Source organism: Halopseudomonas sp., from assembly GCF_036960865.1.
Taxonomy (GTDB): domain Bacteria; phylum Pseudomonadota; class Gammaproteobacteria; order Pseudomonadales; family Pseudomonadaceae; genus Halopseudomonas.
In genome coordinates, this window is sequence record NZ_JBALWE010000005.1 from 171,752 (window position 1) to 229,422 (window position 57,671).

Here is a 57,671-nt window from a genome sequence, read left to right on the forward strand (position 1 = left end):
ATACACCTTCGAGCTGTGACGCTTGACCACTTCTGGTTCTTTGCAGACCAGCCACTGTCCGCTCACAGGGAAGCCGCCGTAGCCCTGGCTTTCGTCGATCTGGGACTTCTGCAGCAATGGCAACGAGCCACCGCCAGCGCCAAGGAAGACGAACTTGGCGTTGAAGGTTTTGTCTTCGCCGCTGCTGTCGTCTTCAACATTGACACGCCAATGCCCTTTCTTGCTCTTTCGCAGGCTTTTCACCGAGTGCTTCAGGCACAGATCGAAACCGTCCTGCTGCTTGAGATGCTCGACCAACTTGCGCGTGAGAGAGCCGAAGTCGACGTCGGAGCCATGCTCGACGCGGGTCGCGGCGATGGGCTGATTCGCATCCCGGCTGGACATCACCAGTGGCATCCATTCGCGCAGTGTGTCGGCGGAGTCGCTGTATTTCATTTCCGCAAACAAGTGATGATTGCTCAGCAATTCATGGCGTTTGCGCAGGAATTCGACATCCTTTTGGCCCCAAACAAAGCTTTGGTGTGGAGTTGTATTGATGAAGTCGGATGCTTTGGGCAGGATGCCTTGCTCGACCAGATAGGTCCAGAACTGCAGGGTTACTTCAAATGATGCGTTGATGGCCAGGGCGCGGTCGATGGCGATGTTGCCCGCTGCGTCCTGTGGAGTGTAGTTCAGCTCACAATAGCCGGCGTGACCGGTACCGGCGTTGTTCCAGCCGTCGGTACTTTCGTGAGCAACGTGGTCCAGACGCTCGACCAGGGTAATGGTCATCGCCGGATCCAGCTGTTTGAGCAACATCCCTAGCGTAGCGCTCATGACACCACCACCGACCAGCAATACATCTACATTTCTTGCTGTCATTAACATGTCGCCTCTTTGGTAAAAATCAAGGAGCCTCTTGAGCTCTCCAGTGATCATACTGGCCAATGTCGGGGCGGCTAGCAAACGGGCTTGTTCTCGACCAAGGCTTTTGGCTGGCATCGAGAGCACGTCAAGCGGTGTGCTGCTTGCTCCGAAAGCCCTGGCGTGGCGGCAGCAGGCTGAACAGTCTAGAGGCTGACTGGTCAACGATGGCGCTCCGGGGTATAAGCTGCCAGGGCTCAATGGACTGACGGTGATCGGCCATTGGAGTAGTTCAGAGAGGCGTTATCATACCGGTTAAATCGGGCCGGTGACAGAATCAAAGCGGTGGCAATGACGCCAAATCGGCAGTCTGTCTTGAACACAGACGCTGGTTGGAACACCAGAGCAGAGGTGCTTGAGCCGCGCCGGTGCTTGTTCGAGCCGTCTCCCCGTGCCCGGATACCCTGGTTCCGCAGGCCTAATTGACCCAGCGCAATCGACCCCGTCTGGTTAAGCTGTACGCTCGACAATCCGGGTAACGGGTCTGGTGAGTCGCTTATGTATTTGTTCGAGGGGTATTGATGCAAGATTTCGTGGTGGTGGGTGGGGGTGTCATGGGGTGCCTGAGTGCACTGAACTTGCTTGCCGCGGGCTGCAGGGTCACCCTGCTGGAGCGTGGTGTATGTGGGCGTGAGGCATCATGGGCGGGCGGTGGCATCGTTTCACCCCTGTACCCGTGGCGCTACGAGGAGCCGGTACGTGCGCTGGCGAACTGGTCGCAGGGCTTTTATCCGACCCTGGCTGCGCAGCTGCTGGCGGAGACCGGCATTGATGCTCAGGTAGAGCCCTGCGGCTTGTTGTGGCTGGATCACGCGGAACGTCAACAGGCGCTGGCCTGGGCCAAGACGCACCAGCAGCCGCTGACCGAGGTAAGCAATGATTTTATCTATCAGCGTGTGCCGCAGCTGGCCAGCGGGTACCAAGGTGCCCTGTGGCAAGCGGATCTGGCTAACCTGCGCAACCCCCGGCTGCTGAAGGCGCTGCGCGCGCGTTTGCTGCAGTTTGCTGAGTTTGACTTGCATGAGCATAGCCCCGCCGCTGGACTGCTGCTTGAGGGCGCACGGGTGGTCGGGGTGCGAACAGCCACTGCTGAACACCGGGCTGACGCGGTAGTGGTGGCGACCGGCGCCTGGACCGGTGATTGGTTGATGCACGCAGGGATCAGTGTGCCGGTGGAGCCGGTTAAAGGCCAGATGCTGCTGTACAAGCGCGAGCCCGGTTGGCTGCAGTCGGTGGTGTTGCACGAAGGACGCTATGCGATACCGCGCCAGGATGGTCATATCCTGATCGGCAGTACGCTGGAGCACGCGCAATACGATAAACGCACCACTGCCGAGGCGCTGCAGTCGTTGCGGCAGTCGGCCGAAGCCCTGTTGCCGGATCTGGCGGCGATGGCACCGGTGGCGCAGTGGGCCGGGCTGCGGCCAGGCTCCCCTGAGGGTGTGCCTTACATAGGACCGGTGCCCGGTTTAGATGGTTTGTGGCTCAACGCGGGGCATTACCGCAACGGGCTGGTATTGGCGCCGGCGTCCTGCCGTTTGTTGGCTGATCTGTTGCTGCAACGCGAACCTGCGCTGGACCCGCAGCCCTACCTGCCGGCTGGCCGAATTCAATCCGTGGCGAGTGGCGACAAGCAGACTGACTTAATCGTCTAGCCCCAGTTTTTTTAGCCGATAGCGCAAAGAGCGGAAGGTCAGACCAAGCCGCTTGGCGGCCGCTGTTTTGTTCCAGCGGGTTTCTTCCAGTGCCTGGGTAATGGCCTGACGCTCAATGTTGTCGAGAAAGTCTTCCAAATGGTCGATCTGGCTGAAATCGGTATTCTCGTCGCTACCGGAGGCAGGGCAGCCTGAGAGGTGCAGGTCTGCCGCTTCGATACGCTGGTTTTCGCATAGGGTGAAGGCGCGCTCGAGCGCATTTTCCAGCTCGCGTACGTTGCCAGGGAAGCGGTAGTTGCACAGCAGCTCCATGCCTTTTTCAGACACCTGCGGCACGGGAAGCCCGTTACGCTTCGCGAGTTTGCCCAGAATGTGGCGGGTCAAAAGCGGCAAGTCTTCACGCCGCTCGCGAAGCGGTGGTACCTGTAGCTCGATGACGTTGATGCGGTAAAACAGATCCTGGCGGAAGCGGCCTTCGGCCACCTCATTAGCCAAATCCTTGTGTGTCGCGCAGAGCAGTCTTACGTCGACGGGCTCTTCCTTCTGGGTGCCCAGGGGCCTTACGGCCTTCTCCTGAATGGCGCGCAGCAGCTTGACCTGCATGGCTATGGGTAGATCGGCGACCTCGTCAAGAAACAGGGTGCCGTGATTGGCTGCCTGAAACAGTCCCGGCTTGTCAGCGACGGCGCCGGTGAAGCTTCCTTTGCGATGACCAAAAAACTCGCTTTCCATCAATTCTGACGGGATGGCGCCGCAGTTCACCGGCACAAAAGGCTGTTCTGCTCTCGGGCCGAGTGCATGAATACGGCGGGCCACCAGCTCCTTACCACTGCCCGACTCGCCGCTGATATACAGCGGCGCCTGGCTGCGTGCCAGCTTGCCTATCTGCAGGCGCAGGCGGTCGATGGGCGGAGAAATCCCCAGTAGCGGGTCCTCGCTCGCCTCTTCTACCCGTTCATCGGCTTTATTGAGTTTCAGGGCGCTGCTGACCAGTTCACGCAGGCGTTGCAGGTCAACCGGTTTGGTCAGAAAGTCGAAGGCGCCTGCCTTGAGTGCATTGATGGCGGTGTCGAGGCTGCCGTACGCGGTAATCATCGCGACCGGCGTGCAGGCATGGTGCTGTTGAATATGGCGAACAATGCTCATGCCGTCACCATCAGGCAGGCGCATATCGGTCAAGCAGAGCGCATAGTGATTTTTACGCAGCAACGAGAGTGCCTCGCCCATGCTGGACGCACTCTGGGTGTCAACATCCATTCGCCCGAGCGTCATGTCCAGTAGCTCAAGGATGTCGGGCTCGTCATCGATGATCAATACGGTGGGCTTGCTCATGTCAGCCGGCGGTGCTCCCTGCAGTCAGATAGAGTTTTCGCGTTCATCATACCAAGCGTTTTGGATGCGCGAAGGTGATGCGCATGCAGCTGCCGGTCGGACTGGCCGCCTCGTACTCCAGCCGTGCCTGATTGCTTTCGCTCAGTTCGCGCGAGATGTACAGCCCTAGTCCGGTGCCGCTGGCCTCGGTGGTATAAAACGGCTCGAAGATATGCCCCACATGCTCATCCGCCACGCCGGGGCCATAGTCAATGACTTCCAGTGTAGGCAACTGGCTGATGCCATCCTCATAGAGCTTCAGGTAGATGGTTCGCTCACTCCCGGGGCTGCCACTGTAACGCAATGCGTTCTGGCAGAGGTTATTGAGTACTTGGGTCATCTGGTTGGGGTCGATACGGGTCAGTATGCCCTCTTTCTCTATCTCGCACTCAATGATGTCGGTGGGTGGGTTGGCAGCGCGAAAGTCGCTGAGAAAGCCGGATGTCCAGAGCGCCAGGTCAACCAACTGCGGCTCGCTCGGCCGACGTCGCGAGAGTTCCAGTACGGTTTCAATCACGCGGTTCATGCGCTGGGAATGCTGCTGAATGATTTCGGTCAGGCGCACGTCCTGCTTGCATAGCTGATCGGACTCGTTGAGCAGTTGGGCGGCATGACTGATTGCGCCCAGTGGATTGCGTATTTCGTGGGCAATACTGGCGGTGAGGCGCCCGAGCGAGGCCAGCTTGAGTTGCTGCGCCTGCTGAGCTACTTCGGTATTGTCGTCGAGGAAAATCAGTATGGTCTTGTCGCCGCTGCCACCCAGGGGTTTGAAGTTGGCCAAAATCTCTGCGCTGCCGCTATGGCTGTGGAACGAGGTGGAGCGGCTTGATGGATTGCGCCGCCACTGCTGCAGGCGCTGATCCAGCTCGGGTACCAGTTTGTCCAGTGCCGGGCCGGCCTGAATCGGCCGGGCCAGCATCTGTGCGCTGGCCTCGTTGCCGGTGATGATGCGGTTATCGGGCCCCACCACGATGATGCCGGTGCGCATGCGTTGAATAATCAGTTGATTGAGCTGCTCGAGGCTGGCGAGGCTGGCGGCCTGTTGCTGCGCGAGGGTTTCCGACAGGTACAGCCGACGGCTGAAGCGCTGGACGAAGAGTGCGACGGCAAAGTAGATGCAGCCCAGTACGCCAACCTGCAGATAGCTCTGTCCGATATAGGGGTGCGTCAGGCTGAGAAAGAACGTCAGATAAATCAGCCCGATACTGGCCAGGGCCGGCAGCAGCAGTCCGATGCGACCGTGCAGCAAAATGTTGCCAATGGCCACTGGAATAATCAGCAGGTTGCCAAAGCCACTGCCGACGCCGCCAGCGGCGAAGAAGATCACGCCGAGCAAGCCGATATCGGCGAGGGTGACCAGAAATACATGCAAATCGCGGCGGCCACGGTGCAGCAGCAGGGCAATCAGCACGTTGATGAACAGATAGATCCAGCTGGCTTTCTCGTAGATCACAGGATTGCTGAGCTCAAGCAGGCCATCGCGCAGCACCGAATTGGTCAGCAGGGTCAGGCCAAAGCCGAGAATGACACGGTAAAGGTTGTACAGGCGCAGAATGCGCGGGCGTTGCGAGTCTATCTGCTGCTCAGTCAGGTCTGACATCGCGATGCTCCGCGCAGCAATACCAGCTGTCGTGGGCGCGCAACGCCCGATCCTGCGGCAGATGCACCTGGCAGTGCGCGCAGCGGACCATGACGGGCGCCTGGTCTGGCTTTGTTGCGGAGGTTGTGTTGCGTTGCCGGGTGAGCTGGGCTCGCCGCCAGAGGGTGATGGCTAGCCAGGCCAGCACGCCGAGAATGATGAGTTTTATCAGGCCCATGACCACTGCTATGCGAAATGAAAGTGCCTCAGTGTAGCCCATTGACTGGCGCAGCCAAAGTGTCGCCGTGGGCTATGCCACCGCCGCGTCGACGCGGCGATTGCGAGCCTGCGGTGCATGCCGGACAATAGGCGGCAATATGAGTCAGGAGAGTGAAGATGGCAGCTACTTTGCGCATCGTAATGGCCCAGCTGAATATGCGGGTCGGTGATATCCCCGGCAACTTGGAGCGCATTATCGAAGCCGCCAGCCATGCGCGTGACGAGCTGGGTGCACGAGTGATTGTTTTCCCCGAACTGTCGCTGTGTGGCTACCCGCCGGAAGACTTGCTGCTGCGCTCCAGCATGCAGGCTCGGGTTGAGCGTGCGCTGCAGCGCCTGTGTGACGAGGTGCGCGGCATTTATCTGGTTGTCGGGTATCCGTGGCAGGACGCAGGCCTGTGCTACAACAAGGCCGCGGTCATCGCTGACGGTCAGATACTCGCGTCATATGCCAAACAGCAGTTGCCCAACTACCGTGTATTTGATGAAAAGCGCTATTTCACTGAGGGCGAGGGCGCCTGTGTGATTGAAATCGACGGACTGCCGGTGGCCCTCAGTATCTGTGAAGACATCTGGCATCCGCAGCCGATGGCTTCGGCCCGTGCGGCGGGCGGCCGCTTGATGCTTAATCTGAACGCCTCGCCTTTCCATATGGAGAAGCAGCTGGCGCGTGAGGCCATGCTGGGTGAGCGAGCGCAGGAGGGCGGCATGCCGATCATCTATGTCAACCAGGTCGGTGGTCAGGATGAATTGGTGTTCGACGGTGGCTCTGTTGCAGTCGGTAGCGCTGGGCACGTCGCCTGCAGGGCCGGCGCCTTTGATGAGGGCTTGCACGCGGTCGATGTGCTGTTTGATGAGGCTACGGTCAAATTGCGCCAGGGCGGGCTTGCGGCAATGCCCGAACTGGAAGCCAGCGTTTATCAGGCGCTGGTCATGGGTGTGCGGGATTACGTCAACAAGAACGGCTTCAAGGGCGTGGTGTTGGGATTGTCTGGTGGTATTGACTCGGCGCTGACGCTGGCGGTCGCTGTGGATGCACTGGGGGCCGAGCGGGTGGAGGCGGTGATGATGCCTTATCACTACACCTCTGGCATGAGTCTGGAGGATGCGGAAGCCCAAGCCAGGGCGCAGCACGTTACCTACCGGGTGCTGCCCATTGCGCCCATGGTGGAGGCGTTCATGACTACGCTGGAACCAGTGTTTGCCGGTCTGCCACGCGATACCACCGAAGAGAACCTGCAGGCGCGCTGCCGTGGCACCTTGTTGATGGCTTTGTCGAACAAGACCGGCGCACTGGTACTGACTACCGGCAACAAGAGTGAGATGGCGGTGGGTTACGCGACCCTGTATGGCGATATGGCCGGCGGCTTCGATGTGCTCAAGGATGTACCCAAAACACTGGTTTTCCGCTTGGCAGAATACCGTAACACTCTGGATCCGGTGATTCCGCAGCGGGTGATTGATCGTCCGCCTTCCGCCGAGCTGGCGCCTGATCAGAAAGACGAGGATTCGTTGCCTGCCTATCCGGAGCTGGACGAAATTCTGCGTCTGTACATCGAGCACGACCTGTCGGCCAGTGCCATTATTGCCGCGGGTTTTGAGGAAGACGTGGTCAAGCGCGTAGTGCGGCTTGTGGACCTTAACGAGTACAAACGGCGCCAGGCCGCCGTGGGCGCACGAGTAACCCAGCGTGGCTTTGGTCGTGATCGGCGTTATCCGATCACCTCCGGTTGGGCGATGGACGACTGAGTAAGGCGTGAAAAGTGGTGAAGCACAAAAAAGCCCGCTCGATGCGGGCTTTTTTGTGCTTGGACCGATCAGTCGATCAGGCCGAAGGTAATGCGGTTCCAGAATGACCGGCGACCTTCTTCACCATGCACACGAACCTCGCGGGGCAGTGCGGCGACGGCGTCCTGGTACTCGCGGTCCATCTGGCGCTCCATTTGCGTCTTGGCGGTGCGCGGCGGCGGCGCGGTAACGGCGTCCAGAGCGCTGACCGACATGGACTCCATCCAGTTCATTTCCGGCTGGCTTGGCTCTACGTGATGCTTGAACTTGCCATCAACCAGGGCAGGGTGCTCCGGGTAGTTGAGCTTCAGCGTTTCCAGCGCACTGTCGGCCAGGTCGTACATGGCCAAACGGTCGTAGCCGGCTACCATCAGTGCCAGGCCATTACCGACCGCTGGAGTTTGCTGGTAGTTCTCGACAATGTAACGGCCACGGTTGGCGGCGGCCAGGTAGGCACCGCGTTTGAGGTAGTAGTGGCCCACGTGGGCGTCGTAGTCGGCCAGCAGGTTGCGCAGGTAAACCATGCGCTTGCGTGCATCGGGCGCATACTGGCTATTGGGGTAGCGGTTGATCAGTTGGGCAAAATCGTTGAACGAATCCCGCGCAGCGCCGGGGTCACGGCGGGTCATGTCGAGCGGCAGAAAGCGCTCGAAAATGCCCTGGTCGCGCGTGAAGGACGCCAAGCCGCGTACGTAATAGGCGTAATCAACATTCGGATGTTGCGGGTGCAAGCGGATGAAGCGGTCGGCAGAGGCGGTGGCGGCCTCGGCTTCAAGATTTTGGTAGTAGGCGTAGATCAGTTCCAGCTGTGCCTGGTCGGCATAGCGACCGAAGGGATAGCGTGATTCCAGCGCACGCAGAGTCTCGATGGCCGGTGCGTAGTTTTCCGCATCCAGATCGGTTTGCGCCTTGCGGTACAGCTCAGATTCGCTGAGCGACTCGTCAATGACCGGCTTGTTGGAAGAACAGGCGGCGACAAAGGCGAGCAGGCCGACCAGCAGGAGATGTTTCAGCGACATATCATGACATCCGAATGGGCGGCACCACGCTGTTTCCACAGCAGCCGTCCTGTTATAGTTGGGGCTTGTGCAGCAGTCCCGGCAAACCGGGAAAAGCCGTATTTAACCACAGCGCAGAGGCGAAACCAAAAGGGATTGCATCTGCTTCTACGTCCCCCGCGCCATCCAGTGAGCTCCGCATGTCCGATCGTATTCTTTTGTCTGCACAGGTAAGTCCCGAGTCGGGTGGTCAACGGCTAGACCAGGTGGCGGCACAATTGTTCCCCGACCACTCGCGTTCTCGGCTGCAGGGCTGGATCAAGGACGGCAGCTTACTGGTGGATGGCGAGCAGAAACGTACCCGCGACACCGTCTACGGCGGCGAACAGCTGACGCTGGATGCCGAACGTGAAGTCCAGGGTGATTGGCAGCCTGAAGCCATCGCGCTGGATATCCTCTATGAAGATGACGCCCTGTTGGTGATCAACAAGCCGGCAGGCCTGGTAGTGCACCCTGCGGCGGGGCATCAGGACGGCACGCTGCTGAACGCGTTGTTGCACCATGCGCCCGAGCTGGCCAAGGTGCCGCGTGCGGGCATCGTACACCGGCTCGACAAGGACACCACCGGCTTGATGGTCGTGGCCAAGACCATCGAGGCGCAGACCGACCTGGTGGCGCAGCTACAGGCGCGCAGTGTCAGCCGGGAGTATGAGTGTGTGGTGGTCGGCGTGATGACCGCCGGCGGCAAGGTTGATCAGCCGATTGCCCGACACGGTAGCCAGCGGCAGAAAATGGCGGTGGTAGCTGGCGGCAAGCAGGCGATCAGCCATTACCGGGTGATCCAGCGTTTCCGTGCACACACCCACGTAAAGGTAAAGCTGGAGACCGGCCGCACTCACCAGATTCGCGTGCACATGAGTCACATCTACTTCCCGTTGGTTGGTGATCCTACCTACGGTGGGCGTCTGCGTATTCCGCCGGGCGCGAGCCCTGAGCTGATTCGCGAACTGCGCGAGTTTCCCCGTCAGGCGCTACATGCACGTCGGCTTGAACTGATGCATCCAATTGATGGCCGCTCCATGCAATGGCAAGTGCCGCTACCTGCGGACATGCAGCAATTGCTGGCGTTGTTGAAAGAGGATGGTGAGATCGCCGAATGAGCTCATTGTGGATCAGCGCCGAGTGGCCAGCGCCTGCCAATGTACGCACCTGCATCACCACCCGCCGCGGTGGCTGCAGTCAGGGACCCTGGAAAGGCTTTAACTTAGGCACCCATGTCGGCGATGAGCCAGCCCATGTCGCAGCCAACCGCGCCGAACTGCAGCGCGTGCTGGGTTGCGCGCCGGCTTGGCTGAACCAGACCCACAGCACCCTGGTTTGCAAGGCCGACCCGCATTTGGTGGCCGAGGCTGATGCCAGCTGGACCAACGAGCGGCAGATCGCCTGCACCGTAATGACCGCCGACTGCCTGCCGGTACTCTTGTGCAATAAGGATGGTACCCGCGTGGCGGCGGCTCATGCCGGCTGGCGCGGCTTGCTCGACGGCATTCTGGAACAGACGGTGAGCAGCATGGGTAGCCCGGGCTACGCCCTGATGGCCTGGCTTGGGCCGGCCATTGGGCCGCAAGAGTTTGAAGTTGGCCCTGAGGTCCGCGAAGCCTTCGTGACGGCCGATGACAACGCTGCCGACGCCTTTGTACCCGCCAGCCGAGCGGGCCACTATCGGGCAGACATCTATCAGCTGGCGCGTCAGCGGCTGGCCAAGGCGGGCGTAACCGCGGTCTATGGCGGTGGTTTGTGCACGGTGAGCGAGCCCGCGCGTTACTTCTCCTACCGTCGCGATGGCCAGACCGGACGTTTTGCGTCATTGATCTGGTTGTCATAAGTGACAAAAAATTGACCCTTATCAGGGTCTGCTGCCTTGAAAGCGCGATAATCGTCCTTATTAACCTGTCATGAACAATGACTTTGCCCGTCTCGTTGCGTCGAATCGGGCCTTTTAATACAGGACGAATGACATGCGTATTGACCGTATGACCAGCAAACTACAGGTCGCCTTGTCCGACGCGCAATCGCTTGCCGTGGGCCGCGACCATTCCCAGATTGATACGTTGCACCTGCTGGTGGCTCTGCTTGAGCAGCAGCAGGGCTCCATCAAACCGCTATTGATGCAAGTAGGCTTCGATATCAACACGCTGCGCAGCGAGTTGGGGACTGCCCTCGACAAGCTTGCCACCGTTAGCAATCCGACCGGCGACGTGAGTATGTCCACGGATCTGGCGCGCCTGCTCAACCAAGCCGACCGGCTGGCCCAGCAGCGCGGCGATCAGTTCATCTCCAGCGAGCTGGTTCTACTGGCCGCCATGGATGACAAGACCGCCGCGGGCAAGATCCTACTGGCGCAGGGCGTCTCCAAGAAAGCTCTGGAAAATGCCATCAATAACCTGCGCGGTGGCGAAGCAGTCAACGATCCCAATGCCGAGGAGTCGCGCCAGGCGCTGGACAAGTACACCGTGGACCTGACCAAGAAGGCCGAGGACGGCAAACTGGACCCGGTGATTGGGCGAGACGACGAAATTCGCCGCACCATTCAGGTATTGCAGCGTCGCACCAAGAACAACCCGGTCCTGATCGGCGAGCCCGGCGTGGGCAAGACCGCCATTGTTGAAGGGCTGGCGCAGCGCATTATCAATGGCGAGGTGCCTGATGGTCTGAAAGACAAGCGGTTGCTGTCACTGGATATGGGCTCGCTGATTGCGGGCGCCAAATTCCGTGGCGAGTTCGAGGAGCGTCTCAAGGCGGTGCTGAATGAGCTGTCCAAGCAGGAAGGGCGGGTGATTCTGTTTATCGACGAGCTGCACACCATGGTGGGTGCCGGCAAGGCCGAAGGCTCCATGGATGCTGGCAATATGCTCAAGCCGGCCCTGGCGCGTGGCGAACTGCACTGCGTGGGCGCTACCACCCTCGACGAGTACCGTCAGTACATCGAGAAGGATGCCGCGCTGGAGCGCCGTTTCCAAAAGGTGCTGGTAGATGAACCGAGCGAAGAGGACACCATCGCGATCCTGCGCGGCTTGAAAGAGCGCTACGAGGTGCACCACAAGATCACCATTACCGACGGCGCCATCATCGCCGCAGCCAAGCTGTCGCACCGTTACATTACCGACCGTCAGTTGCCGGACAAGGCGATTGACCTGATTGACGAGGCCGCGAGCCGTATCCGCATGGAGATCGACTCCAAGCCTGAAGCGCTGGATCGTCTGGAGCGCCGCCTGATTCAGCTCAAGGTGGAGCGTGAAGCGCTCAAGAAAGAAGACGACGACGCGGCGCTCAAACGTCTGGAAAAGCTGAAAGAAGACATCGTCAAGCTGGAGCGTGAATACGCTGACTTGGAAGAAATCTGGAAGGCGGAAAAAGCCGATGTGCAGGGTTCCGCGCAGATTCAGGAGCGTATCGAGCAGGCCAAGGCCGAACTGGAGCAGGCACGCCGCAAGGGCGATCTGAACCGTATGGCCGAGCTGCAGTACGGCGTTATCCCAGACCTGGAGCGTAGCCAGCAGATGGCTGAACAGCACACCAAGCCGGACAACCAGTTGCTGCGCAACAAGGTGACCGACGAGGAGATTGCCGAAGTAGTCTCCAAGTGGACCGGCATTCCGGTGTCGAAAATGCTCGAAGGCGAGCGCGACAAGCTGCTGCGCATGGAGGATGCACTGCATAAACGCGTAATCGGCCAGCACGAGGCGGTGGTGGCGGTTTCCAATGCGGTGCGGCGCTCACGCGCTGGCCTGTCAGATCCGAACCGGCCGAGTGGTTCCTTCATGTTCCTTGGACCTACCGGTGTGGGCAAGACCGAGCTGTGCAAGGCCTTGGCTGAATTTCTCTTCGATACCGAAGAGGCCATGGTGCGCATTGATATGTCCGAGTTCATGGAGAAGCATTCCGTGGCTCGCCTGATCGGCGCCCCCCCGGGTTATGTAGGTTATGAGGAGGGCGGTTACCTGACGGAGGCCGTGCGCCGCAAGCCGTACTCGGTGATCCTGATGGATGAGGTCGAGAAGGCGCATCCGGATGTGTTCAACGTGCTGCTGCAGGTATTGGAAGATGGCCGTCTGACCGACAGCCAGGGCCGCACGGTCGACTTCCGGAATACGGTGATCGTGATGACCTCCAACCTGGGATCGGCGCAGATTCAGGAGCTGGTGGGTGATCCGGAAGCACAACACGCGGCGGTAATGGATGCACTCGGACAGCACTTCCGTCCGGAGTTCATCAACCGGGTGGATGAAGTGGTGGTGTTTGAGCCGCTGGGCAAGGAGCAGATTGCCGGTATCGCCGAGATTCAGATGGGCCGTCTGCGCCAGCGTCTGGCCGAGCGTGAGCTGGATCTGCAGTTGACCGACGAGGCATTGGAGAAACTGGTGGCCGTGGGATACGACCCGGTTTACGGCGCACGGCCGCTGAAGCGGGCGATTCAGCGCTGGATCGAAAACCCGTTGGCGCAGCGTATCCTGGCTGGCGATTTTGCCCATGGCGAAACCATCCAGGCCAAGGTGGAAGGGGACGAGTTTGTGTTCAGCCACTGAGGCCTGGCCTCGAACAAGCGGATGCGTTCGGGGCTAGCGACGGAAATAGTACGACCAAAAAAAGGGGCTCGCGCAATGCGAGCCCCTTTTTTCTACGCCGTGATCAGCTAGCGGCGCGTTCGGCATCGCGCAACATTTTGACCTGATCATGGTTGCGCAGCACGCCATCATACTGGCGTTGCACAATTTGACGGATATCTTCCGGCAGCGGCTTTTCCAACGCTTCGTGATACTTCTTCTTGGCCACGTCTTCACCGCGCTCGCATTCGTTGAGTACGGCCTTGTCGTCCTTGCCGGTAATCATCGATTTGAGGTCCACCCAACGACGGTGCATGTCGCCGCCTACGCTGGTGGAATCCTCGGGCTTGCCGCCAAGGCGAGCAACCACTGCCTGTAACTCCTGCGCTGCTTTGCCGCACTCCAGCGAGCGCTGACTGAACAGGGTTTTCAGGTCGGCGCGTTTGGTGTCTTCAGCGCAAACGCGAAAGCCTTCTTCGCCATCTTTGCTGGTTTCAATCAAATCGTTCAGCGTGGAAATAACTTCTTTCGAGTCAATAGTGTTCATGAAGTAGCTCCTGCGGTTAACGCTAATGGGTGTATATAAATTGACCGGGCGTCGCGAAGCTTGGTTCAACTGATGGCAGCCGCTGAGGTGCGCGGATTTTAATCATTTTGCGCGTCTCGACTGTGTTGAAAAGGTTGGTTTGTCAGGCGTCTTTTCGGGCGATGGGGAAAGTAACTTCTGCACTTAGAACCGCTTGGCGCAAGCGCTCGAGAGGTTGCGCATGAGGTAACTTTGATGGAAGTCCGGCAGCGGACTAAGGGATGCCATTGATAGCGATGTAACGCTGTTGGAACCTGCCTGATTACATTTGAGAAATGTGAGCTGGGTCACTTTATTCGAGGCTCTGATCGTGGCCTTTTTACGTTGCCCGTGCGGGCATTTTGACGCTGAAACCGCAGGCGCACAGCGGCTTGCTATCGCTATACGTACAAAACCCGGCACTTGGCCGGGTTTTGTATAGGCTTGAGGCGGGCAACTGGCTTCCTATCCGTTTGTGACGGGTAGGCAGTCAGCGCCCGCTCCTGGCAGGAGCCTTACAGTAGCATCGAGCGAATATCCCCCAGCAGCTCGCCGAGCCGCTTGGTGAACTGAGCTGCCGCTGCACCGTTGATCGCACGATGGTCGTAGGACAGTGACAATGGCAGCATCAACTGCGGCTGAAATGCCTTGCCGTCCCACACTGGCTGCATGGTGGCTTTGGAGACCCCAAGAATCGCCACTTCCGGGCTGTTTACGATCGGCGTGAAATAAGTACCGCCGATATGTCCCAGGCTGGAAATGGTGAAGCAGGCGCCCTGCATGGCGTCAGCGCCGAGCTTTTTATTGCGCGCCTTGTCGGCCAGTTCGGCGGCTTCACCCGCCAGTTGCAGCAGGCTCTTCTTGTCGACATCACGAATGACCGGTACCAGAAGGCCATCAGGGGTGTCGACGGCAAAGCCGATGTGCACGTATTTCTTCTGGATCAGCTGCTTGCCGTTGGGGGCCAATGCCACGTTGAAACCGGGCTGTTCATTCAGCACATGTGCGCAAGCCTTGAGCAGGAAGGGCAGGATGGTCAGCTTGACGCCGGCTTTCTCGGCCACCGCTTTCTGGTCCTTGCGGAAGGCTTCCAGCGCGCTGATGTCGGCCAGATCGAACTGGGTAACATGCGGTACGTTCAACCAGCTGCGGTGGATGTTGGCGGCGCCGACTTGCTGCAGGCGCGTCATGTCCAGGGTCTCCGTCTCGCCAAAGCGCGAGAAGTCGACCGCCGGCACGGCCGGGATGCCTGAGCCGTCTGCAGCGGCACCAGGCGAAGCCTTTTGCTGCTTCATGACGGCCTGTACGTGTTTCTGCACATCTTCCTTGAGAATGCGCTCGCGCGGGCCTGAGGGCTTGACGTCGACCAGGTCGATACCAAACTCCCGCGCCAACATGCGCACGGCGGGGCCTGCATGCACTTTGGCGCCTTCGCGGCTGGGCCCGCCTACCGGCGGCGGCGATGCTGCCTCCGGCTCTTTGCTCTGAGTGGACTTGGCGGGTGCCTCGTCTTTGGCGGGAGTCTCGTCGCTCGGTGCTTCAGCTTCGGCTTTACTGGGCTCTGAGGTGTCTCCGCTGCTGTCGCCCTGAACCTGCATATGCATGATCAGGTCGCCGGTTTTCACGTCCTGTTCGAGTTTGACCTCAATCGATTCGATCACGCCGGCAACGGGAGCAGGCAGCTCCATGCTGGCCTTGTCTGATTCCAGCACCAGCAGAGACTGGTCGGCTTCCACCTTGTCGCCCTTGCTGACCAGAATCTCGATCACCTTGGCGCCGGCATCCGAACCCAGGTCGGGTACCTTGACTGCTTCGCTCTTGCTTGCGGCCTTTTTCGGTGCGGCTTTGCTCGGCTCGGATTTCTTCTCCTGCGCCGGTTCCTTGTCTTTCGTTTCTGACTGTTTCGGCTTGGAATCCTCGGCAGGTGCTTCCTTGGACTTGGCGTCGTTGTCGCTATCGCCTTCGGCAGCTTCCAGTTCGATCAGCGAATCGCCTTCTTTCAGCGTGTCGCCCAGCTTGGCCTTGATGGCCTTGACCACGCCGCCCTTGGGGCAGGGGACTTCCATGCTGGCCTTGTCGGATTCGAGCACCAGCAACGACTGCTCGGCCTCGACGGTATCGCCTTCCTTGACCAGAATTTCGATTACTTCACCCTCACCGCCGCCGATGTCGGGTACTTTGATGACTTCACTCATACCGTCGCTCCTCAGCAATCCAGTGGGTTGGTTTTGTCAGGGTCGATGCCAAAGGTCTTGAGTGCGTCAGTCAGCACCTTGGGCTTCAGCTTGCCTTCTTCCACCAGTGCGCTCAGCGCGGTGTAGGCAACCCAGTGACGATCCACCTCAAAGAATGCTCGCAGTTTGCGACGGCTGTCACTGCGGCCGAACCCGTCGGTGCCGAGAACCTTGTAGGTGCCCGGCACCCATTCACGGATCTGATCGGCGAACAGCTTCATGTAGTCGGTCGAGGCGATCACCGGGCCGCTGCGTTTTTCCAGGCACTTCTCGACAAAGGTCAGCTGCTTCTTGCGCGTGGGGTGCAGGCGGTTTTCACGTTCAACCGCCAGGCCGTCACGGCGCAGCTCGTTGAAACTGGTAACGCTCCAGATGTCGGCGGTAACGTCAAAGTCGTCCTTGAGAATCTTCGCCGCTTCGCGCACTTCGCGCAGAATGGTGCCGCTACCCATCAGCTGTACATGCAGCTCACCTGGCTTGCCGGTGGAGTCGAGCAGGTACATGCCGCGCATGATGCCGTCCTGTACATCCTTGCCCTTGGGCATCGCCGGTTGCTCGTAGGCTTCGTTCATGACGGTCAGGTAGTAATAAACGTTTTCCTGCTCCTCCATCATGCGCCGGGCACCTTCGCGGATGATGACGGCCAACTCGTAGCCGTAGGTCGGGTCGTAGCTGCGGCAATTGGGGATGGTGCTGGCCAGAATATGGCTGTGGCCATCCTCGTGCTGCAGACCTTCACCGTTCAGCGTGGTACGACCGGCAGTACCGCCGATCAGGAAACCCTTGGCACGGCTATCGCCTGCGGCCCAAGCCAGATCGCCAATACGCTGGAAGCCAAACATCGAGTAGAAGATGTAGAAGGGCAACATGGGCTGGTTGTGCGTGCTATAGGCTGTGCCCGCTGCGATCCAGCTGGACATGGCGCCGGCTTCGTTGATGCCTTCTTCGAGAATCTGGCCCTTCTTGTCCTCGCGGTAGAACATCACCTGATTCTTGTCGACGGGCTCATACAGTTGACCCACCGAGGAGTAGATGCCGAGCTGGCGGAACATGCCTTCCATACCGAAGGTGCGGGCCTCATCGGGCACGATGGGCACGATGCGGGGGCCAAGCTCCTTGTCTTTTACCAGTTGCGAGATGATGCGCACGAACGCCATGGTGGTGGAGATTTCGCGATCACCGCTGCCATCCAGAATGGCCTTCAAGGTATCCAGTGGCGGCACTGGCACGCGGGCGCTCTCGATGCGGCGCTGTGGCATATAACCGCCCAGTGCTTCGCGGCGGGCATGCAGGTATTTGTATTCGGCGCTACCTTCTTCGGGTTTGTAGAAGGGCAGCTTCTCCAGCTCGTCGTCATTGACCGGAATGTCGAAACGGTCGCGGAATTTCTTCAGGCTGTCGATATCGACTTTCTTGGTGTTGTGTGCGGTGTTCTGACCCTGGCCGGCGCCGGTGCCGTAACCCTTGATGGTCTTGGCCAGAATTACACTGGGCTGACCTTCGTGGTGTACGGCGTCGTGGTAGGCCGCGTAGACCTTGTAAGGGTCGTGACCGCCGCGGTTGAGCTTCCAGATCTCTTCGTCGGAGAGGTCCTTGACCATTTCCTGCAGTTCCGGGCGGGTACCGAAGAAGTGCTCGCGCACATAGGCGCCATCGTTGGCTTTGTAGTTCTGGTAATCGCCGTCGACCGCATCTTCCATGCGCTGCTGCAGCAGACCGTTGTCATCCTTGGCAAACAGTGGGTCCCACATGCGGCCCCAGATTACCTTGATGACGTTCCAGTCGGCGCCGCGGAAGCTGCCTTCCAGCTCTTGAATGATCTTGCCGTTGCCGCGTACGGGGCCGTCGAGGCGCTGCAGGTTGCAGTTGATCACGAAGATCAGGTTGTCGAGCTTCTCGCGGCCGGCCAGGGCGATGGCGCCCAGAGATTCCGGCTCGTCGGTTTCACCGTCACCCACAAAACACCAGACCTTCTGTTTACCCGGCTCGATAAAGCCGCGGTGCTCCAGGTATTTCATGAAGCGCGCCTGGTAGATCGCCTGAATCGGGCCCAGTCCCATGGAGACGGTCGGGAACTGCCAGAAGTCAGGCATCAGCCAGGGGTGTGGGTAGGAGGACAGCCCGTTGCCGTCGACCTCCTGGCGGAAATTGTCCATCTGTTCTTCGCTGATACGGCCTTCCATAAAGGCGCGGGCGTAGATGCCGGGCGAGGCATGGCCTTGGAAGAACACCAGATCGCCACCGTGTTCTTCGGTGGGAGCCTTGAAAAAGTAGTTGAAGCCGATGTCATACAGGGTGGCGCTGGAGGCGAAGGTGGAAATGTGGCCGCCCAGGTCCGGGTCTTGCTGGTTGGTACGCATGACCATGGCCAGCGCATTCCAGCGCACCATTGAGCGAATACGCCGCTCCATGAACAGGTCGCCGGGCATGCGTGCTTCGTGGGTAACCGGAATGGTATTGCGGTAGGGCGTGGTAATGGCGTAGGGCAGGGGAGTGCCGGTGCGGCTGGCCAACTCGCCAAGGCGCGTCATCAGATAGTGCGCGCGATCTTCACCTTCATTGTCGAGTACAGATTCCAGGGCATCGAGCCATTCCTGGGTTTCAAGCGGATCGATATCATCTTGCTTCATTGTGGTCTCCAGACCTTGTGGGTCTTGCAAGTGCCGGAAGGCGCCGGGCTGTTCGCGAGTCGGTGACGTGCGACAGGTCGTGCGCAGCGTTCGCTAACACCTGTGGGTGTTGTGACACGGGTTGACTGAAATTGTTCTTGTAGTTTTACTACAAAAAAGCGGGTTTATCTACCCTCCTATGGTCTCATATGTAGCTTTGCTACATTGTGACCGAATGGTCTGCGCAGCTGTGCTTTCCTGTCGTGCACCATCATGGCAAGCTGCCGTTTCGGTTTTTTGTACAGGATAGACCATGCCTACTTCTCTGCCGTTGCTCCCGGATTCCCTGCGCCCAACGTTGGATCATCATCTGGCGCAGTGGCGCGCCGCGCTGGACGCCGCCGGACTGACAGCGCGGTGCGGCGAGCTGGGCGCCGATTTCGTTGCGCAGCTGCCGCAGGTATTGGCCGGCAGTGATTACGTCGCCGAGCAACTGCGACGCGATCCGCAGTTGGCCTGGCACCTGGTGGACGAGCAGCGCCTGTTGCGCCCGTTGCGCGAAGGGGAGATGCGCGAATTGCTGCAGCGAGAGCTGCACGGGCTGCAAAATGAAGACGAGCTGGCGCAGCGCCTGCGCCGCTTCCGGCAGGCACAGCAGGTCCGCATTATCTGGCGTGACCTGACCCGTCAGGCGACGCTCGCCGAAACCACCCGCGACCTGTCCGATATGGCCGATGCCTGCATTGATGAGGCGTATCAGTGGCTTTACCTGCAAACCTGCGCGGTGCTGGGCGAGCCACGCGGCGCTACCGGCGCACCACAGCACATGGTGGTGCTGGGCATGGGCAAACTGGGCGCCTTCGAGCTTAACCTGTCATCCGATATCGACCTGATCTTCGCGTACCCCGAACCGGGCGAGACCGTCGGTGGAAGACGCAGCCTGTCCAATCAGGAGTTTTTCATTCGTGTTGGCCAGAAGCTGATCAAGGCGCTGGACGCCCATACCGTGGACGGCTTTGTATTTCGCGTAGACATGCGTCTGCGACCTTACGGAGACAGCGGCGCGCTGGTATTCAGCTTTGATGCTCTGGAGCAGTACTACCAGAGCCAGGGGCGTGACTGGGAGCGCTACGCCATGATCAAGGCGCGGGTAGTGGCAGGCGATCAGGTGGCCGGTGCCGAGCTGCAGGCCATGCTCAAGCCCTTCGTCTATCGACGTTATCTGGACTTCGCCGCCATTGATGCGCTGCGCAGTCTGAAGCAAATGATTCAGCGTGAGGTGCAACGCAAGGGCCTGCAGGACAACGTCAAGCTCGGCTCCGGCGGTATTCGCGAGGTGGAGTTCATCGGGCAGGCCTTTCAGCTGATTCACGGCGGTCGTGACCGCGCCTTGCAGCAGCGGCCTATCCTGGGCGTGCTGCAAACCCTGGCGGCCAACGATTATTTCCCCGCAGCTGCGGTAGAAGAACTCACGACGGCCTACTGTTTTCTGCGTGACACCGAGCACGCCTTGCAGGCCGTGGATGATCGGCAGACCCAGATGCTGCCGACCGACGCGCAGGGCCAAGCGCGCATTGCTTTTATGCTCGGGTTTGCCGATTGGAAGGCGTTTCGGCAGCGTCTGGATCAGGAGCGCGCGATCGTGGCTCGGCATTTTGCCGGGGTGATTGCCGATCCCGACGAGGACGAAGCGGAACCTGCCGCGCCGCACGCCGATTGGCTGCCGCTATGGGAAGGGACGCTGGATGAAGCGCAAGCACTGGATCAGTTGCGCGCCGCGGGCTTTGCCGATGCCGACATGGCCTGGCGCCGGCTCAACGCCTTGCATGATTCCGGGCGAGTAAAGGCAATGCAGCGGGTAGGTCGGGAGCGTCTGGATGGTTTCATGCCGCGACTGCTGGCGATGGCTTGCGAGCAGGACAATGCCGATCTGGCGTTGGAGCGCGTACTGCCGCTGATCGAGGCTGTAGCGCGCCGCTCTGCCTATCTGGTACTGCTGACCGAGAACCCCGGCGCGTTGCGTGAACTACTGGTGCTCTGCGCCGCCAGTCCCTGGATCGCGGAACAGATTACCCGTTATCCGGTAGTGCTGGACGAGTTGCTCAACGCCGGCCGTTTGTATCGCCCGCCGGAGCCGGATGAGCTGGCCGATGAGCTGCGCCAGCAACTGCTGCGCATTCCTGAAGATGATCTGGAGCAGCAGATGGAGACCCTGCGCTACTTCAAACGCGCGCACATCTTGCGGGTCGCGGCCTCCGAGATTGCCGGTACCCTGCCGCTGATGAAGGTCAGTGACTATCTGACCTGGATTGCCGAAGCGATACTGCAGCAGGTTCTCAAGCTGGCCTGGCGCGAGATGGTCTCGCGGCATGGCCAACCGGCGCGCGCCGATGGCTCGCGCTGTGAGCTGGATTTTATTGTGGTGGGCTACGGCAAGGTGGGCGGCATCGAGCTGGGCCACGGCTCCGACCTGGATCTGGTGTTTGTTCACGACGGCGATCCGCAGTCCGAAACCGACGGAGCCAGGCCGATTGAGGGCAGCAAGTTCTTTACCCGACTGGGCCAGCGCATCATTCACATGCTCAACACCCAGACCGTTTCGGGCGCGCTTTACGAGGTCGACATGCGCCTGCGCCCTTCCGGCGACTCAGGCCTGCTGGTCAGCTCGCTCGCTTCTTTTGCGCGCTACCAGCGCGAAGAGGCCTGGACCTGGGAACATCAGGCGCTGGTCCGTGCGCGCCCGCTGCTCGGCTGTCCGCGGTTGACCGAGGGCTTTGCCGCGCTGCGTGCCGAGGTGTTGGGCATCCAGCGCGACGAAAAAGCCCTGGCGCGAGAGGTGATCGTCATGCGACAAAAAATGCGTGACAATCTGGGCACCTCGGCGACCGCAGCGGGGACCACAGAGCAAGCCTTTACCGCCGAGCGCCTGTTTGACCTCAAGCAGGATGCCGGAGGTATCGTTGATATCGAATTTATGGTGCAATATGCGGTTCTGGCCTGGTCGTGCCGGTACCCCGAATTACTACGCTACACCGATAACATCAGGATTCTTGATGAGCTGCAGAACGCCGGCCTGATCGCTGGCGAGGACGTACATCGCCTGCAGGAGGCTTACAAAGCCTACCGGGCAGCGGCTCATCGTCTGGCGTTGCAAAAGCAGCCAGGCAAAGTAAGCGGCGACCAGTTTCATGATTTCCGTCACGGAGTCATCAAGCTATGGCAGCAGATGCTGCCGACCCCAGAGCCTGACCCCGCTGCGTGAGGGGCAGGCGTACTGGAGCGCTCAGGCAGAACCAAGAACGCAAGACTGACAGAATAGAGAATATGGAGCTGGCTGCTATGTCGATGGCCGATCGTGATGGTGTTATCTGGTTTGATGGTGAAATGATTCCCTGGCGTGACGCTAACGTGCACGTGCTGACGCATTCGCTGCACTACGGCATGGGTGTATTCGAAGGTGTACGTGCCTATAACACGCCGGACGGCACGGCGATTTTCCGCCTGCAGGCGCACACTGATCGTCTGTTCGATTCGGCTCATATCATGGGTATGAAAATTCCCTTCACCAAGGAGCAGTTGAACGAAGCTCAGCGCGCCGTGGTACGGGAAAATGGTCTGGAGACCGCCTACATTCGCCCGCTGGTGTTCTACGGCTCCGAAGGTATGGGTATCCGTGCCGACAACCTCAAGGTTCACGTAGTAATCGCTGCCTGGCACTGGGGCGCTTATATGGGCGAAGAAGCGTTGGAGCGCGGCATCAAGATCCGCACCAGCTCCTTCACTCGCCATCACGTCAACATCACCATGACGCGTGCCAAGGCCAGTGGCGCCTACATGAACTCCATGCTGGCGTTGCAGGAAGCGGTATCGGCGGGTGCCGATGAAGCGCTGCTGCTGGATCCCGAAGGCTATGTGGCTGAAGGCTCTGGCGAAAACGTTTTCATTGTCAAGAACGGCACCATCTATACCCCGGAAGTCACTGCCTGCCTGAACGGTATTACCCGTGCCACAGTCCTGGCGCTGGCGGCTCAGTTCGGTGTGCCGATTGTCGAGAAGCGCATTACTCGCGATGAGGTCTATATCGCGGACGAAGCTTTCTTTACCGGTACCGCTGCCGAAGTAACGCCGATTCGCGAGCTCGATGGTCGCCAGATTGGCGAAGGTCGTCGCGGCCCGATTACCGAGAAGCTGCAAAAGGCCTACTTTGACCTGGTGACTGGTCAGACTGGCGAACACACCGACTGGCGGACGCTGGTCAAGTAAGCGGCGAGTGACAGGTTGCAGACGGCGAGCAGCTCCATTGCTTGCCGCCTTGCAGCTTGAAGCTCGCAGCTTGAAACTACCCCTATGAATATTCTGATCGTAGGTCCGAGCTGGGTAGGCGACATGGTGATGGCGCAGACCCTGTTCGTCTGCCTGAAACAGCAGCACGGTGAGGCGTGTCAGATCGACGTGCTCGCGCCGGACTGGAGTCGGCCAATTCTTGAACGCATGCCGCAAGTGCGGCAGGCGCTAAGCTTTCCTCTCGGCCATGGTTCACTGGAACTGGCAACCCGCCGGCGTATCGGCCGTGAGTTGGCCGGACAGTATGATCAGGCGATCCTGCTACCCAATTCATTGAAGTCGGCCCTGGTGCCCTTTTTTGCTGGCATCCCGGTACGCACCGGCTGGCGCGGCGAGATGCGTTACGGGCTGCTGAATGATGTACGGGTGCTCGATAAGGCGCGTTATCCGCTGATGATCGAGCGCTTTATGGCCCTGGCGTACCCCGCCGGGTACGAGCTCCCCAAACCCTATCCCAAGCCTGCCTTGCAGATAGAAGAGGGTTCGCGGGCTGCGGCGCTGGAGCGTTTTGGTCTGGAGCTGGATCGCCCGGTATTGGCCCTGTGCCCGGGAGCCGAGTTTGGTGAAGCCAAGCGCTGGCCCAGCGAGCATTACGCCAAGGTGGCGGAAGAGAAAATCCGGCAGGGCTGGCAGGTCTGGCTTTTCGGTTCGAAGAACGATCACGCCGTTGGTGAGCAGATTCGCGCGCGCCTCATTCCTGGGCTGCGCGAAGAGGCCGTCAACCTGTCGGGCGAGACTAGCCTGGCTGAAGCCATCGATCTGCTGTCATGCGCTGCGGCTGTAGCCAGTAACGATTCGGGCTTGATGCACGTTGCTGCCGCGCTAAACCGGCCGCTGGTAGCCATCTATGGTTCCACTTCGCCAGGCTTTACCCCGCCGCTGGCCGAACAGGTGGCCACGGTGCGGCTTGGTCTGGAATGCAGCCCGTGTTTTGATCGCACTTGCCGCTTTGGTCACTACAATTGCTTGCGTGATTTGCCTCCGGCGCAGGTGACCAGTGCGCTGGATCAGCTGGTTGGCGAAGCGCTCCCTGATCCGCAGGATAGCTAGCCGATGCGCGTGCTGGTGATCAAAACCACCTCGCTGGGCGATGTAATTCATACTCTGCCGGCCATCACCGACGCAGCCCGCGCGCTGCCGGGTATTCGTTTTGATTGGGTGGTTGAAGAGGGCTTCGCCGAGATACCGGCATGGCACCCCGCAGTTGATCGCGTGATTCCCGTGGCGGTGCGGCGCTGGCGTAAAAACCTGTGGCAAACACTGCGTGGCGGTGAGTGGCGCGCGTTCAAACAGCGGATCAGTGACACCCATTATGATCTGGTAATCGATGCGCAGGGTCTGATTAAAAGTGCCTGGCTCAGCCGTTACGCTCGTGGCCCGGTTGCCGGGCTGGACCGGGATTCGGCGCGGGAGCCGCTGGCCAGTCGGTTCTATCAGCAGCCAATCAATGTGCCCTGGGGCCAGCATGCCGTAGAGCGAACGAGGCAGCTGTTCGCCCAGGCGCTGGGTTACAGTGTTCCGGAAGGCCTGGGTGATTACGGCCTGGCGCTGGTGCAGGAGGCGCAGTCGGCAGAGCAGCCCTATGTGGTTTTTTTGCACGGCACCACTTGGGTGACCAAGCACTGGCCCGAGCGCTATTGGCAGGAACTGGCAGCGCGTGTCAGCGCCACGGGCATGCAGGTCAAGCTGCCCTGGGGGAATAGCAAGGAACAAGCCCGCGCGCAGCGTATCGCGCAAGGGCTGGACGGTGTTCAGGTGCTACCGAAATTATCCTTGGCTGGTGTGGCCCGGGTGCTGTCTGCAGCGCAAGCTTGCGTCGCAGTGGATACCGGGCTGGGCCACCTGGCCGCAGCGCTGGATGTGCCGACGCTGTCGTTGTTTGGTCCCACCAATCCAGGTTTTACCGGTGCCTACGGGCATGCCCAACGGCATCTGGCCAGCGACTTCGCCTGTGCGCCCTGTTTGCGCAAAACCTGCAACTACCAGCCAACGCCCGGCGATGCGCGGCAGTTCGACCTGAGCGCAGAGCAGCCGCTATGCTTTACACGGTTGGCGCCTGATGTGGTTATGGCTCAACTGCACACCCTGATTTCCGCAACGAGAGCTGAATGATGCAACTGGCCTTTGTGCTGTACAAATATTTCCCGTTTGGCGGGTTGCAGCGTGATTTCATGCGTATTGCACAGGTGTGTCAGGCTCGCGGGCATGCGATTCGTGTTTACACACTGATCTGGGAAGGTGAGGTTCCGCCGGGATTCGAGGTGATAGTTGCCCCGGTCAAGGCGCTGAGCAATCACAAGCGCAATGAACGCTTTACTGCCTGGGTGCAGGCTGACTTGGCCAAGCGCCCGGTGGATCGTCTAGTTGGTTTCAACAAAATGCCGGGGCTGGATGTCTACTACGCTGCGGATCCGTGCTTTGAAGACAAGGCCCAGACCCTGCGCAATCCGCTTTATCGCCATTTCGGCCGCTACCGGCATTTTGCCGAGTATGAACGCGCCGTCTTCTCGCCAGCGGTGGGCACCGAGATTCTGATGATCTCCGACGTACAGTTGCCGTTGTTCACCAAGCATTACCGCACCCCGCTGGATCGCTTCCATATGCTGCCGCCCGGTATCTCTCCAGACCGCCGTGCGCCTGACAATGCCGCTGAGCTGCGCGCAGCCTTTCGCCAGGAATTCAAGGTGGCTGCAGACGAGCTGTTGTTGGTTCAAATTGGCTCGGGCTTTATCACCAAGGGACTGGATCGATCGATTCGTGCCCTGGCCGCGCTGCCGACTGATTTGCGCAAGCGTACGCGCCTGATGGTGGTTGGTCAGGATGATGCGGGCAGCTTTCAGCGCCTGGCACGCTCGCTTGGCGTGGCCGAGCGGGTCGAGTTTCTCAAGGGGCGCAGTGATGTACCGCGCTTTCTGCTGGGGGCTGATCTGCTTATTCACCCGGCCTACAATGAAAACACTGGTACCGTGTTGCTGGAGGCGCTGGTGGCCGGATTGCCGGTGCTGGTGACCAATGTGTGTGGTTATGCGCACTACATTGAAGAAGCCGACTGCGGCCTGGTTGTGCCGTCACCCTTCGAGCAGAACACCCTCAACAAGATGCTCACTGACATGCTGAACAATCCGCAACTGCGCCAAGATTGGAAAAGCAACGCCCTGCGTTTCGCCGACGAGGCTGATCTGTACAGCCTGCCGGAGAAAGCTGCCGACGTCATTTTGGGAGCTGCTGCGTGACCCTGGCGCTGAAAGAACCCTTTGCTACGCTGTGGGCCGGTCGTGACCCCTTTGTGGAGGTAGAGCGCCTTGAAGGCGAGGTTTTCCGGGAGCTGGAGGCTCGTCGTACGCTGCGCACCGAGGTAGCTGGTCGAGGCTACTTTGTGAAAATACATCGCGGCGTAGGCTGGGGCGAGATCATCAAGAACTGGACCACGTTGAAGGCGCCGGTGTTGGGCGCCGGGCAGGAGTGGCAGGCGATCGCGGCCCTGCAGCAGGCCGGCGTGCCGACCATGGCGGCAGTGGCCTTTGGCGAGCGTGGCAGGAACCCCGCGGCGCAGCACTCTTTCATCATTACCGAAGAGCTGGCGCCGACCATCAGTCTGGAAGATTACAGCATGGACTGGCTCAGCCAGCCGCCGGAGCCAGCGCTGAAGCGCGCCCTGATCGAACGGGTAGCGCAGATGACCGGGCAAATGCACCGTGCAGGCGTCAACCACCGGGACTGCTACATCTGTCATTTTCTGCTGCATACCGACCAGGAAGTCAGTGCGCAATCGGTCAGCCTCTCGCTGATAGACCTGCATCGAGCGCAGATCCGCAACAAGGTACCGCTGCGCTGGCGCAACAAGGATCTGGCCGGACTGTACTTTTCCGCTTTGAACATTGGCCTCACTCGCGGCGACAAACTGCGCTTTCTGCGGACTTATTTCGCGCTACCGCTGCGCGACGTTCTGCGCCAGGAAGCTCCGTTGTTGCGCGCGCTAGAGCGCAAGGCTGCCAAACTCCAGGCGCGCTTTGCGCGCAAGTACGCGCCTGGCGCCGAGTCATGAAACGCTGGACTCTCAACCCCGAGTACGCGACCGGGGACAGCGGGCGGCTATTCGCCGATATGGACTCGGTGTTCGCATTGCAGGGAGAGCTGATCACCAGCGATCCCATCAGCAGTGTGCACAAGGTGTGGGTTCGTGATCGCTTCTATTACGTCAAACGCTATACCGGCGCAGGGAAGAACTTGCGCCGGTATATTGGCCGTTCGCGCATTCAGGCTGAGTGGGAAAATCTGCTGCGATTCCAGGCCTGGGGCATTCCCACTGCACCGGTGGTTGCCTTTGGCTCGGAGCGGCAGGCGGGTGCCTTTGTCCGGGGCGCGCTGATCACAGAAGAGTTGCGGGCGACCCAAGATTTGGCCAGTCTGGCCAGACAGGGTGATCTCCGTCTCAGTGATGGCGCATGGGTCAGGCACGTGGCCAGACAGATAGCCTGGGCTACCCGCATGATGCATGATCAGGGCTTCACGCATAACGACCTGAAGTGGCGCAACATCCTGGTGGACGAGCGCGCACTGGCCAAGGTGTACTTTATTGACTGTCCAGCTGGCACCTTCTGGCGTGGACCTATGCTGCAATACCGCATAACCAAGGATCTCGCCTGCCTGGACAAATTGGCCAAGCAGAACCTCAGCCGCGCGCAACGGCTGAGGTTCTATAAAACCTATTTAGGTCGCGCGGTTTTAACGTCGCAGGACAAAAAGCGCATCGCGTCCATCGTGTCCTTCTTTGAGGGTAGAGAATGAGTAGTTTGCCCTTCGTGGCAGTGAACGCACATGAGGTGCTTGCGCGCCATGGCGTCAACAGCTTTGCGGCGCTCTGGGCGCTTGAGCTCGACGCCGTAGATGCGCCGAATACCGGCCGTGGTGGTTGGAGCAGTGTGCATCGTCTGGAGCTTGAGGACGCCAATGGTGACGTACAGTGTTTTTACCTCAAGCGGCAGGACAACCATTGCACGCGGACCCTGCGGGCGCCGTTCGGTGAGCCGACATTCTCCCGCGAGTTTCGCGCCGTCCAGCAGTATGCCAAGCTGGGCATACCTGCTCTGGAGGCCGCTTTTTTTGCTCGGCGCACCGTTGACGGCAGGCAACAGGCCGTACTGCTAACCCGCGCGCTGGATGAATATGCCCCCCTTGATGAGTGGTTCGAGCGTTGGCCCACCCTGCCACCCGCCGACATACGCACACTTGCGCAAGCCGCAGGAGCGTTGGTCAGAGCGTTGCACAACGCGGGGGTTATCCATAATTGTCTGTATCCAAAGCACGTCTTCCTCAAGCTGCACGGTGATGGTGCTGGCGCGCGTCTGATTGATCTCGAGAAGACCCGCCGTGCCTGGTTCGGCCAGCGCGACCTGATCCGCGACCTGGAAACCCTGAATCGACGCAGTTTGACGCCGACGCGAACCCAGCGGTTGCGCTTCCTGCTGGCGTACTTCGGGCAGCAACGGTTGAACGCGCAGAGCAAGGCGCTGGTGCGGCAGCTCTTGGCTCGCCAGGCCGGTAAGGAAGCCAAGCGATGACACTGACCGCGCAGCTGCAAGCAGCCGGACGCGCCCCGGCCCTGGCTGTGGACGTCCCGCTGGCAGCGGGTGGTTCCGCGCGGGTCGAACAGTGGCTGCGGATCCTGCCAGGCAAACGCCTGGTGGCCCAGGCGATGCAAGGCGATACGCCGGTGCTGCTCAAGTTGTTTGTCGGTGCGAGCGCGGCACGTCATTGCGAGCGCGAGCGTGCGGGCATGAACGCCTTGGCTGAACAGGGCATCACCGCGCCCAGATTGCTGGCCGAGGGTGAACTCGATGGCGGCGGTCGCTATCTGATGACCGAGTTTCTGTGTGCCGCACAATCGCTGCAGCAGACGTGGGATGCATTGTCCAGCCGCGAACCAGGGGCTGGTGAGGCTATGACGCTGCTGGGCAAGGCGTTGGCAGTCATTGCCGAGCTGCACAGCAAAGGGCTGACGCAAACTGATCTGCACCTTGGTAACTTTCTGCTGCAGGGCGAACAGGTATTTGTTATCGATGGTGATGCTGTTGAGGCGGTCTCGCCGGGCCAGCCGCTGACGGCTGAACAGGCGCAGCAGAATCTGGCGATCTTCTTCGCACAGCTGGTTCCCGAGTGGGATGCGTTTACTGAGCTACTGTTGATCAGCTATCTGCAGCATAACCCGCTGGCATTGAATCCGGACAAGCTGGCGGCCTCAGTTGTGCGCATTCGACAGCGCCGCCAGGACGACTACCTGGGCAAATCCCTGCGTGACTGCACCCTGTTTTCAGTGCAGCGCAGTTGGCTACGTTTCACCACTGTAGTGCGGTCGCAGAGTGAACGCATGCGCAGCGTACTGCGTGATCCTGACAGTTATTTTGGTGCACAGCCGCTACTCAAGGATGGCGGTAGCAGCACGGTGGCCAAGGTCGCGCTGGGGGACGGCTCGGTCGTCATCAAGCGCTACAATATCAAAGGGTTTATGCATTGGCTGAAGCGCTTTTGGCGTCCCAGTAGGGCCTGGCATTCCTGGCAGGCGGCGCATCGTTTGGCGTTTTTGGGTATTGCCACGCCGGCGCCCCTGGCAATGATCGAGCGGCGCTTTGGTCCACTGCGCCGCGAAGCCTGGCTTATCAACGAGTACTGCGCAGGCGATCATCTGCTCAACGTATTGGGTGAGCGAGGTGAGCTAGCCCCTGACGATATAACAGGCCCGGCTTTGCTCAAGGTTTTTCAACAGCTGGTGGCTGCGCGTATCAGCCATGGCGACTGCAAGGCCACCAACCTGCTTTGGCTGGATGGCGAGGTACTACTGATCGATCTTGATGCCATGCAGCAGCATCAGAGTCTGCGCCAATGGCAGCAGGCGTGGGCCAAAGACCGTGCCCGTTTTATCCGTAACTGGCCGCAGGGTAGCCCGCTTGCGAACTGGTTGGAACAGCACCTGCCGGTTGTGGCAACGAACACTGATTAGATAAAAGAGGAACACTGTGGGACTGACGATACTTGGCCTTTCAGGCGCCCTGAGCCACGACCCGTCTGCAGCACTGTATATTGACGGGAAACTCATCGCAGCCGTAGAGGAAGAGCGTTTTGTGCGTGACAAGCATGCAAAGAATCGTATGCCCTATGAGTCCGCCAAGTTCTGCCTGGAGCAGGCGGGTATCACGCCTGCACAAGTGGACATAGTCACCATCCCCTTCGCCCCCATAAGCCTGTTCTCCAGCAAGGCGCGCTGGCATTACGCGAAACGCTACTGGTATGCGCCGGATCGTTCGCTGGACGCACTGCTAACCGGCAATCGCCGCTTCAAGCGCTACCGGAAGAAGATTCTATGGTGTCTGGAGCAGCTTGGCTTTGATGCAAAAAAGGTACGCCTGGAGCCGGTTGAACACCATCTGGCCCACGCCTCCAGTGCCTATCACTGCTCCGGTTTCACCGAGAAGACTGCGATCATGGGGATCGATGGTAAGGGTGAGTATGCAACCACCTTTTTTGGTTACGGTGAAAACGGCAAGATTCACAAGATCAAGGAGTTCTACGACCCGGACTCGCTGGGTGGTCTGTATGGTGCGCTGACCGAGTACCTGGGTTTCGAGATGCTCGATGGCGAGTTCAAGGTCATGGGCATGGCGCCCTACGGCGACGCGGCCAAATACGACTTCTCCCGGCTGGCCAAATTCGAGCAGGGTGAGCTGATCATCAATACCGACTACGCCAATGTCATCGGGTTTCGCCGTTACAAGGAAAAGGGCAAGGGCTATTACTTCTCGCCCAAGCTGATCGAGTGGCTCGGGCCCAAGCGCGAAGGCGATATCGCCGACGACCCTTACGTGCATTACGCCGCCAGTATGCAGGCGCTTTTTGAGAAGCTCGCGCTGGAGATGATGGACTACTACCTGGGCGACATTCTGCGGGAAACCGGGCGCCTTGCGTTTGCCGGTGGCTGCGCGCTTAACGTCAAATTGAACCAGCGGATCATCGCGCGGCCGGAGGTCAAGGAGCTATTCGTGCAGCCTGCTTCGGGTGACGCTGGCACTGCAGTGGGGGCGGCGTCCTATGTGTCGGTGATGAACGGCGTTCCTGTTGAGAAGATGGAACACGTCTATCTCGGCCCTGCCTTCAGTAATGAAGACATCATTGCCGCCTGTGCGCGTCACCCGAACAAGCCGGAATGGGAAAAGATCGACGACGTTCCGCAGGAAATTGCCAAGGTGCTCGTTGAAGGCAACCCGGTTGCCTGGTTCCAGGGCCGCATGGAGTTTGGTCCTCGCGCCTTGGGCGGTCGCTCTATCATTGGCTGCCCCAGCGTCAAGGGCGTGGCAGATCGGATCAACGAGCAGATCAAGTTTCGTGAGCGCTGGCGGCCATTCTGCCCGTCCATGCTTGATACCGTGGCGGACAAGATGCTGAGCGTTGACCACCCATCGCCCTTCATGACCTTTACCTTTGACGTAAACGACGAGTGGAAAGCGCGCGTGCACGAGGTAGTACACGAAGACGGCACAGCGCGCGCGCAGGTACTAAAACGCGAGTACAATCCGCGGTATTACGACTTGATGAAGGAGCTGGAGGTCATGACCGGGAATGGTGTTGTGCTCAATACGTCGCTCAATCGCCGCGGTGAGCCCATGGTCTGCTCACCGAAGGATGCGCTTGATATGTTCTTTGGCTCTGACCTGCAGTTTTTGATTATGGAAGATATTCTGGTAGTTAAGCGGTGAGCGTTGCTGGCAAGCAACGACATGTACTTCAGGTCTGTCATGGCTATGACGGACCTTTTCTCGATTGTGCTCGACAGTACGCTGCGCTGTTTGACGGAACCGACTATCAAGTCACCACGGTCTTTTTGACCGGCAAGGCCGATCCGCAAGTGGCAGAGCAGTGCCATAGCGCTGAAGTGATATTCATGGGCTATAGTTCTGCAGACATTCGTGGTTTGAAACTGAAGGCCATTCGAGAGCTGCGTCAGATCGCTACTAATCACGACTTTAGTTTCTGCATTGCCCATCGCTCCAAACCTACTTACATCGCGTGCTTGGCAACTAACCTTATGGTTATCGGCGTGCATCACGCCTTTGGCGACTTTCAACGTCTTGGTCGGCGCCTCTTTGCGCGTGTTTTTCGTAAACGCCTGTATTTGTTAGCTGTTTCTGATGCGGTAAGAAATGACATTCGTCGTTGCTTACCTGATTGGCCTGTCGAGCGCGTTCAAACGCTACATAACCGGATCAATGTTGCGGCAGTCTGCGGCGATCAAATCGAGCGAAGCGAAGCGCGTACTACCTTGAGTCTGGATCAAAACGCCTGGGTGGTCGGCAACGTCGGAAGGTTGCACCCAGATAAGGATCAGGCCACGCTGCTCAAAGGCTTCGCACGGGCGCTGCCAGACCTGCCTCCTGAGGCCATTCTGGTAATCTTAGGCACTGGTCGGCTGGAAGCAAGGCTAAAGAGTTTGTCACAGACATTGGGTATCGCTGATCGAGTTCTGTTCAAGGGGCAAGTGCCGAACGCTCGTCGCTATTTCAAGGCATTCGACGTGTTCGCGCTAACCTCCGACCATGAGCCTTTTGGCATGGTTCTGCTCGAAGCTATGGCAGCAGGTAATCTGATGATTTGTAGTGATTGCGGTGGCGGCCCGGAGGTGGTTGGTAGTGCTGGGTACCTGTTTCCTTTAGGTGATGAGATTGCGCTTTCAGAGGTTTTGCTGCAGAGCTATAACGCCAGTGAAGATCAGATTAGCCGCTTGGCCCAACAAACTAGAGAGCGTATTGTCGCGCTGTTTTCTGATGCGTCCGCGCAACAGAAGTTCTGGGCGCTGCCCATGATGGCCAACTACAAATAGAGTCTCAAATATGGTTAGTACCAAAAGGAACGGCTCTCCCCGTATTCGCTTTGTAATTCCTTACTTTGGTTCTTGGCCATTCTGGATGGATTTCTTCCTGGCAGGGTGCGCCCGCAATCCTGACATAGACTGGCTGTTCTTTACTGACTGCGGTATGCCGCAGAACCTGCCGGACAACGTGACCCTTGTCGACATTTCGTATCCTGACTATTGCGCGCTGGTTTCTGAACGCCTGGGTATCGATTTCTATCCGGCTAATCCGTACAAGCTTTGCGACATTAAGCCGGCTTTAGGTTATATCCATGCTGAGCATTTGGATGGTTATGATTTCTGGGCGTTTGGTGATATCGACGTCGTTTACGGCAACCTTAGGAAATATTTCACACCTGAGCGATTGGCTACGAAAGATCTTTTTGCCACCCATGCTCGGCGCATTTCCGGCCATCTTTGCCTGCTACGCAATACGTCGACGATGCGAGAGGCTTTTAAGCTGATACCGCAATGGCAAGAGCGATTCGCTGACGAAGCACATCTAGCGCTGGATGAAGGCGCCTTTAGTCGTCTTTTCGTGCGGCATAAAAACTGGCCAGAGCCTTTGCGCCGTCTCGCCAATAGCTTTAATCGGTGGGCACAGTGCAGCGAGTTTGTCGAAAGCCACAGCACATTCAGTATTCTTCCAGATGGTCGCAGGGTGGTTCCGCAGCGCTGGCTACTGCAGAACGGCCGGCTGACCAATAGTGAGCTGGGCGACACGGAGCTACCCTATTTGCATTTTCTGGTCTGGAAAAATCAACACTGGAAAGGTGTAGCCCCTGAGTCCCTGCGTGGTCCAAAAGCGCTAGCGCAAAAGTCTGCATGGCAAGTCTGTGAGTCCGGCTGGAGTGAGTACAGCGAATGACATCCAAGGGCGTAAAAGAATATCCGTTAGTGTCGGTCATTGTCCCTTGTTACAACTATGCTGGGTATGTTGAGGAAACATTACGCAGTGTGCTCGCGCAGGACTACCCGAATTTTGAACTGATAGTGGTAGATGACGGCTCTACCGATAACAGCGTTCAGGTTATCGAGCGCGCTCTGGCCGCCAATCAAGAGAGTCTTGCGCAGCGCGTGGAGTTCATTCGGCAGGACAACGCAGGTGTTAGTGCCGCATTGAATACGGGGCTGGCGCAGTCTCGAGGAGACTTTATAGCGACTTTTGACGCGGATGACATCATGCCGCCACAGCGTCTCTCAGTGCAGCTGGCGTACCTGCGGGAGCATCCAGAAGTCGGATGTTTGGGTGGTGTGGCAGTGCGCATCGATGAGCAGGGTAAGTTACTGCCCAAAAAAGACAAAAAGCGGTCTGTGCGGCGCTATGACTTTTCGCAAGCGCTGGCATCAGCTTTAGTAGTTGGCGGTAATATCGCGGTCTACCGGCGAGACGCCATCGATAAGGCTGGACGCTATGATCCTGCAATCAAAATTCAAGACTTCCAAATGACCTTGAAAGTCGCCAAGGCCGGTTTTTATGTGGATGTTTTGCCGGATACTGTGACGCTGTATCGAAAGCATGAAGGCAGTTTGTCGAAGAACTATAAAGCAGAGTACCGTTACGGCTTGGATGTGATAGCGCCTTACTCCGAGCATCCGCAGTATGAATCTGCTAAAGCGAGACTTATCACCAAGGCGCTGCGTATGGCGGTTATCTACGATAAATCCTACGGCTGGAAGCTACTCAGTCAGGTGCCGCTGCGGCAGTGGGATAAGCAATTATTGAAGAGGTTGCGTCACTTGCTGTTAAAGAGAGCGAAGCCGGCACTTGAGGAAACACTGCAATGAATCAGCAAGGAACATTAGTGGATGCGGCCGTCGATCATCCGACCCGCATTGATGTAGTTATTTTGAGCTTCGCAAAGACGGCAGAGCTGCGGGCCATGACCGAAACCTGTCTCGATACGCTTCTGGCTTCAGAGAAGCCAGGCAGCATCATTTTTGATGTGGTGGTGGTGGAGTCAAATCATCAGTCGCCGGAATACACACAGTTGGGTGTGCGCACGCTGTACCTTCCGCCCCCCTTCAACTACCACCGTTATATGAACGAGGGTATAAAGCGTGGTAGTGGCAACTTTGTGGCTATTTGCAATAACGATTTGTCCTTCCACGCCGGATGGGCTTCACAGCTTATGGAGGCGTTTTCGGCTGATCCTGATTTAGTGAGTGCAAGCCCTGCCTGCTCGCTCCATCATCCTAAAAATGGGTTTGCGCTCCATTCCGGAGTGCACCCGGGCTATCGCGTGTTGAAAGAGATATCTGGCTGGTGTTTGGTTTTCAGGCGCTCAATGCTCGATATCACAGGTATGTTGGATGAGCGATTTTACTTTTGGTACGCAGATGATGACTATGCGCGCACGCTAGAGAAGCACAATCTAAAGCATGCGCTGGTTTCATCCTCAGTGGTTGATCATTTGGATAGTAAGACGTTAGAGCAGCAAAGTATTTTTAATCAGTTAATGATAACTAGAAAGTCAAAATTTGTTTTTCAGGAAAAGTGGTCTGGGAAAGGGAGGCTTTATCTTTTTGGTAAAAAGTTAAAGTTTTACATGCAGATCCCTTTGTATTACTTAGGCTTGAAGAAAATATTCAAGAAATAGAGTGCGTTAGATTTTATCATGGAGGAGGATCGGCTTTGAAATGGTTAGATCGTCGCCTACGCCGTAGAAAAAAAAGAAACATAAAAAAGCTTCCAAAGTTTGAGCAAGGGCGCGCGCTCTTTAAATTACGGTATCCTCAGTATGAGTGCGGCTTAGGAACCTACGGCTTGCCAGAAGTTAGGGATTGGAATGAAGGTTCTACTCTAAAGATAGGTGCTTATTGTTCGATAGCGGAAGAAGTAAAGATACTTTTAGGCGGGCACCATCGGGCTGACTGGGTTACAACATTCCCTTTTCCGGCTTTTATTTCTGAAGCTGCTCATATCAAGAGCTACAATGGAAGTCATGGTGACGTGATTGTAGGAAATGATGTGTGGCTGTGCTCCGGTTGTACGATATTGTCCGGGGTGACAGTCGGAGATGGTGCTGTCGTAGCGGCAAACTCTTTAGTGACTAAAAATGTTGAGCCTTATTCCGTTGTTGGTGGTAATCCTGCGAAGTTTATAAAGTGGCGCTTTTCGGAGGAGGTAAGAAAGGCTTTGTTGAAGTCTCAGTGGTGGACTTGGTCTATTGATGAAATCCGCAGCGTGACGGAACTGTTGTGTAGCGATAATGTAGCCGATTTTTTGGAGTATGCAGAGCAGCGCAAGCAACCAAAAGGCACCTAACGAGGTTATACGTTAGGTGCTTTTTCTTTTTCTAGGAATTGTTCTAAGTTTGCTGCGTTTGCGATGTTATTGATTTGGCACCAGTGTCGCCAGTTTTCGACTTCTGTCCAGTCGCTCACGAATACGAACTCCATACCTGCTCCGGTTGACGCCGTGTGATCGTAAGCGCTGTCTCCCAAAAAAAGCGCGGGAAATATGATGTTACCGTTCCTTTTCTCGCGCTCTAGTATTTCTTCTTTTGTGTCTGGGCTTCCAAATATCCCGCCATCGAATAGCTGTGATATTTCGCGATGAGAAAAAATATCTCTTAGTTCCTGCTGATCGCCACCTGAGGCAACAAGCCATTTCGTTTGTTTATATTTTTCTCTAAGTTCTTTTAGTTTGGGCGCTATTTGGCAGGACCGGAGGCCTTCTTTCACTTTATCGGCGTAACAAGTTAGTAGCGAGTCTATGTTAGGACCTATTATGTTTTGGGGTTTGATGTGCTCCATGAAATAACTGAATTTTCTATATCTTGAGACGCCACCATACTTTTTATGATATTGCACTAGCTCCTCTGCTGCGGTTTTGCCGTATGGAAGAGCTGCCTGGTAAAAAGCTTCGCTCTTGACAGTGTTTGAGTTTAATATTACACCGTCGCAATCAAAAATAAATGTCTTATACTGTTTCATGTTTTATAAAGAGGCTAAGGTTAAGGCGGCTTCGACATTGGCTACGTCTTCTGGACAGTCAACCGCTAAGCTGCCTGGTTTGGTTTCTACCATAAGAATGTTTTTTCCTAGTTCGAAGAACCTTAAAATTTCTATATCTTCGCATTGTTCGAGGCTGCTTTTTTGATTGAAACTCTTGAACGCGGCTAGCTCCTCGCGCGTAAAACCATAGATGCAAACCTGTTTTTTATAGCGGGACGGGGCATTTTGGGTGTCTTTGAAGCCTGGGATTGGTGCTCTAGACATATAAATGAGTTTGTTTTCTTGGTTTGTAATTACTTTCGGAATGTTGATATTGTTAACATCTTCTTCTTTCGAGAGCCAGCAAAAACCGTTGACGACCGAATCCATGTTTTTCAGTTTTGCATCACGTATCTTTATAATGTCCGTAGGGCAGACGAGTGGCTCATCTCCTTGCACGTTTATAAATATTTCCGCGGCGATTTTCTCTGCAGCTTCAGCAAGTCGGTCAGTACCGGTAAGCGCTTCTTCCGTTGTTATAATAGCTTGGTATCCTGCATCAACGACAACGTTAGCAATCGCTTCGCTGTCTGTTGCGATATAAGTGTTGCTGCGACCAACGGCTTTAGCCGACAGCTCGGCGACCCAGAGAATCATAGGTTTTCCCAATAACTCAACAAGCGGTTTGCCTGGGTAGCGGGAAGATGCGAACCGAGCGGGAATTAGTACAACTGTTCTCATAAGAGTCCTTACATTGCATATACTGAGTGGATAGGTATGTCATATCGAGTAGGCGTTATAGATACCAGTTCTCTTGAGTCTGAGCTAGACTGATAAAGCGCTAAAACATCTTTGATCTCTCTACTACGCGGATCATCACTACCATACCCGTCAAAACCAGACATGAGTATTTTTTTTGCACTGCCACTGGTAATCATCGCTAAAGCATAAGCCAGGACTAAGGGGCTCGGTGTGGTGCACGATGTTTCTTTGAACTCAAACTTATCAGACTCAATATTAACCCCAAAATCCAGAGTTTTTTTGGCAGAAAGTGCATTGCGAACATCGCTGGGTAGCATCGACTCAGGAACGATAAGTGGCTGCGGGAGCTGCGCATAGGCCTTGCAGTCTGCTAACAACCTAACCGGGTGACATGCAATCCGAAAATCGATTAACTCAGCCTGAATATCTGATTGAGTGTTTAAAGCGATGACAACGGGTTTGGCTTTTTTAATATAGCTCTCGACCGCTTTTCTGTGGCTTCTTACTCCTGGTCCAGCGCCCAGCAGTAAAACATCCCGTCCATCTAGCGCATGCTTGGGGTTCCAAGAGCCTTCTGCTTTGCCAACATAAAAGTTTCTGGCCGAGGCAAGCGTCTCAGGTCTGAATTTTTTCCCGCCTTTTTCTTTTAGGTACTCTATTACTGATAATACATCTTCTTCATCGTAGCGCGAGTCCCCCAGCATCTCTTGGATATAAGTCGGGTGAATGCCGTATTTTCCGGTTAGGTAATAGTATGGATTGCTACCCCAGCCATACTGCTGCTGCATTGGTTTAAAGGTTTTTCTGATTAGAGTCATCAGAGGTACTAGATTCGCTTTAGCGCGGCGCAAAGAGGAAAGCTCTATTGCCAGTTCTTCGGTTCTCGCGTTGCCTGGCCCTCTCCCCATTCCGGTTACTGTCGAGTCCACCCACGTCGCCCCAGCTGATATCGCCTCCAGCGTATTGGCTAGAGCTAGCCCTAAATTGTCATGGGTGTGAACGCCTATAGGACCTGACCAACCTTTAGCTAGCCATTGCACTGTTTGCTTTGTTTGTTGAGGGTTCATGCTTCCCATGCTGTCGGCTACGTAAAGTACATCTATTGGGTGCAATGAAGCAGTCTCCGCCAGAGAAACTATCTCTGACTCTGATCTATCCGCAATTTGCATGAGATTAAAACCCACGTCGAAACCTCGATCTTTTAACCATTTTACGCTAGCTAACGCGCCAACAAATTCGAATGAGTGACAAGCTATACGCACTAAAGAAACTGGTGATGTGTCTGCGGAATTTGGAAATAACAAGGCGAGCGTATCTGTAAGTTTCGGTCCCGTCAGTAGTTCGCTGGCGTTTATCATGACGCTAATCTTAAGAGAGTTAGGGAGGTCTAGGCTTTTAATATACTCGTCTGTGGTATATGCGTGTGCCCCCATAAAGCCATGAGTCTTGCGGGTGCGTAGCCCCAACTCTATAACATCTACACCTGCCTCTGTTACAGCCTCTATGTAGTGATGAACCAAATCTGGAGAAAAGTCCCAGGCGTTGTAATATCCGCCATCACGCAAGGTGCAGTCTAGAAAAATAGCTTGCGTCTTTTCAGTTGTGGTTTTTTTTGGGGATAGCATTGTCAATTACTCCTGTTGCCAATCGAGTTCGGGGGCCACTATTTCCGTATATTTGGAAATGGTGGCACCTAAAATGTAGTCGGCGGCTGCAAGGCCTGAATGTTTTTCGGATAATATGATGCGTAATTCTTGAAGTGTTTTGAAAGTGGGGATTCCAGGTGGCTTAAGTGTACAGTCCGGCGCATCGTATATTGCACATGGTATGTCGTATAGTAAAACGTCGAAGATGCTGGTGCTGTTGAACCCAACGGCTAGCGATATTTTGTTGCTTTCAAGTGTCGTGTCGATGCTGTCACTTGTGTCTATTATGAAGTTGCCAGGTAGTGTGCCTGGAATTATTTTTTCTTTATCTGATATTGGGTGAAGACGAATTATAAATCTTTGGCTTGTGTCTGCGGTTTTTAATATTTCTAATAGCGAAATTGATGAGCTGGTTTCGTCGCGTGGTAAAAGGCATAGTATGTGACTATGATTTGTGTTCGTGGTGCTTGGGTATGCTAAAGGCTTGATTTTTTTTAAATATCCAGCTATGGGCATCTTAAAGTTTGGAGTCCTATTTTCTCTGTCGTAAAATTCAAGTATTTGATTTTTACAAAAAGTGCTCCATACTAATAGTGTTTCTGCCGTTACATTTTCGTAGTTTATTACGTCTAAAGGCACTTCGTTTTTGTAGCTTTGGTATAGTGCGTGCTGTATTGAAAATGTTGGTATTTTGTACGATCTGCATAAAGTGGTAAGAAAGCACTCGGGAATATTTGAGCTGTTGTATGCAATAAGCGTTTTTATTTGTTCGGGTATTTTATGCTTTATAAGAGTTTCATATTGTCTTATTGTATATGTCACTGCCGCTAGAACGTATAGGAAGTGTTTTTTTTCAACCTGTGTTGAACGGGTTATTTTGAGTGCTTCGAAAAGTATTTTTAGAGATGTTCCGTTTTTGTAGTCGGCTTGAATATCGGGTATGTGAACTAGCCTGAATTTAGCTTTCGGGCTGCTAATTCTTTTAGTTATTTGCTCGGCATTTTTTTTATGGTCAATTCTGGGATTGTTCCACGTTAGGATATGACCCGTAAGTTCATTTTTATAGGTGTGCTTAGGTTTTCTCCACAGAAGCTTAATGGCGCCGCGGTATTTTTTTCTATCTGACTTTTTTGAGAAGATGATGTTTGCCAGAATTGCAGAGGCTGGCCCGCATATATCAACGCCTTTGTAAGTTAGGCCGCTTAGTTTTTTTTTGATGTCGGAATATGTTTTAAATTTTGACTGCATACTTGCACACGGTTATCCGCTGTGTTTTGGGCGCGCGTTGGCTTTGGATGTCTGTTTAATCGGCCCTTTAGGCCAATTTATCACATACGGAATTAATAGGCAGCGCCTGTGGTCAGCTCGGGTAGGCTAATTTTATAGCGCTTGAAGCGTTCGACGTTCAACTGGGTTTTTTGTAGAAAATGGACGTTCAAAATTCCGTTGTGAGCAGCAATTTTATTGGATTCGAAGGCTCGGTGGTTTCGCCAGAAGACTTCCGTTCGTGATTGACCTTTAGCGGTTGACGCCCTCCGGGGGCTACGAGACCATTAGTCAAGGCTGGGTATAAAAGCTCACTCCTTTATCGCAAGGTTATAGGTTAACAATTGGATGAGACTGTGGATTTTGATCAAAGAATTCTTGTGACTGGAGGAGCCGGTTTTATAGGCTCTGCGGTCGTTCGCAAGCTTGTTAGCGATACTGCTGCGCAGGTCGCCAATGTCGACGTTTTGACCTACGCGGGCAACCCTGACTCACTTTCTGCTGTCGCAGATTCTGATCGTTATCGTTTTTATCATGTCGATATCTGCGATAGCCAGGCACTGGATGAGGTTTTTGCAGAGTTTTGCCCCACTGCGGTTATGCACTTGGCAGCCGAGTCCCATGTTGATCGCTCGATTGACGGACCCGCTGAGTTCATCCAGACCAACATCCTTGGCACCTACTCGTTGTTGGAGTCCTCCAGACGTTACTGGAGTGGCCTTGCAGGTGATGAGAAGAAGGGTTTCCGCTTTCATCACATCTCGACTGATGAAGTGTATGGCGACTTGCAAGACGATACGTCGCTGTTTACCGAGACGACGCCCTATGCTCCTAGCTCCCCATATTCAGCTTCCAAAGCGAGCTCTGATCACTTGGTTCGCGCCTGGCAACGTACCTATGGCTTTCCGGTTTTGATTACTAACTGCTCTAACAACTACGGCCCGTTTCACTTCCCGGAAAAGCTGATTCCTCACGTTATCCTTAATGCGCTGCACGGTAAGCCGATTCCTGTTTATGGTGATGGCTCGCAAATCCGTGACTGGCTGTATGTTGAGGATCATGCCATAGCGCTGATTCGTGTGCTAGAAGCTGGCAAGATAGGTGAGACTTATAATATCGGCGGGCACAATGAGAAGCGTAATATCGAGGTGGTCGAGACGATCTGCTCGTTGCTGGAGGAATTGGCACCGCAGAAACCAGACGGCGTGGCGCGCTACCGTGATTTGATTACTTTTGTGACAGACCGCCCCGGGCATGATGCGCGCTACGCGATTGATGCTTCCAAGATTCAGCGCGAGTTGGGTTGGGCGCCAGAGGAAACCTTTGACAGTGGTATTCGTAAAACGGTGAGCTGGTATCTGGACAATGAAACTTGGTGGCAGCGCGTATTGAGTGGTGCTTATCAGCTCGGGCGGCTGGGTGAAAGCGCGGCGCCAAGCAAATTCAAAGGAGACGAGTGATGAAGGGCATCATTCTGGCAGGAGGCTCCGGGACTCGATTGCATCCCATAACCCGCGGCGTATCGAAGCAACTGTTGCCTATTTATGATAAGCCGATGATCTACTATCCCCTGTCAGTGCTGATGCTGGCAGGTATTCGCGAAATATTAATTATTTCTACACCTGAAGACCTGCCCAGCTTTCGCAAATTGCTGGGATCGGGCGCAGAGTTTGGTATTGATCTCAGCTACGCGGAGCAGCCATCACCAGACGGTTTGGCGCAAGCGTTTTTGATTGGCGAGGAATTCATTGGCGATAGCAATGTGTGCCTGATTCTCGGTGACAATATTTTTTATGGTTATGGCTTCAGTGCGATGCTTCGCGAGGCGACCGCTCGCAAGCGCGGAGCTACGGTGTTTGGTTATCACGTTAACGATCCAGAGCGCTTTGGTGTGGTGGATTTTGATCAGCAGGGTAAGGCACTGTCCATTGAAGAGAAGCCTGCTCAGCCGAAATCGAACTACGCGGTTACAGGATTGTATTTTTACGACAACCAGATCGTCGACATTGCGCGGCAGGTCAAGCCTTCGCCGCGCGGCGAACTTGAGATTACCGATGTAAACAATGCCTACCTTGAGCGCGGCGAGCTGAATGTGAGCTTGCTCGGCCGTGGCTTTGCCTGGCTGGATACCGGAACCCATGATTCGCTGATGGAGGCGAGTCACTTTGTGCAAACCATTGAGGCCAGACAAGGGTTGAAGGTCGCCTGCCTGGAAGAAATTGCTTTTCGCCAAGGCTGGCTGGGCGCGGACTCTTTACGCACACAAGCGCAGGCTTTAAGCAAAACGGGGTATGGTCAATACCTGCACAGGCTGCTTCAGCAGGAGACGGGTAGGTGAATATTATTGAGACTCCATTGGCAGGCGTTGTGATCATTGAGCCAAGAGTATTTGGCGATGCTCGAGGCTTCTTTATCGAGAGCTTTCAAGATGAACGTTACCGTGACGCAGGGATTGAATTACCTTTTGTTCAGGATAATCAGTCGCGCTCGGTGAAGGGCGTGTTGCGTGGGCTGCATTTTCAGCGCACCGCGCCGCAGGGAAAGCTCGTGCGCGTGAGTCGAGGTTCAGTATGGGACGTAGCGGTCGATATCGACCCATACTCACCGACTTACGGTCAGCATGTGGGCGTAGAGCTCAATGATGAGAATCATCGCCAGATGTGGGTGCCGCCTGGCTACGCCCATGGATTTTGTGTGTTGAGCGATATCGCGGACTTTCAGTACAAGTGCACGGACTACTATCGTCCAGAGGATGAGGGGGCTGTGTTGTGGAATGATCCTGACCTCAATATTCCCTGGCCACTGGAGAACCCTAAGTTGTCTGATAAGGACTTGGGTAATCCTACGTTGCGCCAACTTCTTGAGGGTGAACGCTGAATGCGCGTACTGGTAACCGGTGCCGATGGGCAGGTTGGCACTGAGCTACGCCTGAATGTGCCTGAGTGGGTTGAGTTGATCGCGCTGAATTCCCGTCAACTGGATATTACTGACCTACAGGCCGTTGAGGTATGTATGGCGCAGTATCGGCCGCAGCTTATTATTAACGCTGCCGCTTATACTGCGGTTGATCGTGCGCAGACCGAGCAGCAGCAGGCTCACGCGGTTAATGCATCGGGTCCTGCCAATTTGGCACGTAGTGCTGAAACTGCAGGCGCTGCGTTATTTCATATCTCCACAGACTATGTTTTTGACGGCGTAAGTGAATCCCCTTACGACGAGTCTGCGTTGACAAGCCCGCAAACCGTATATGGCCGCACGAAGCTCGACGGCGAACAAGCCGTTGCCGAACTGTGTACTCGGCACCTGATTTTGCGTACTAGTTGGGTTTTTTCTGCACATGGCGGCAATTTCGTCAAGACCATGCTGCGGTTGGCGTCGGAGCGAGATGTATTGCGCGTAGTGGCCGATCAATACGGTGGGCCGACGTCCGCCAAGTCAATTGCTGCCTGTCTATGGACCCTGGCAAGTGAATATAGAGGCAAGCCAGACAGCTTTTGCTGGGGCCTATTCCACTTCTCGGGCGCGCCCATCAGTAGTTGGTATGGTTTTGCTGAGCATATTGTTGCGGTAGCGGCGCAAGAGGGTCTGATTGAGAAGCGCCCGTTAGTTGAGCCCATTCCCAGTACGGATTTCCCGACGCCGGCGCCGCGCCCCGCGTTCTCGGCGTTGAACTGCGACAAGATCAGAGACTTTCATGCTGTTGAGCTGTCTGATTGGCGTGAGGATCTGAGTGCGGTTTTTGCGACCTTAGGCAGGCTTTAGAGCGGTTTTTAGATCTTAGCCTGCCCTGCTAGGGGCAGAGAGAAAAGCTGCCTTATATCAAACCCGATGTTCTCCCAATCTTGCTCGTAACGCAGCAAGTGCTGGTAGTTTCTCGCGCGCATCCTTTTTGATAAGGGACGGTTAAAGCAACGCATATCGGAGATGTCAATCAAGCCAAACTCGCCCTGCGGCGTCAGAATGATATTTCCTAGATGTAGCGAACGAAAATACACACCTTTGTCGTGCAGGTTGGTAATGAAGGTGGCCAGGTCGCTAAGCAATTCAAGTGCGCTTGTTCCGTGGCTGTTGGTTAACATGTGGCGAAGGGTCTCGCCAGGCAAAGGTGCGTAGTGCACGATCGAGCGATACGGTCGGCGCATCTGAAACACATCGATGACTTGCGGACAGGGTATATTTCTGGCGTTTAGCGCTTTGGTGTTTTGTGCAAAACGTTGCGCGGGCGTGAAAAACACTGTTTTGGAAAACCAGCTTTTTCTTCTGAATAACTTCAGGAAGCTGCCGTCGGCCAGCCGCAGAACCTTGACGCCGTGCGCATCCTGTTCCAGCACGCTGGCGCCAATGCACATTTCCTGAAAGTGATCCCGGCTGAGTGGCTGCATGCTTTTTCCTGATTAAAAACGCCAGTTTATCGCAGATTGCCGTCAGGTGCTTTGTCGTCTTTTAGCTGTGGTAGACTCGCTGCTTGACCCTTCACCCGTGAAAATTCCATGTCAAACGCTCAGAAAGAATCATTCATGCAATCGAGCATACGCATTTATTTGCGATTGCTCGGGTACGTGAAACCTTATTGGATGCCCTTTGCCATTAGTGTTTTTGGCTTTGTGATTTTTGCTTCCAGTCAGCCTGCGATGGCTTGGGTGCTTAAGTATTTTGTGGACGGTCTTAATAGTGGCGGGGACGCGCTGTTTTTTGGCGTGCCTATGATCTGGGGGTTTCCGCTATTTATTATCGCAGTGGCGACCTATCAGGGTATCGGCTCCTTTTTAGGCAACTATTACATCGCTAAAGTATCGCTTGGTGTGGTGCACGATTTGCGCACGGCGCTGTTTGATAACTTTCTGACATTGCCCAATGGTTACTTTGATAATCACAGCTCAGGGCACTTGGTCTCTCGCGTTACCTTTAATGTGACTATGGTGACTGGCGCGGCAACTGACGCGATCAAAGTGATTTTTCGCGAAGGTATGACTGTCATTTTCCTCTTCGGCTACCTGTTATGGATGAACTGGCAGCTCACGCTGGTGCTCATCGCTATCTTGCCGGTCATTGCGGTGATGGTGAACAGCACTAGTAAGAAATTTCGCAATCAGAGCAAGAAGATTCAGACTGCTATGGGCGACGTGACTCATGTGACGTCCGAGACCATCCAAGGGTACCGAGTAGTGCGCAGCTTTGGTGGCGAAACCTACGAAAGTGAGCGCTTTAACAAGGCTAGCGAAAATAACCGCCAGCGCGGTCTGAAGATGACTCGTACCGGCGCGGTTTATACACCAACGCTCCAGTTGGTCACCTATTCGGCTATGGCTATCGTGATGTTTCTGGTGTTGTTTTTGCGTGGCGACGCCTCGGTGGGTGATCTGGTTTCTTACATCACTGCGGCGGGTTTGCTACCCAAGCCGATTCGGCAGCTATCGGAAGTCAGCGCCAACATTCAAAAGGGGATAGCCGCAGCCGAGAGCATCTTCGAGCAGCTCGACGAAGACCCCGAGCTGGACGAAGGCACGCTGGAGCGCGAGAAGGTCAGTGGGCAGATCGATATCTCGGGTCTGAGTTTTACTTACCCGGATACTGACAAGAAGGTGTTGGATGACATTTCACTGTCCATAGCGCCGGGGCAGATGGTCGCACTGGTTGGGCGCTCTGGTAGCGGGAAGTCGACCCTGGCCAACCTGATTCCACGTTTCTACCATCATAATCAGGGGCAGGTGCTGCTCGACGGTGTGCCGATAGAAGACTACCGGCTGCGTAACCTGCGACATCATATTGCCTTGGTGAGTCAGCAGGTCACCCTGTTCAACGATACCATTGCCAACAATATTGCCTACGGTGACCTTGCCGGGGCGCCTCTGGATGACATCAAGGCGGCGGCGGAGGCGGCCTATGCCAAAGAGTTTATCGACATGCTGCCGCAGGGCTTCGACACCTTGGTCGGTGAAAACGGCGTGCTGCTGTCGGGCGGCCAGCGCCAGCGCCTGGCGATTGCCCGTGCGCTGCTCAAGGACGCGCCGGTGCTGATTCTGGACGAGGCCACCTCGGCGCTGGATACGGAGTCTGAACGGCACATTCAGGCGGCGCTGGATCGGGTCATGGAAGGCCGCACAACGCTGGTGATTGCGCATCGTCTGTCTACCATTGAAAAGGCAGATACTATTCTTGTGATGGACCAGGGCCGTATCGTCGAGCGTGGCTCGCATACCGAGCTGCTGGCGCTGAACGGCTATTACGCGCGGCTGCACAGCATGCAGTTTGAAGAAGAGAAGCAAGGCTAACGAGCAACGCTCCGGCGCTTTATGCCGGACTCGGATACAGGTAACAGATACGATGAAATTGACCATGCCCCGTTTCGATTCCGCGCCTGTTCTGGTGGTCGGGGATGTGATGCTGGACCGCTATTGGCATGGCCCTACGCACCGGATCTCACCGGAGGCGCCGGTGCCGGTGGTCAAGGTCGAGCAGATTGAAGACCGTCCCGGTGGCGCTGGCAACGTGGCATTGAACATTTCCGCGCTGGGCGCGCCAGCCTGGCTTGTCGGCGTAACCGGTCAGGATGAGGCTGCCGAGAGTCTGCAGCAGAGGCTGAATGCCGCAGGCGTGTATTGCGATTTCCAGCAATGCGCGGGCCAGCCGACCATTACCAAGCTGCGGGTGATGAGCCGCCACCAGCAGTTGATACGCTTGGATTTTGAGGAGCGTTTTGAAACCGACGCCGAGGCGTTGTTGGCATCCGTGGCTGGCTTGCTGGACAAGGTGAAGGTGCTGGTGCTGTCGGACTACGGTAAGGGCGCACTGGTCAACCATCAGGCGCTGATCCAGCTGGCGCGTGAACACGGTGTGCCGGTACTGGCCGACCCCAAGGGCAGCGATTTTTCGATCTACCGTGGAGCCAGCCTGATTACGCCCAATCTGTCGGAATTCGAAGCGGTGGTCGGCCGCTGCGCCAGTGAGCAGGAACTGGTGGAGAAGGGTATGGAGTTGGTGACCGAATTGCAGCTGGATGCGCTGTTGGTGACGCGCAGTGAGCAGGGTATGACTCTGCTGCGCGCCGATGAGCCGGCGCTGCACCTGCCGGCCCGGGCACTGGAAGTATTCGACGTCACTGGTGCCGGCGATACCGTGATTTCCACCCTCGCTGCCGCGCTGGCGGCGGGTGAAAGTCTGCCCAGCGCGGTAGCCTTGTCCAATATTGCGGCAGGAATTGTCATCGGCAAGTTAGGTACTGCGGCCATCAGCGCCCCGGAGCTGCGTCGCGCCGTCCAGCGGGAGCAGGGCAGCGAGCGCGGTGTGGTGGGTGTTGAGCAACTATTGCAGGCGTTGGAGGATGCACGCGCGCACGGCGAGCGTATCGTTTTCACCAATGGTTGTTTCGACATTATCCATGCCGGACACGTTGGCTATCTTGAAGAGGCGCGCAGCCAGGGTGATCGCCTGATTGTGGCGATCAACGACGATGCGTCGGTCACCCGTTTAAAGGGGCCTGGCAGGCCGATAAACAGCGTCGAGAGGCGCATGACGGTGCTTGCCGGCCTTGGCGCGGTGGACTGGGTGATCAGCTTCAGCGAAGACACACCCGAGCGTCTGCTTGAGCAGGTCAAGCCGGACGTGTTGGTCAAGGGTGGTGATTACAACGTGGGGCAGGTGGTCGGCGCGCCGATTGTTCAGGCCTACGGTGGTGAGGTAAAGGTGCTCAATTTTGTTGAGAGCTGCTCGACCACAGCGATCGTGGAAAAAATCCGCGAGCGTGATCAAGGCTGACTCTGCATCGGGCGCCTAGCGCTGGCAGAGCCCGGTCTGCCAGCTGCAGTGCGGCGCCTCTACCACCCAGCCCTGCTGGACGGCGAAAGCCTCGCTGAGCGTCATGCCGGCGGTATCCTGGGGTACCAACTCGCCTTGCTGCAAAGTGAACAGATGGCCGTTCGCGGCGCCGTTCTGATATTCAGCGAGGAATAGCTCGGGCCGCTGATAGTCCATTTGCGCTACCAGTTCTCCGCTATCCTCATCCAGAAACTCGTCGGTATGCAGCAGTGAAAGACGCTGCGCCGATGCCGGCAGGTGCAGTTGCAACTGATACACCAGTTGCAGTGAATTACTGGGGAGATGCACATAAGCGCGGGGCCGCTCCAGTAGATTCAGTTCGCGGCACAGAACGGGTCTGTTTGTGCTGCTGCGAGAGGTCAGCAGAAACACCTGCTCCTCATCCAGCGCCAGGCTATCGGCATAGGGAGTCGGCAGCCAAGTGTCCTGATACCGCCCCTGCAGCCAGCCTGATTCGGTTTCAACCAATAGCTCTTCGGCTATCTCGGTCATCGCGGTGAGCAGCGGAACGCGCAGCTCGTGGGCCGGTACGTAGCCTGATAGTAATTTGAGTACGTTGTCGCCGTGATCGGGACGATCCTGGCGTACCAGCAAACGAAAATCGCGCTCTTGCCAGTTCAGATACAAATCGACTGAGACGCCGAGGTTGGCCACCGTCAGATCAAAGCTGTCAGGGTCGTTTACCGCGACTGGCTGGCGACGCGCCTGCATCTCGGCAAAACTCAGCGGGTTACCAATCGGGTTGTAACGCAGCACTTCGGCGCTGGCCTGTACCTGAAGGGCCTGAGTCTTGAAAATGATGGGGCTCTTGCGTGCAACGATCAGGGTCATGCGTTACTCCTGTTGCTCGAGTACCGCGGCAGCGGCCTGCACATTCTGCTCGAGATGGTGCGGGGTGATGGTACCGATAATGGCGCTGGTCACTGCCCGGTGCCCAAGTACCAGACGTAATCCTTGCTGTACCGGGTCTTCGCCATCCAGGCAAAGATGACCACTGGCCAGCGCTTTTTTGATCAGGATGCCCTTGTTGTGTGACAGGGCAAAGTCGAGCACCGGGCGTTCGCCCTGCTCGTTAAGGTTATAGGTGACCATGGCGCAGTCGCCCTGTTGCAATGCGCGAATACCGCCCTCAATAGTCTTGCCGGAGAAACCGAACGCGCGAATCAGCCCTTGCTGCTTGAGTTGTTGCAGTGTGGGGTAGACCTCGTCGTCCAGCACTTTCAGGTCGTTGCCATCGGAGTGCACCAGCACCATGTCCAGGTAATCGGTATGCAGGCGGCGTAACGAACGCTCGATAGAATGCCGGGTATGGGCAGCGCTGAAGTCGAAGCTGGACAACCCGGCGCTGAATTCTTCGCCAACCTTGGTACATATCAGCCAATTCTTGCGCTGCCCTTCCAGCAAGGGGCCGAGCCGTTCTTCGCTGGTGCCATAGGCGGGTGCAGTGTCTAGCAGGTTGATGCCCAGGTCCTGTGCTTGGGCCAGTAGATTGTGAATTTGCTGATCCGAGGGCAGATCGAAGCTGCTGGGGTATTTCACGCCCTGGTTACGACCGAACTTGACGGTGCCCAGCCCCAGTGGTGACAGCTGCAGGCCGGTGTCGCCCAAGGCGCGGTAGTAGGGACGCAGCGTCATGGGAAACAGATATCCCATACCGGCGCGGACACCTTGGGCCGCGGCAGCTCGCTGGCGGGTTCAGCGTTGGTAGTGGGCTTTATCTGCTGCGCCTCCAGCATTTCAATTACCTGATCCGCGAGGTTAGGCGCCAGGGCCAGCTTGGTTGGCCAACTGATCAACGCGTTGCCGACCGCTTGTACAAACGCCGTGTCGGGTCTGACTAGGCCACTCTGCGCAGGCTCGGCGCGGTTCACCGGCAAGGTCGTCCAGCGTGTGCCCTCCAGCGAAACCCAGGGCAGTAGGTCCTGCAGCTCACGCTTGGCTTTGCTGATCAACTCGTCGGGCCCCTGACCGGCACCTTGCTCTGCCAGGTCACCTCCCAGATACCAGCACCATTGGCCGTCGGCGCAGGGGTGTGTGGTGACCGTCAGGCGGGGTTTGGGGCTGCTGCCCAGACAGTGAGCAAACAGTGGCGGCAGTGCCGGACCCTTTACCAGAACCATCTGCAGGGGGCGGCGCTGCATGGCGGGCTCGGCCTGCTGCCAATCGTTAAGCAGCGATTCGGTGCCTTCACCGGCGCTGAGGATGTAGCGCTGTGCCTTGATCTGATGTTGTTGCAGACGTACCGCTTCAATACCGCCATCGGCGGCGCGCAACAAATGAGGCGAGCTGTCGGAAATCAGGCTGTCGCCGGCCAGTTCGGCAAGGCGCTGCACCACAGCGGGCACGTCGATAACCAGTTCGGCCAACTGATAGACCTTGCCCTTGAAGGCGCGGTCGGCAAACACGCGGGGGAGTTGCTTGCCCTTGATCTGCTCTACGCGTCCGCGCAGGGCCTTGCTGGCAAAGAAACCGGCCAGATTGCTGATCAGGCTGCCTGGCGACCACAAGTAGTGATGCTCGGAGAGCACGCGCACACCCTGCAGGTCGAGCTCGCCGGTGCCGGCCAGGCAGGCGCGCCAGCGTTCAGGCATGTCGGCGATGGCCTCGGCGGCGCTGCTCAGCTTGCCGTTGAGCGCATACTTGGTGCCGCCGTGAATGATGCCCTGGGATTTGACGCTTTGACCGCCGCCCAAAGCGCCGCGTTCGACCAGCAAGGTGCTGTAACCGAGTTGGCGCAGACGGGCGTTGAGCCAGAGGCCGGCGATACCGCCGCCAAGGATACAGATGTCGGTTTCGAGGGTTGTGCTCATGGGCTCCCGGTGCTTTAGTCAAGATGGCTTGCGGGTTGCACAGCGCCGGAATCTGCTTATCCGAGACTGTTGCCCCCGCGCGGCAAAGCCCTAGTATAGACATTGCCGGGCCCACTGGTCACATCTGCTACGCTATGCCGCGCCGGCTCACAGGAAGAAACCATGATACGCACGCTATACAGCCTTTTCTTTACCCTTTGTATGCCGTTGGTACTGCTGCGGTTGCTTTACCGTGCCTGGCGCGCGCCAGCGTATGCCAAGCGCTGGTCAGAGCGTTTTGCGCTGGGTGGCGATATTCGTAGCGGTGGTATTTGGGTCCATGCGGTGTCCGTTGGAGAGAGTATTGCTGCCGCACCCATGGTGCGGGAGCTGCTCAAGCGCTACCCGGCATTGCCAATCACCATCACCTGTATGACGCCAACCGGCTCCGAGCAGATCCGCAAATTGTTTGGCGGGCAGGTGGGGCATGCCTATCTGCCATACGACTTGCCCTGGCTGCAGCGGCGCCTGTTGCGCAAGCTGAAACCGCGCGTGGGCATCATCATGGAAACCGAGCTTTGGCCGAATCTGGTGGCGGAGTGCAAGCAGGCTGGGGTGCCCTTGGTACTGGCCAACGCGCGCCTCTCCGAGCGCTCGGCCAACGGCTATCAGCGCGTCAGCTGGTTGGTGCGGCCGATGTTCGCCGCGCTGGACTGGGTGGCGGTACAGAGCCAGGCTGAGGCGCGACGTTTTGCGGCGCTGGGCGTGGATAAATCGGAGATGACGGTTACCGGCAGTATCAAATTTGATTTTCGTCCGGCGAGTGAGCTGCTGGCGCAGGCTGCGAACCTGCGTGCGGAATGGGGCGGTCGGCCAGTATGGATTGCTGCCAGTACCCACGCAGGTGAAGATGAGCAGATCCTGCGTGCGCATCAGAACCTGCTGCGCCAGTTGCCCGATGCGCTGCTTATATTGGTGCCTCGTCATCCTGAGCGTTTCGATGGTGTCGCCCGGTTGGTCAGTGACGCAGGTCTGGCGCAGGTTAGGCGCAGCCAGGGTGGTACGCCGGCGGCGACCGATGCGGTGTTGCTGGGCGATACCATGGGCGAGCTGGTCATGCTCTACGCCTGCGCCGACGTGGCGTTTGTTGGCGGCTCACTGGTGCTCAATGGCGGGCACAACTACCTGGAACCGGCGGCATTGGGCTTGCCGGTGCTGTCTGGGCCGCACCGTTTCAATTTTGTCGAGATCAGTGACCTACTGCAGGGGGCGGGTGCCTTGCAGGTAGTGGCCGATGCGTCGGCACTGGAGCAGGCGGTACTGCAGTTGCTGAGCGATGCCAGGCTGCGTGAGCAGGCCGGCAGCGCCGGCAAGGCGGTCGTTGAGGCCAATCAGGGTGCGCTTGAGTTATTGCTGCAGGGTATCGGACAACGGCTCCAGCACTGAGGGTGGTAAGTAACAAAAAAGGCGCCCCGGGGCGCCTTTTTTGTTTGGTAAATGATCTCAGCTCAGAAAGTGGAGCGATCGAGTTGCTCATCTGCCGGTGTGGCCGGGGCTTGGCGCCCCATCGACATGCGCTCGATTTCTTCCTCGGTGGGTTCCGGGATGAAGTCGCGGTCTGGGTCGTAGTCCGGAATCAACCATTTCGACAGTTCTTCCAGGTCCTGCGGGCTCAGGGTGCCAGCGGCCTGTTTCAGGCTGAGGTTGTCGATGATGTAGTTGTAACGCACGGTGTTGTAGTCGCGCACCGTACGGAACAGGTTGCGCTGCGCTTCGAGTACATCCACCACGTTGCGGGTGCCTACCTCGTAACCGGTTTGCGTCGCATCCAGCGCTGCCTTGGCCGAAACGATGGCCTGGCGGCGGGCATCCACCTCTTCAACGCTAGAGGTCACGGTGCGATAGAGGTTGCGAGTGCTTTCCACCACTCGGCGCAGCTGCGCCTCGCTGAGCTGTTCTGCCTGGGTCAAGCGGTAGGTGGACTCACGCACCTGCGATGTAGTCAGGCCACCGGTGAACAGCGGCATGCTCAGTTCTACGCCAAAACTGGTCAGCTCGGTGTCGAATGCGTTCTGACCGGCGCGGGCGACTTCGGCACCACCATTGTTATCGTTGTAGCGCACAAAGGCATCGACCACGGGGGCATAGCCGGCTTTGCTGCTACGCAGGCCGTCCTCAGCACTGCTGATTGCATAACGGGACGCCATCAGGTTGAGATTTTGCGCCGAGGCGGTTTCTACCCATTCCTGCAGGTTGGCTGGTGCGGGCGGCAGTACCGGTAGTTCGTGGCTGATGCCATACAGGCTTTGGTAGTCCTGGTTGGTCAACCGGGTCAGTGCCTGGTAGCTGACGTCCAGATTGGTCTGGGCGGTCAGTCGTGCGGCGCGCGAACTGTCATAACCGGCGCGTGCTTCGAGCACGTCGGTGCGGGCAGACAGGCCGACATCAAAACGCTCCTGGGCCTGCTCCAGCTGACGTTCGAAGGCGTCTTCCTCGGCTTTAGCGGTGGCCAGGTTGTCGGAGGCGCGCAGCACATTGAAGTAGGCTTGGGATACTTCCAAAATGAGATTCTGCTGCGTAGCGGAAAACTCCAGCTCGGCCTGCTGGCTCAGTGATTTGGCAGACTGATAGTCGAACCAGCGGTTGGCGCGAAACAGCGGCTGGGTCAGGCTGGCCTGGTAGTAGTGCGTGCTGTACTCATCGCCACCCACACCATTGATCTCCAGGTCTTCCTTCGCGGCGCCGGCGCCAATGCCGATGTTGGGCAGCAGCTGCGAGCGGGCCTGCGGTAACGCCTCCTGCCGGGCTCTGGCATCTGCCTGGGCGGCGGCCAGATCGGCGTTGTTCAGCAATGCTTCCTGGTAGATGGTCATCAGATCGGTATTGGCGGCTACAGGGCTAGAAACGCCGGCAAGCAACAGGGCAGCAAACAGGGGGCGCAGCATGCATGAATCCTTCGCATGGTTGGAGTAATCAACCAAGGCTAAAGAGCCGATGTCCCGGGGTCAAGCAATGCATTGGGCCTCTGGTGGAACAAAGTGTTTTTACGGCTGGGGGCGACCCGATACTGGCGGCTGGTCGGCTGAGCACTGTTTGCCGCGCTTCAGGAAAATAGCCGGGTTTCGTGGCTTGCTGGTGGGCGCGGGAGCTTCTAGACTGTGCCCGACATCTTGACGGGGTGCTGCCGCAAACGCGGGGGCTGAGATAATACCCGTTGAACCTGAACCGGTTAGCACCGGCGTAGGAATCGAGATAAGTGCCTGCACTCCTGCCGCGAAAGCGTGCGGGGCGCGCGGCCTTTTCGGTTCCCTGCGAAACCCAAACGCAGTGGAGCATAACAATGAACAGCAGATTGCCTGATACCGCCATCGCCACGTCCGGGGCCGATAGCGCCGCCACCCAGCCTTTCCCCAACTCCCGCAAGATCTATGTTCAGGGCTCACGCCCGGACATTCGTGTGCCCATGCGCGAAATCAGCCTGGCCGATACCCAGACCGACAAGGGCAACGAACCCAATGCTCCGGTACTGGTATATGACACCTCCGGTCCCTACACCGACCCGGCGGTAAAGATTGACCTGCGTGCCGGATTGGCAGACGTGCGTGGCCCCTGGATTGACGCGCGTGGCGACACCGAGGTCTTGCCGGGCCTGAGTTCTGAGTTCGGCAGTGCCCGTCTGTCCGATCCATCATTGGACCATATGCGCTTTGCCCACGTACGCACGCCGCGCCGGGCGCTGCCCGGACGCAACGTCAGCCAGATGCACTATGCGCGCCGCGGCATCATCACGCCGGAGATGGAATACATCGCTATCCGTGAAAATATGAAGCTGGCCGAGGCGCGCGCTGCTGGACTGTTGCAGGATCAACACTCAGGGCACAGTTTTGGTGCCAGTGTGCCGAAGGAAATCACGCCCGAATTTGTGCGCGACGAGGTGGCCCGAGGCCGCGCCATCATCCCGGCCAACATCAACCATACTGAGCTGGAGCCGATGATTATCGGCCGCAATTTCCTGGTGAAGATCAACGGTAACATCGGCAACTCGGCACTCGGCTCGTCTATCGAAGAAGAAGTGGAAAAGATGACCTGGGGCATTCGCTGGGGCTCGGATACGGTGATGGACCTGTCTACCGGCAAAAACATTCACGAAACCCGTGAATGGATCATCCGCAACTCACCTGTCCCCATCGGCACCGTGCCTATCTATCAGGCGCTGGAGAAGGTCGATGGTATTGCGGAGAATCTGACTTGGGAGATCTTCCGCGACACCCTGATCGAGCAGGCTGAGCAGGGCGTTGATTATTTCACCATTCACGCCGGCGTGTTGCTGCGTTACGTACCCATGACGGCCAAGCGGGTAACCGGTATCGTCTCGCGGGGTGGTTCGATCATGGCCAAGTGGTGCCTGGCGCATCACCAGGAAAACTTCCTCTATACCCATTTCGAAGACATCTGCGAAATCATGAAGGCCTACGACGTGTCCTTCTCGCTGGGCGATGGTTTGCGCCCCGGCTCGATTGCCGACGCCAATGACGAAGCGCAGTTCGGTGAGCTGGAAACCTTGGGCGAGCTGACCAAGCTGGCCTGGAAGCACGATGTGCAGTGCATGATCGAAGGGCCGGGGCATGTGCCCATGCAGCTGATCAAGGAGAACATGGACAAACAGCTCGAATGCTGTGACGAAGCTCCCTTCTATACCCTGGGGCCGCTGACCACGGACATCGCTCCGGGTTACGACCACATCACCTCTGGGATTGGCGCCGCCATGATTGGTTGGTTCGGTTGCGCCATGCTCTGTTACGTGACGCCCAAGGAGCACCTCGGACTGCCGAACCGTGATGACGTCAAGACCGGTATTATCACCTACAAGATCGCAGCCCACGCGGCGGACTTGGCCAAGGGGCACCCCGGCGCACAGATTCGCGACAACGCCCTGAGCAAGGCGCGCTTCGAGTTCCGCTGGGAAGATCAGTTCAACCTGGGCCTGGATCCGGATACCGCACGTGCGTTCCATGACGAGACCCTGCCCAAGGATTCGGCCAAGGTCGCGCATTTTTGCTCCATGTGTGGCCCCAAGTTCTGCTCCATGAAGATCACGCAGGAGGTGCGTGATTACGCTGCGGCACAGCGCATTAAGGCGGTGGATATGGCGGTAGAGGAGGGCATGCAGGCCAAATCGCAGGAGTTTCGCGCCACCGGCTCCCAGCTATATCAGAAAGTCTGAGGCGTTAGGCAGCCAGTCGGGTACTGGTTGCCGAAAGCTTGCCGACGCCCCTGCAGATATGCGAGTTTAGAGGCTTGGTCGCGGTTTCGGGCAGCCATTGCCCGTCCTGCTGCGAGCCACTTTAATTACTGTTCACGCATGTTGTGCCGCGGCCCTTGGTCAGGCACAACCCTTGGGGGTTATGTGACGGAGTTTACCCGTGCCGATGTCGAGGTGCTGGATCGGCAGACCGGATTCAAGGGTTTCTATCGCCTGGATGTGCTGACCCTTCGCCATCGCCTATTCAATGGCGGCTGGGGGCCGGCTCTGAGGCGCGAGCTTTTTGTGCGTCATGACGCGGTATGCGTATTGCCTTACGATCCTTGGCTCGACCGTGTGGTACTGATCGAGCAGGTGCGGGTAGGCGCCCTCGACAAGAGCGAGCGTCCTTGGATGCTGGAGCTGGTCGCCGGGCTGATCGATAAAGACGAATCCCCCGAGCAGGTGGCGCACCGCGAGGCTGAGGAAGAAGCCGGCCTGCAATTGATGGAACTGATCCCGATCATCCGTTATTTCCCTTCGCCTGGTGGCAGCGACGAGCAGGTTCATCTTTACCTGGCAACGGTGGATAGCCGTGGCGCCGGCGGTGTGCACGGCCTGGAAGAGGAGGGGGAGGATATACGCGTGAGCCTATGGCCTCGGCCGGAGGCCGTCGCGGCTCTGTCCAGCGGTCGAATCGATAACGCAGCCACCATCATTGCACTGCAATGGCTTGAAACGCAGGCCGCGCAGCTGCGCGCGAGTGCGGGGCCGCAGCCATGAATTTATTGCGCAAACCACGCTACCGGGTCGACCTGATCGGGTTGCAGGCGCTGTGTGAAACCAATTACTGGCGCTTGCTCAAGCTGATGCCTGCCATGCATGAGCAGGACGAGCGACGCATTGCTCTGGACGCTGGCGACGGTCAGCCCCAGGCCTTGCAGATGCGCGTGCTGGAGCGCTGTCGTTATACTTCTACGCTGCTGCTCGCGCACGAGCGCAGGCATGAGTGGGTAACCCCGCCTAGTATGGAGGTGCGCTTGTATCACGACGCCGGCCTGGCCGAGGTGGTGGCGGCTTATAACAGTCGGCGTTTTCGAGGTGTTTACCCTTACCCCAACGAGCAGATGTTGCAGCCTGATGAGAAATACCAGCTCAATCAGTTTCTTGGGGAGTGGCTTGGCTATTGTCAGCGGCATGGTCAAAGTGCGCAGCCGTTTTCCTTTGTGCAGTGACTGCCTGCGCGGCGGCTGTGACCCAGTCGCTGGAATCTGCTCGCAGCTGCGTTCATGATTGGCGCCGGAAAGGAAATCAGGAATGGAGTTTCCATGTCGTTAGCAGAATCGGCAGGCACCGATTATGTCTGCATAGTGCAGTTGACCGAC

48 protein-coding genes and 1 riboswitch (2 of these 49 running past the window's edge) are annotated in these 57,671 nt (G+C 57.1%); of the genes, 31 read left to right on the top strand and 17 right to left on the bottom strand.

What is annotated here, in order from left to right; all coding sequences use genetic code 11:
* Nucleotides 1–861, bottom strand: the 5' portion of a protein-coding gene (mqo, locus tag V7747_RS08850) for a malate dehydrogenase (quinone) (RefSeq protein WP_335615676.1). Its footprint begins 633 nt before the window's first position; only the first 861 of its 1,494 coding nucleotides appear in the window; it begins with the start codon at nt 859–861; the stop codon falls past the left edge of the window.
* Between the two features lie 563 nt (nt 862–1,424).
* Here mqo and thiO point away from each other — a divergent pair.
* Nucleotides 1,425–2,558, top strand: coding sequence for a glycine oxidase ThiO (gene thiO / locus V7747_RS08855; RefSeq protein ID WP_335615677.1), 1,134 nt, complete (start codon nt 1,425–1,427; stop codon nt 2,556–2,558).
* Here the strand turns inward: thiO and V7747_RS08860 are convergent.
* From V7747_RS08860 to V7747_RS08870, 3 genes are read right to left on the bottom strand one after another with little or no spacing between them, the layout of a single operon-like run.
* Nucleotides 2,547–3,890, bottom strand: coding sequence for a sigma-54-dependent transcriptional regulator (locus tag V7747_RS08860; protein WP_335615678.1), 1,344 nt, complete (start codon nt 3,888–3,890; stop codon nt 2,547–2,549). The two genes, thiO and V7747_RS08860, sit on opposite strands and share 12 nt — an antisense overlap.
* A gap of 46 nt (nt 3,891–3,936) precedes the next feature.
* Entirely contained in the window at nt 3,937–5,529 is a 1,593-nt protein-coding gene (locus V7747_RS08865) for a sensor histidine kinase (protein ID WP_335615679.1), read from the bottom strand.
* Nucleotides 5,513–5,746: a PP0621 family protein gene (locus tag V7747_RS08870; protein ID WP_335615680.1), complete on the bottom strand. Its 234-nt coding sequence runs from the start codon at nt 5,744–5,746 to the stop codon at nt 5,513–5,515. The genes V7747_RS08865 and V7747_RS08870 overlap by 17 nt, the downstream gene beginning before the upstream one ends.
* A 158-nt stretch (nt 5,747–5,904) precedes the next feature.
* On the opposite strand from V7747_RS08870, the gene V7747_RS08875 reads away from it, so the two are divergent.
* Entirely contained in the window at nt 5,905–7,536 is a 1,632-nt protein-coding gene (locus tag V7747_RS08875; protein WP_335615681.1) for an NAD+ synthase, read from the top strand.
* Between the two features lie 68 nt (nt 7,537–7,604).
* Here the strand turns inward: V7747_RS08875 and V7747_RS08880 are convergent, their stop codons facing one another.
* Nucleotides 7,605–8,594: an outer membrane protein assembly factor BamD gene (locus tag V7747_RS08880; protein ID WP_335615682.1), complete on the bottom strand. Its 990-nt coding sequence runs from the start codon at nt 8,592–8,594 to the stop codon at nt 7,605–7,607.
* 179 nt (nt 8,595–8,773) lie between these two features.
* On the opposite strand from V7747_RS08880, the gene rluD reads away from it, so the two are divergent.
* The 3 genes from rluD to clpB all read left to right on the top strand — a co-directional run bounded on the left by rluD (nt 8,774) and on the right by clpB (nt 13,159).
* A complete protein-coding gene (rluD, locus tag V7747_RS08885) occupies nt 8,774–9,733 on the top strand; it encodes a 23S rRNA pseudouridine(1911/1915/1917) synthase RluD (protein ID WP_335615683.1) in 960 nt (319 codons plus the stop codon).
* On the top strand, nt 9,730–10,458 hold the full coding sequence (gene pgeF, locus V7747_RS08890; RefSeq protein ID WP_335615684.1) for a peptidoglycan editing factor PgeF: 729 nt from the start codon (nt 9,730–9,732) through the stop codon (nt 10,456–10,458). The genes rluD and pgeF overlap by 4 nt, the downstream gene beginning before the upstream one ends.
* Nucleotides 10,459–10,591: 133 nt before the next feature.
* On the top strand, nt 10,592–13,159 hold the full coding sequence (gene clpB / locus V7747_RS08895) for an ATP-dependent chaperone ClpB (protein ID WP_335615685.1): 2,568 nt from the start codon (nt 10,592–10,594) through the stop codon (nt 13,157–13,159).
* 103 nt (nt 13,160–13,262) lie between these two features.
* On the opposite strand, the gene V7747_RS08900 is transcribed toward clpB, so the two are convergent.
* The 3 genes from V7747_RS08900 to aceE all read right to left on the bottom strand — a co-directional run bounded on the left by V7747_RS08900 (nt 13,263) and on the right by aceE (nt 18,606).
* The gene (locus tag V7747_RS08900; protein ID WP_335615686.1) at nt 13,263–13,724 is read right to left on the bottom strand and encodes a PA2169 family four-helix-bundle protein; all 462 of its coding nucleotides are present in this window, start codon (nt 13,722–13,724) and stop codon (nt 13,263–13,265) included.
* A 533-nt stretch (nt 13,725–14,257) separates the two neighbouring features.
* Entirely contained in the window at nt 14,258–15,937 is a 1,680-nt protein-coding gene (gene aceF, locus V7747_RS08905) for a dihydrolipoyllysine-residue acetyltransferase (protein WP_335615687.1), read from the bottom strand.
* 11 nt (nt 15,938–15,948) lie between these two features.
* Complete coding sequence (aceE, locus tag V7747_RS08910) at nt 15,949–18,606, bottom strand: pyruvate dehydrogenase (acetyl-transferring), homodimeric type (protein ID WP_335615688.1); 2,658 nt, start codon at nt 18,604–18,606, stop codon at nt 15,949–15,951.
* Between the two features lie 292 nt (nt 18,607–18,898).
* Between aceE and glnE the strand changes: the two genes are divergently transcribed.
* From glnE to V7747_RS08985, 15 genes are all read left to right on the top strand, one after another.
* Nucleotides 18,899–21,847: a bifunctional [glutamate--ammonia ligase]-adenylyl-L-tyrosine phosphorylase/[glutamate--ammonia-ligase] adenylyltransferase gene (glnE, locus tag V7747_RS08915; protein WP_335615689.1), complete on the top strand. Its 2,949-nt coding sequence runs from the start codon at nt 18,899–18,901 to the stop codon at nt 21,845–21,847.
* A gap of 77 nt (nt 21,848–21,924) precedes the next feature.
* The gene (locus tag V7747_RS08920) at nt 21,925–22,848 is read left to right on the top strand and encodes a branched-chain amino acid transaminase (protein WP_335615690.1); all 924 of its coding nucleotides are present in this window, start codon (nt 21,925–21,927) and stop codon (nt 22,846–22,848) included.
* 84 nt (nt 22,849–22,932) lie between these two features.
* On the top strand, nt 22,933–23,979 hold the full coding sequence (waaF, locus tag V7747_RS08925; protein WP_335615691.1) for a lipopolysaccharide heptosyltransferase II: 1,047 nt from the start codon (nt 22,933–22,935) through the stop codon (nt 23,977–23,979).
* A gap of 3 nt (nt 23,980–23,982) precedes the next feature.
* Nucleotides 23,983–25,041 carry a lipopolysaccharide heptosyltransferase I gene (waaC, locus tag V7747_RS08930; protein WP_335615692.1) on the top strand — a complete coding sequence of 353 codons (1,059 nt, stop codon included), beginning with the start codon at nt 23,983–23,985 and terminating at the stop codon, nt 25,039–25,041.
* Complete coding sequence (locus tag V7747_RS08935; protein WP_335615814.1) at nt 25,041–26,162, top strand: glycosyltransferase family 4 protein; 1,122 nt, start codon at nt 25,041–25,043, stop codon at nt 26,160–26,162. The genes waaC and V7747_RS08935 overlap by 1 nt, the downstream gene beginning before the upstream one ends.
* Nucleotides 26,159–26,974 carry a lipopolysaccharide core heptose(I) kinase RfaP gene (gene rfaP / locus V7747_RS08940; RefSeq protein ID WP_335615693.1) on the top strand — a complete coding sequence of 272 codons (816 nt, stop codon included), beginning with the start codon at nt 26,159–26,161 and terminating at the stop codon, nt 26,972–26,974. Before V7747_RS08935 ends, rfaP begins: the two co-directional genes overlap by 4 nt.
* Complete coding sequence (locus tag V7747_RS08945) at nt 26,971–27,717, top strand: lipopolysaccharide kinase InaA family protein (protein WP_335615694.1); 747 nt, start codon at nt 26,971–26,973, stop codon at nt 27,715–27,717. The genes rfaP and V7747_RS08945 overlap by 4 nt, the downstream gene beginning before the upstream one ends.
* Nucleotides 27,714–28,490 carry a lipopolysaccharide kinase InaA family protein gene (locus V7747_RS08950; protein WP_335615695.1) on the top strand — a complete coding sequence of 259 codons (777 nt, stop codon included), beginning with the start codon at nt 27,714–27,716 and terminating at the stop codon, nt 28,488–28,490. Before V7747_RS08945 ends, V7747_RS08950 begins: the two co-directional genes overlap by 4 nt.
* A complete protein-coding gene (locus V7747_RS08955; protein WP_335615696.1) occupies nt 28,487–29,926 on the top strand; it encodes a lipopolysaccharide kinase InaA family protein in 1,440 nt (479 codons plus the stop codon). The genes V7747_RS08950 and V7747_RS08955 overlap by 4 nt, the downstream gene beginning before the upstream one ends.
* A 16-nt stretch (nt 29,927–29,942) precedes the next feature.
* Nucleotides 29,943–31,676, top strand: a complete 1,734-nt coding sequence (locus V7747_RS08960; RefSeq protein WP_335615697.1) for a carbamoyltransferase family protein — start codon at nt 29,943–29,945, stop codon at nt 31,674–31,676.
* Nucleotides 31,673–32,797, top strand: coding sequence for a glycosyltransferase (locus V7747_RS08965; RefSeq protein WP_335615698.1), 1,125 nt, complete (start codon nt 31,673–31,675; stop codon nt 32,795–32,797). Before V7747_RS08960 ends, V7747_RS08965 begins: the two co-directional genes overlap by 4 nt.
* Before the next feature lie 10 nt (nt 32,798–32,807).
* Entirely contained in the window at nt 32,808–33,695 is an 888-nt protein-coding gene (locus V7747_RS08970) for a DUF6625 family protein (RefSeq protein ID WP_335615699.1), read from the top strand.
* Nucleotides 33,692–34,615, top strand: a complete 924-nt coding sequence (locus V7747_RS08975) for a glycosyltransferase family 2 protein (RefSeq protein WP_335615700.1) — start codon at nt 33,692–33,694, stop codon at nt 34,613–34,615. Before V7747_RS08970 ends, V7747_RS08975 begins: the two co-directional genes overlap by 4 nt.
* Complete coding sequence (locus V7747_RS08980) at nt 34,612–35,427, top strand: glycosyltransferase family 2 protein (protein WP_335615701.1); 816 nt, start codon at nt 34,612–34,614, stop codon at nt 35,425–35,427. Before V7747_RS08975 ends, V7747_RS08980 begins: the two co-directional genes overlap by 4 nt.
* Before the next feature lie 35 nt (nt 35,428–35,462).
* Nucleotides 35,463–36,095, top strand: a complete 633-nt coding sequence (locus tag V7747_RS08985; RefSeq protein ID WP_335615702.1) for a CatB-related O-acetyltransferase — start codon at nt 35,463–35,465, stop codon at nt 36,093–36,095.
* A 5-nt stretch (nt 36,096–36,100) separates the two neighbouring features.
* Here V7747_RS08985 and V7747_RS08990 read toward each other — a convergent pair whose 3' ends face one another.
* The 4 genes from V7747_RS08990 to V7747_RS09005 are packed head-to-tail and all read right to left on the bottom strand — an operon-like array spanning nt 36,101 to nt 40,422.
* Nucleotides 36,101–36,766, bottom strand: coding sequence for an HAD family hydrolase (locus tag V7747_RS08990; protein WP_335615703.1), 666 nt, complete (start codon nt 36,764–36,766; stop codon nt 36,101–36,103).
* A gap of 3 nt (nt 36,767–36,769) precedes the next feature.
* Nucleotides 36,770–37,507, bottom strand: coding sequence for a 3-deoxy-manno-octulosonate cytidylyltransferase (locus tag V7747_RS08995; RefSeq protein ID WP_335615704.1), 738 nt, complete (start codon nt 37,505–37,507; stop codon nt 36,770–36,772).
* Between the two features lie 8 nt (nt 37,508–37,515).
* A complete protein-coding gene (locus V7747_RS09000; RefSeq protein ID WP_335615705.1) occupies nt 37,516–39,153 on the bottom strand; it encodes an aldolase catalytic domain-containing protein in 1,638 nt (545 codons plus the stop codon).
* Between the two features lie 6 nt (nt 39,154–39,159).
* A complete protein-coding gene (locus tag V7747_RS09005) occupies nt 39,160–40,422 on the bottom strand; it encodes a hypothetical protein (RefSeq protein ID WP_335615706.1) in 1,263 nt (420 codons plus the stop codon).
* Between the two features lie 374 nt (nt 40,423–40,796).
* Here V7747_RS09005 and rfbB point away from each other — a divergent pair, with 374 nt between their 5' ends.
* The 4 genes from rfbB to rfbD are packed head-to-tail and all read left to right on the top strand — an operon-like array spanning nt 40,797 to nt 44,202.
* Entirely contained in the window at nt 40,797–41,900 is a 1,104-nt protein-coding gene (gene rfbB / locus V7747_RS09010; protein ID WP_335615707.1) for a dTDP-glucose 4,6-dehydratase, read from the top strand.
* The gene (gene rfbA, locus V7747_RS09015) at nt 41,900–42,778 is read left to right on the top strand and encodes a glucose-1-phosphate thymidylyltransferase RfbA (RefSeq protein ID WP_335615708.1); all 879 of its coding nucleotides are present in this window, start codon (nt 41,900–41,902) and stop codon (nt 42,776–42,778) included. The genes rfbB and rfbA overlap by 1 nt, the downstream gene beginning before the upstream one ends.
* Nucleotides 42,775–43,317 carry a dTDP-4-dehydrorhamnose 3,5-epimerase gene (gene rfbC, locus V7747_RS09020; RefSeq protein WP_335615709.1) on the top strand — a complete coding sequence of 181 codons (543 nt, stop codon included), beginning with the start codon at nt 42,775–42,777 and terminating at the stop codon, nt 43,315–43,317. The genes rfbA and rfbC overlap by 4 nt, the downstream gene beginning before the upstream one ends.
* Nucleotides 43,318–44,202: a dTDP-4-dehydrorhamnose reductase gene (gene rfbD / locus V7747_RS09025; protein WP_335615710.1), complete on the top strand. Its 885-nt coding sequence runs from the start codon at nt 43,318–43,320 to the stop codon at nt 44,200–44,202. It abuts the gene before it with no gap.
* A gap of 8 nt (nt 44,203–44,210) precedes the next feature.
* Here rfbD and V7747_RS09030 read toward each other — a convergent pair whose 3' ends face one another.
* On the bottom strand, nt 44,211–44,822 hold the full coding sequence (locus V7747_RS09030; RefSeq protein ID WP_335615711.1) for a lipopolysaccharide kinase InaA family protein: 612 nt from the start codon (nt 44,820–44,822) through the stop codon (nt 44,211–44,213).
* Between the two features lie 108 nt (nt 44,823–44,930).
* Here V7747_RS09030 and msbA point away from each other — a divergent pair, with 108 nt between their 5' ends.
* Nucleotides 44,931–46,712 carry a lipid A export permease/ATP-binding protein MsbA gene (gene msbA, locus V7747_RS09035; RefSeq protein WP_335615712.1) on the top strand — a complete coding sequence of 594 codons (1,782 nt, stop codon included), beginning with the start codon at nt 44,931–44,933 and terminating at the stop codon, nt 46,710–46,712.
* A gap of 52 nt (nt 46,713–46,764) precedes the next feature.
* Complete coding sequence (gene hldE, locus V7747_RS09040; RefSeq protein WP_335615713.1) at nt 46,765–48,195, top strand: bifunctional D-glycero-beta-D-manno-heptose-7-phosphate kinase/D-glycero-beta-D-manno-heptose 1-phosphate adenylyltransferase HldE; 1,431 nt, start codon at nt 46,765–46,767, stop codon at nt 48,193–48,195.
* 15 nt (nt 48,196–48,210) lie between these two features.
* Here the strand turns inward: hldE and V7747_RS09045 are convergent, their stop codons facing one another.
* Genes V7747_RS09045 through V7747_RS09055 form a run of 3 tightly spaced genes read right to left on the bottom strand, consistent with a single transcriptional unit; the run spans nt 48,211 to nt 51,065 of the window.
* Nucleotides 48,211–49,086 carry a metal ABC transporter ATPase gene (locus V7747_RS09045; protein WP_335615714.1) on the bottom strand — a complete coding sequence of 292 codons (876 nt, stop codon included), beginning with the start codon at nt 49,084–49,086 and terminating at the stop codon, nt 48,211–48,213.
* A 3-nt stretch (nt 49,087–49,089) separates the two neighbouring features.
* On the bottom strand, nt 49,090–49,908 hold the full coding sequence (locus tag V7747_RS09050; protein ID WP_335615715.1) for an aldo/keto reductase: 819 nt from the start codon (nt 49,906–49,908) through the stop codon (nt 49,090–49,092).
* Nucleotides 49,887–51,065, bottom strand: a complete 1,179-nt coding sequence (locus V7747_RS09055; RefSeq protein WP_335615716.1) for an NAD(P)/FAD-dependent oxidoreductase — start codon at nt 51,063–51,065, stop codon at nt 49,887–49,889. Before V7747_RS09055 ends, V7747_RS09050 begins: the two co-directional genes overlap by 22 nt.
* A gap of 162 nt (nt 51,066–51,227) precedes the next feature.
* Here V7747_RS09055 and waaA point away from each other — a divergent pair, with 162 nt between their 5' ends.
* Nucleotides 51,228–52,490, top strand: a complete 1,263-nt coding sequence (gene waaA / locus V7747_RS09060) for a lipid IV(A) 3-deoxy-D-manno-octulosonic acid transferase (RefSeq protein WP_335615717.1) — start codon at nt 51,228–51,230, stop codon at nt 52,488–52,490.
* A gap of 62 nt (nt 52,491–52,552) precedes the next feature.
* Here waaA and V7747_RS09065 read toward each other — a convergent pair whose 3' ends face one another.
* Nucleotides 52,553–53,989 (bottom strand): TolC family outer membrane protein, encoded by a 1,437-nt coding sequence (locus tag V7747_RS09065; RefSeq protein WP_335615718.1) that lies wholly within the window; start codon nt 53,987–53,989, stop codon nt 52,553–52,555.
* Between the two features lie 219 nt (nt 53,990–54,208).
* Nucleotides 54,209–54,308, top strand: a riboswitch (TPP riboswitch).
* A gap of 76 nt (nt 54,309–54,384) precedes the next feature.
* On the opposite strand from V7747_RS09065, the gene thiC reads away from it, so the two are divergent.
* The 4 genes from thiC to cpdA form a co-directional block, all read left to right on the top strand.
* On the top strand, nt 54,385–56,268 hold the full coding sequence (gene thiC / locus V7747_RS09070; RefSeq protein WP_335615719.1) for a phosphomethylpyrimidine synthase ThiC: 1,884 nt from the start codon (nt 54,385–54,387) through the stop codon (nt 56,266–56,268).
* 183 nt (nt 56,269–56,451) lie between these two features.
* Nucleotides 56,452–57,069 (top strand): NUDIX domain-containing protein, encoded by a 618-nt coding sequence (locus V7747_RS09075; protein ID WP_335615720.1) that lies wholly within the window; start codon nt 56,452–56,454, stop codon nt 57,067–57,069.
* Entirely contained in the window at nt 57,066–57,521 is a 456-nt protein-coding gene (locus V7747_RS09080; protein ID WP_335615721.1) for a DUF1249 domain-containing protein, read from the top strand. Before V7747_RS09075 ends, V7747_RS09080 begins: the two co-directional genes overlap by 4 nt.
* A 93-nt stretch (nt 57,522–57,614) precedes the next feature.
* Nucleotides 57,615–57,671 carry the 5' portion of a 3',5'-cyclic-AMP phosphodiesterase gene (cpdA, locus tag V7747_RS09085; protein ID WP_335615722.1) on the top strand. The gene runs 756 nt beyond the window's last position, so only the first 57 of its 813 coding nucleotides appear in the window; its start codon is at nt 57,615–57,617; its stop codon lies off the right edge, out of view.

What these genes read in the sequence shown, in the direction of transcription:
- waaC (WP_335615692.1), top strand. Translation starts at nt 23,983, where the DNA reads ATGCGCGTGCTGGTGATCAAAACCACCTCGCTGGGCGATGTAATTCAT.
- V7747_RS09050 (WP_335615715.1), bottom strand. Translation starts at nt 49,908, where the DNA reads ATGGGATATCTGTTTCCCATGACGCTGCGTCCCTACTACCGCGCCTTG.
- V7747_RS08920 (WP_335615690.1), top strand. Translation starts at nt 21,925, where the DNA reads ATGTCGATGGCCGATCGTGATGGTGTTATCTGGTTTGATGGTGAAATG.
- msbA (WP_335615712.1), top strand. Translation starts at nt 44,931, where the DNA reads ATGTCAAACGCTCAGAAAGAATCATTCATGCAATCGAGCATACGCATT.
- V7747_RS08975 (WP_335615700.1), top strand. Translation starts at nt 33,692, where the DNA reads ATGACATCCAAGGGCGTAAAAGAATATCCGTTAGTGTCGGTCATTGTC.
- V7747_RS08880 (WP_335615682.1), bottom strand. Translation starts at nt 8,594, where the DNA reads ATGTCGCTGAAACATCTCCTGCTGGTCGGCCTGCTCGCCTTTGTCGCC.
- V7747_RS08970 (WP_335615699.1), top strand. Translation starts at nt 32,808, where the DNA reads ATGGTTAGTACCAAAAGGAACGGCTCTCCCCGTATTCGCTTTGTAATT.
- waaF (WP_335615691.1), top strand. Translation starts at nt 22,933, where the DNA reads ATGAATATTCTGATCGTAGGTCCGAGCTGGGTAGGCGACATGGTGATG.
- V7747_RS08955 (WP_335615696.1), top strand. Translation starts at nt 28,487, where the DNA reads ATGACACTGACCGCGCAGCTGCAAGCAGCCGGACGCGCCCCGGCCCTG.
- rluD (WP_335615683.1), top strand. Translation starts at nt 8,774, where the DNA reads ATGTCCGATCGTATTCTTTTGTCTGCACAGGTAAGTCCCGAGTCGGGT.
- V7747_RS08990 (WP_335615703.1), bottom strand. Translation starts at nt 36,766, where the DNA reads ATGAAACAGTATAAGACATTTATTTTTGATTGCGACGGTGTAATATTA.
- V7747_RS08870 (WP_335615680.1), bottom strand. Translation starts at nt 5,746, where the DNA reads ATGGGCCTGATAAAACTCATCATTCTCGGCGTGCTGGCCTGGCTAGCC.
- V7747_RS09030 (WP_335615711.1), bottom strand. Translation starts at nt 44,822, where the DNA reads ATGCAGCCACTCAGCCGGGATCACTTTCAGGAAATGTGCATTGGCGCC.
- V7747_RS08935 (WP_335615814.1), top strand. Translation starts at nt 25,041, where the DNA reads ATGCAACTGGCCTTTGTGCTGTACAAATATTTCCCGTTTGGCGGGTTG.
- aceF (WP_335615687.1), bottom strand. Translation starts at nt 15,937, where the DNA reads ATGAGTGAAGTCATCAAAGTACCCGACATCGGCGGCGGTGAGGGTGAA.
- waaA (WP_335615717.1), top strand. Translation starts at nt 51,228, where the DNA reads ATGATACGCACGCTATACAGCCTTTTCTTTACCCTTTGTATGCCGTTG.
- rfbD (WP_335615710.1), top strand. Translation starts at nt 43,318, where the DNA reads ATGCGCGTACTGGTAACCGGTGCCGATGGGCAGGTTGGCACTGAGCTA.
- clpB (WP_335615685.1), top strand. Translation starts at nt 10,592, where the DNA reads ATGCGTATTGACCGTATGACCAGCAAACTACAGGTCGCCTTGTCCGAC.
- V7747_RS09045 (WP_335615714.1), bottom strand. Translation starts at nt 49,086, where the DNA reads ATGACCCTGATCGTTGCACGCAAGAGCCCCATCATTTTCAAGACTCAG.
- V7747_RS08900 (WP_335615686.1), bottom strand. Translation starts at nt 13,724, where the DNA reads ATGAACACTATTGACTCGAAAGAAGTTATTTCCACGCTGAACGATTTG.
- V7747_RS08875 (WP_335615681.1), top strand. Translation starts at nt 5,905, where the DNA reads ATGGCAGCTACTTTGCGCATCGTAATGGCCCAGCTGAATATGCGGGTC.
- thiO (WP_335615677.1), top strand. Translation starts at nt 1,425, where the DNA reads ATGCAAGATTTCGTGGTGGTGGGTGGGGGTGTCATGGGGTGCCTGAGT.
- pgeF (WP_335615684.1), top strand. Translation starts at nt 9,730, where the DNA reads ATGAGCTCATTGTGGATCAGCGCCGAGTGGCCAGCGCCTGCCAATGTA.
- V7747_RS08980 (WP_335615701.1), top strand. Translation starts at nt 34,612, where the DNA reads ATGAATCAGCAAGGAACATTAGTGGATGCGGCCGTCGATCATCCGACC.
- aceE (WP_335615688.1), bottom strand. Translation starts at nt 18,606, where the DNA reads ATGAAGCAAGATGATATCGATCCGCTTGAAACCCAGGAATGGCTCGAT.
- hldE (WP_335615713.1), top strand. Translation starts at nt 46,765, where the DNA reads ATGAAATTGACCATGCCCCGTTTCGATTCCGCGCCTGTTCTGGTGGTC.
- V7747_RS09065 (WP_335615718.1), bottom strand. Translation starts at nt 53,989, where the DNA reads ATGCTGCGCCCCCTGTTTGCTGCCCTGTTGCTTGCCGGCGTTTCTAGC.
- V7747_RS08995 (WP_335615704.1), bottom strand. Translation starts at nt 37,507, where the DNA reads ATGAGAACAGTTGTACTAATTCCCGCTCGGTTCGCATCTTCCCGCTAC.
- V7747_RS09005 (WP_335615706.1), bottom strand. Translation starts at nt 40,422, where the DNA reads ATGCAGTCAAAATTTAAAACATATTCCGACATCAAAAAAAAACTAAGC.
- V7747_RS08860 (WP_335615678.1), bottom strand. Translation starts at nt 3,890, where the DNA reads ATGAGCAAGCCCACCGTATTGATCATCGATGACGAGCCCGACATCCTT.
- V7747_RS08945 (WP_335615694.1), top strand. Translation starts at nt 26,971, where the DNA reads ATGAAACGCTGGACTCTCAACCCCGAGTACGCGACCGGGGACAGCGGG.
- thiC (WP_335615719.1), top strand. Translation starts at nt 54,385, where the DNA reads ATGAACAGCAGATTGCCTGATACCGCCATCGCCACGTCCGGGGCCGAT.
- V7747_RS08865 (WP_335615679.1), bottom strand. Translation starts at nt 5,529, where the DNA reads ATGTCAGACCTGACTGAGCAGCAGATAGACTCGCAACGCCCGCGCATT.
- V7747_RS09055 (WP_335615716.1), bottom strand. Translation starts at nt 51,065, where the DNA reads ATGAGCACAACCCTCGAAACCGACATCTGTATCCTTGGCGGCGGTATC.
- glnE (WP_335615689.1), top strand. Translation starts at nt 18,899, where the DNA reads ATGCCTACTTCTCTGCCGTTGCTCCCGGATTCCCTGCGCCCAACGTTG.
- V7747_RS09080 (WP_335615721.1), top strand. Translation starts at nt 57,066, where the DNA reads ATGAATTTATTGCGCAAACCACGCTACCGGGTCGACCTGATCGGGTTG.
- V7747_RS09000 (WP_335615705.1), bottom strand. Translation starts at nt 39,153, where the DNA reads ATGCTATCCCCAAAAAAAACCACAACTGAAAAGACGCAAGCTATTTTT.
- V7747_RS08950 (WP_335615695.1), top strand. Translation starts at nt 27,714, where the DNA reads ATGAGTAGTTTGCCCTTCGTGGCAGTGAACGCACATGAGGTGCTTGCG.
- rfbA (WP_335615708.1), top strand. Translation starts at nt 41,900, where the DNA reads ATGAAGGGCATCATTCTGGCAGGAGGCTCCGGGACTCGATTGCATCCC.